This window comes from Nonomuraea sp. NPDC049637 (genome assembly GCF_040675235.1).
Taxonomy (GTDB): domain Bacteria; phylum Actinomycetota; class Actinomycetes; order Streptosporangiales; family Streptosporangiaceae; genus Nonomuraea.
The window spans coordinates 227,390-282,354 of record NZ_JBFAOM010000007.1; the positions used below are offsets into that span (position 1 = coordinate 227,390).

Below are 54,965 nucleotides of genomic sequence, written 5' to 3' on the forward strand. Positions count from 1 at the left end.
ACCACGACGGCGACCCTGCGGCCGTCGAGCAGCCCCTCGCCGGTGATCACCGACTCGTCGTAGCCGGACTTCACGCGGGCCGCGGCCAGCTCCTCGGCATAGGAGGAGCCGGGCTCCGCCGGATCGGCGGGCGGCGCGTCCCACGACTTCCACGACCCCCTGTCGAGGACCGCTTCGATCAGTGTGCGCGCGTCCGGACGGCTCACTATCGCTCCTAACGATCAACCGATGATGCCATGGTGACGCACGAGGGTACATGCCGGAGCCGGGAATTGCCGATCATCCCTCCCGCTCTTCGAGCCAGGCGAGCACGGCCTCGCCGTCCTGGCCGAGTGCGGGGGGCGCGGTGTGCTCGGCCGGGGGCAGGCCGTCGAAGCGCAGCGGCGGCCCGGGAAGCTCGATCGGGCCCAGCACGGGGTGGTCCACCTCGACCAGGAGCCCCTGGCTGCGGGTCTGCTCCCAGGCGTAGACCTCGTCGATCGACCTGATCGCGCCCACGGGCACGCCGGCCTCGCCCAGCCTGGCCAGCCAGTGGGCGCGGTCGTGGTCGGCCAGGGCCTTCTCCATGTCGGCGATCAGCTCGTCCCGGTGTGCGAATCTCTGCCTGTTGGTCGCATATTTCGCCACATCAGGGTCGATGTCGAGTAGCTTGGCGACCTTCTTCCACTGGCCGTCGTTCGCCACGGCGATCTGCAGCATGCCGTCGGCGCAGCGGAAGGCGCCGTAGGGGGCGATGGAGGCGTGGTGGTTGCCGTTGGCGCCGGGGACCTGGCCGCCGACCGTCCAGGCCGTGCCGTGGTAGGAGTGGACGCCGGTGACCGCGGCCAGCAGGGACGTGCGCACCACCCGGCCCCGGCCGGTGCGCTCGCGCTCGTACAGGGCCGCCGCCACGCCGTACGCGCCGTGGATGCCGGCCAGCAGGTCGGCGATCGAGGCGCCCACCCGGTACGGCTCCTCGCGCGAGGGCCCGGTCAGCGACATCAGCCCCGCCTCGCCCTGGGCGATCACGTCGTAGCCCGGCCGGCCGCCCTCGGGCCCGTCGTGGCCGAACCCGGTGATCGACAGGACGACCAGGCGCGGGTTGAGCTCGTGCAGGCGCTCGACGGGGAAGCCGAGCCGGTCGAGCACGCCGGTGCGGAAGTTCTCGATCAGCACGTCGCTCTGCCGGACGAGCCGCTCGACGAGCTGCCTGCCCTCGGCGGACTTGAGGTCGACCGCGATGGACTGCTTGTTGCGGTTGGCCGCCAGGAAGTAGGTCGAGATGTCGTGGTCGGGCCCGACGAAGGGCGGCCCCCATCCGCGCGAGTCGTCACCTCCGTCCGGATGCTCCACCTTGATCACCCGGGCGCCCAGGTCGCCGAGCATCTGCGCGGCGTGCGGCCCCGCCAGGGCCCTGGACAGATCGAGCACGACGACGTCGCCGAGGGGTCCGAGCAAGGTCAACCTCCAGCTTGCGTTGGGCCGGAAGAATATTCTCTCAGGCGGCCGTCCACCATCGCCTACCCTGGTCCGGTGAATTCCCTGGCCCGCCGCATCCAGGCCCTGCCGCCTTCCTGCGGGCCCGTGCGCCTGGTCGCCGTCGACGGCCCGGCCGGCTCGGGCAAGACCACCTTCGCCGGCCGGCTCGGCGCGGCGCTCGGCTGCCAGGTGATCCACAGCGACGACTTCCCCGTCCACTGGGACGACGGCCCCGGCTCCTGGTTCCGCCTGCTGGACGAGCAGGTCCTGCAACCGCTGCGGCACGGCCGCCCGGCCGGTTTCCGCCGCTACGACTGGGTGCGCGAGCGCTACGCCGACCAGGTCGCCGTGCCGGCCGCGCCCGTGCTGGTCGTCGAGGGCGTCGGCACCGCCCGCCGGTCGGCCGCCCGCCTGCTGGCCTTCACCGTCTGGGTGGAGGCCCCCGAGGCCGTGCGGCTGCGGCGCGTCCTCGACCGCGACGGCCCCGAGCTCGAACCCCGGTGGCGGCAGTGGTTCGCCGCCGAACGGGCCTGGTTCGCCGCCGACCGCACCCGCGAGCGCGCCGATCTCGTCGTCGAGACGTGAACCGGGTCGCCCTCCCGCCCGACTGAGCAGGGTGACGGAAGGACGACATGACAGATGAGCTGCTCGTCGTACGCGCCCAGCTGGGCGAGCGCGCGGCGATCGCCGAACTCGTACGCCGCTGGCACACCCCGGTCTGGACCTACGTCCGGCGCATGCTGGACGCCGAGCGGGCCGACGACGTGGCCCAGGAGATCTGGGCGGCCGTCGTGCGCGGCCTGCCCCGGCTGCGCGCGCCCGGACGGTTCACGCCCTGGCTGTTCACCATCGCCCGCCGGGCGGTCACCGACCGCCTGCGCGAGGAGTACGCGAGGACGGAGAGCGCGGCCGAGCCGGAACCGGTGACCGAGGACCCCGCCGAGGCCGTCGTCGACCGCGCCGGCCTGCTCGCCGCCCTGTCCGCCCTGCCCCCTGCCGAGCGGGAGATCCTCGTCCTGCACTACCTGGAGGACCTGCCGGTCGAGGTGTGCGCCCAGATCTGCGGCATCCCCGCCGGAACCGTCAAGTCCAGGCTCAGCCGCGCCCGCCGCCTCCTGCGCGACCACCTGAAGGAGATCGACCATGACCGATGAGCCGCGCCTGACCGCCGACGAGATCATCGAGCGCCTCGAACCGTCGCTGTCGCCGTGGCGGCGCGTGCGCGCGCTGACCGCCCTGCTCGCCGGGGCCGCCGGGACGGTCTTCGTCTGCGCCCTGTGGTGGACCGAGCCCGGCCCGCTGCCCGGCCGCACCCACCTGGCCTTCGCCGCTCTCGCCGTGTTCTGCCTGGCCTGGGCCTGCTACGGCGGCTGGCTGAGCACGCGCAGGACGCCGCTGTTCGCCCGCGACCGGGTGATCGCCGGCTGGATCGCCCTGGCGGCCGCCCTGCTCACCACCGCGCTCGTCGCCGCCGTGGCCGCCGGCGCGCTGGCGCTCGGGCTCGCGTTCGTGGCGGTGAGCGCCGTGCTGACCGGGCAGGCCCACGCGCGGCGGGCGCGGCTGCTGCGGCTCAAGCGGGATCTAGGTGGGTGACGTCGTTGAACGCCACCACCTCGAACCCCGCGCCCGCGGCCCGCCAGACCGACACCGACGCGTTGAGCACCGGCGCGAACCGCAGGACGTCGGCCAGGTCGGCGTCGTCCCGCCCGGCCATGACGTGCCGCAGGCCCAGCACCACCGAGTCGTGGGCGACGATCAGCACCCGCCGCCCGTCCGCCGCCGCGCGCAGCCCGTGCAGGAAGTCCTTCAGCCGGACCACCACGTCGGCCAGCGACTCGCCGCCGGGCGGGCGGTAGGCGTAAGGGCCCTCGGCGCGCATCCGCCGCACCTCGCCGGGGAACCGCTCGCCGATGGCGGCCAGGTTGAACCGGGCGAACTCGCCCGACTCCTGGTCTCTGAGCCGCTCGTCCACGGTCACCGGCAGCGCGCCGGCGCCCCAGGTCTCGTGCGCGGTCCTCCAGGTGTCGAGGGCCCGCAGGTAGGGGGAGCACCACACCTCCTCGGGCGCCTCGCCGGCGGGCAGGGCGGCCAGCATCCGGCCGAGCGCCCGCGCCTGGAGCAGGCCGAGGTCGGTCAGCGTCACCTCGTGGTCGCCCCGCTCGTAGACCAGTGGCCGGTCGCCGGCCTGCGCGTGCGCCAGGTTCGCCTGGCTCTCCCCGTGGCGTACGGCGACGATCCGCGAAGGTCCCATGCCCGCCATCCTCGCATCCGGACGCCGCACCTCGCCGAAGCCGCCGGAGCGGGCCGTCGTAGGGTGATCCTCATGACTGAAGTCGCATTGCTCGGGACCGGGCTCATGGGCGCGCCCATGGCCCGCAACCTGCTCAGGGCCGGCCTGCCGGTCAGGGTGTGGAACCGCACGCGGGACAAGGCCGAGCCGCTGGCGGCCGACGGCGCCGTCGTCGCCGGCTCCCCCGCCGAGGCGGTCGAGGGCGCCGACGTGATCGTCACGATGCTCAGCGACGGCGACGCCGTGCACGACGCGATGACCGCCGCCGCGCCCGGACTGCGTCCCGGCCAGGTGTGGGCGCAGATGAGCACGGTCGGCGTGGCGGCGGTCGACCGCCTGGCCGCCCTGGCCGCCGAGCACGGCCTGACCTTCGCCGACGCGCCCGTCCAGGGCACCAGGCAGCCGGCCGAACAGGGCACGCTGCTCCTCCTGGCGGCCGCCCCCGAGCCGGCCAGGCAGGCGCTCGCCCCGGTGTTCGACGCCGTCGGCTCGCGCACCCTGTGGCTCGGCGAGGACGGCGCCGAGGGCGCCGGCACCAGGCTCAAGATGGCCGCCGTCAGCTACGCCATCTCGATGACCGGCATCGTGGCCGAGGCCCTGGCCCTGGCCAAGGGGCTCGGTCTCGACCCCGGCCTGGTGCGCGAGGTGATCAGCGGCGGCCCGCTGGACAACGTCTACTTCCAGGCCAAGTCCAAGGCCATCCTGGAGGGCGACCTGGAGCCGTCCTTCACCGTGCACAACGCCGAGAAGGACACCCGGCTGATCACCGAGGCGGGCGGGGCGGCCGGGGTGCGGCTGGACATGGTGGCGGCGGCCGGCGAGCGGCTGCGCCGCGCCGAGGCGCAGGGGCACGGCGACCAGGACATGGTGGCCACCTACTTCGCCAGCTTCGACAAGGAGTAGCCCCTGCCGGTTCCCTACAGTTCGTCCACCTCCGCGTACGTCCTGCCGCCGGACAGCCTCGGGTAACCGGGGCCGCGGTCGAAGAAACGGTCCGCGGGCGGGCGGAGGCGGGCGCGGAGCTCGGCGGTGCCGCGTTCGTCGATGCGGTCGCCGTCCAGGACCACGCCGTAGTCGCCCAGGGCGCCGGCGATCGAGACCTTGCCGTCGCGGACGTCGGCCGCCACCGCCCTCGGGTCGCGGTCGTAGGGGGAGCCCCAGCCGCCGCCGCCCGTGGTGCGGATGCGGATCAGGTCGCCGGCCTGGACGGGGTGGTCGTCCACCAGGCCGTCCATCTCCTTGCCGGCGATCTCCACCCGGAACGGGCGCCCGGCCAGGCCGCCGTTGACGCCCCAGCACGACAGGATCGACCGGTCGGCGATCGACATGTACGACGCGTCCCGGAGCATCCTGATGTGCTTGTCGTAGCCCAGGCCGCCGCGGAACATGCCGGGGCCGCCCGAGTCGCAGGCCAGCCCCAGCCGCTCCACCCGGAACGGCCAGCGCGCCTCGGCGAACTCGACCGGGATGTTGCGCGAGTCGGGGACGATGTGGATGGTGTCCTCGCCGTCGGCGTACCAGCGGCCGCCCGAGCCGCCGCCCAGGACCTCGCGCATCAGGTACGGCGTGCCGTCCGCGTCGCTACCGTAGACGCCGGTGTAGCGGATGGTCTCCTGGTCGGCGGGCATGCGTCCGCCGGTGGCCTTGGCCAGCACGCCGGCCAGCACGCCGAGCAGGCGCAGGATGACGAACGTGCGGGCGTTGGTGGGCGCCGGGAAGACCGGGGTGAGCAGCGTGCCCTTCTCCGGGAAGACCATCCTGATCAGCGGCACGACGCCCTCGTTGACGTCGAGCTCGGCCATGCGCTCGGGCGTGTCGGCGAGGTTGCGCAGCACCGGCGCGAGCCACTTCTTCAGGAAGACGCCGTCGGCGTAGTCGCCCGCGTGGTTGATCGGGCCCTTGGCCTGGGGTGAGGTGCCGGTGAAGTCGATGGTGAGCGGCGCGTCGGCGGCGTGGTCGACGGTGAGCGTGATGCGCTGGGCGTGCAGGCGGGGCTCGTCGACGCCGTCGTGCTCGGCGTAGTCCTCCCAGACGTACGTGCCCTCGGGGATCTTGGCGAGCAGTTCCCTGCGGAAGGTCTCGGTGGTCTTGGAGACGATCGCGTCGAAGCACTCCTCGACGGCCTGCCTGCCGTACCGGTCGAACAGCTCGCCGAGGCGGCGGGCGCCCATGAGGCAGGCCGAGCACTCGGCGTCGAGGTCGCCGGCCAGGGAGTCGGGCATGCGGGAGTTGCGGGTCATGATGCGCAGCGCGGTCTCGTTCGGCACGCCCTGGTCCCACAGCTTGATCGGCGGGATCATCAGGCCCTCCTCGTACACCGAGCGGGCGTGCGAGGGCATCGAGCCGGGCACCGCGCCGCCGATGTCGTCGTGGTGGCCGAACGCCTGCACGAACGCCACCACGCCCCCGTCGTGGAAGACCGGCACGGTGACGCACAGGTCGGGCAGGTGGCCGATGCCGCCCTCGGACAGGTAGACGTCGTTGTGGAAGTAGACGTCGCCGGGCTTCATCGTCTCGATCGGGAAGTCGCGCACGATCGGCTGGACGAGCGCGCTGTAGGAGCGGCCGGTGAGCTTGCGCAGCCGGGCGTCGTGGATGCCGGCGCGGAAGTCGTGCGCGTCGCGGATCATCGGGGAGCGGGCCGTGCGGGCGATGGCCGTCTCGACCTCCCGCTCGACGGAGGCCAGCGTGCCCTCGACGATCTCCACCAGGATCGGATCAATCACGTCGGATCTCCACATTTCCGTATTCGTCCACCTTTGCGGTGAAGCCCGGATGCACGGGGATCGTCGACCCGTACTCCTCGATGACCGCCGGGCCCTGGACGGTGGCGCCCGGCCCGAGGGCGGCCCGCTGGTGGATCGGGGTGTCGCGGGTCTCCTCGAAGTGCACAGGACGGACCGACGTGGCCCCCTCCCCCGCCTTGTCGAGCCGCCGGATCGCCGGACGGGTGATCGGACCGATGCCCGAGACGCGCAGGTTGACCCATTCGACGCCGTGGCGGGGGTCGTCGCGGTAGGCGTAGCCGTACAGCTTCTCGTGGGCGTCGTGGAAGGCGTCGATCACCGTGCGCTTCCAGTCGTCGTCGAGCGGGCCCGCCGGGGCGGTGACGCGCACCTCGAACGCCTGCCCGTAGTAGCGCAGGTCGGCGCTGCGGACGTGGACCGGGTCGTCGAAGCCCTCGCGGTCGAGCGCCTCGGCGGCCTGGCCCTCCAGCTCCTGGAAGATCTGCGCGGCGGTCTTCAGCGCGAGGTCGCGGGTGACGTACGTGCGCACGTAGTCGTTCTTGACGTCGACGGTGAGCAGGCCGAACGCCGAGACGTTGCCCGGGTCGCGCGGCACGACGACGGCGGGCAGGCCCAGGATGTCGATCAGGCGGCAGGCCAGCAGCGGCCCCGACCCGCCGAACGTCACCAGCGGGAAGTCCCGTACGTCGAGGCCGCGCTTGACGGTGAGCTGCCGGATCGCGTTGCTCTGGTTGAACGCGCTGATCTCCAGGATGCCGGTCGCGGTGCGCTCGGGGGTGAGCCCGAGCTTGTCGGCCAGCGCCTCGACGCCGTGGCGGGCGGCGTCGGCGTCGAGCGGGATCTCACCGCCCAGCAGGTGGGGCGGGATGCGGCCGAGGAACACGTGCGCGTCGGTGACCGTGACCTCCGAGCCGCCCCTGCCGTAGCACAGGGGCCCCGGATCGGCGCCGGCGGAGCGGGGGCCGACCTTCAGCGTGCCCTCGGGCGAGATCCAGGCCACCGAGCCGCCGCCCGCGCCGACCGTGACGATGTCGATCATCGGGATCTTGCACGGGTACCGGCCGACCGTGCCCTCGGTGGTCAGGGACGGCTCGCCGTCGATCACCACGGCCACGTCGGTCGAGGTGCCGCCGCCGTCGAGGGTGATCACGGACGGGTGCCCCGCGGTGGAGGCGATGAGCGCCGCGCCGAGCGCGCCCGCCGCCGGGCCCGACAGCACGGTGGTGATCGGCTGGTTGACGACCTCGCGCGCCGACAACACGCCGCCGTTGGACTTCATCACCGAGAACGGCATGCCGAGCCGGTTGGACAGGCCGGCGATGTAGCCGCGCATGGCGGGCTTGACCGCGGCGTCCACCAGGGTGGTGATCGAGCGCTCGTACTCGCGGTACTCGCGCAGCACGTCGCTGGAGAGCGAGATCACCGCCTCCGGGTGCTCGCGCCAGAGGATCTCGCGCATGCGGCGCTCGTGCTCGGGGTTGGCGTAGGAGTGCAGGAAGCACACGCCGACCGCGGTGATGCCCTTCGACCTGAACCAGCGCGCCGCCTCGACGGCCTGCTCCTCGGAGAACGGCCGCACCTCGTTGCCGAGGTGGTCGAGCCGGCCGCCGACCGTCCTGACGAGGTGCACGGGGACGATCCGCGGCGGTTTCACCCAGAAGTAGGAGTTGCCGTAGCCGTCCGGCACACTCTGCCTGGCGATCTCCAGGATGAACTCGAAGCCCTCGGTGGTGATGAACCCGAGGTTGCCGATGCGGTCTTCGAGCAGCTGGTTCGTCGCGACGGTGGTGCCGTGGACGATGGAGGCGACGTCGAGCTCGCCCAGCTTCCCGATGCCCGCGACGAACCCGTCGGCCGGGTTCGCGGGCGTCGAGGGGGTCTTGGTGGTGACGATCTCACCGGTCTGCTCGTCCACCGCCACGACGTCGGTGAACGTGCCCCCGGTGTCCACTCCGATTCGGACGCTACGCATGGCTCCTCAGCTTCGGCGACGGCCGAGAACTTCGTCGATGACCCGGGGCGCGTTCTGGGTGCCGACGTAGGCCGCCAGGCGCACCACCAGCTCTTGGGATTTTGCCAGTTCGGCCTCGACTCTGGCCTTCCCCGACTGGCCCGCCTGCACGCCGAAGTAGGCGCCCATGATCGTGCCCACCACCCCGGCCACGCCCGCGAACAGCGCGGCGAACTCCTTGGTGGCGAACACCGCGGCGCCGAAGGCGATCAGGATCGCGACGATGCCCGCCACGACGACCAGGAAGCCGTACCGCCATCGGGTGGCGTCGGCCTGGGCGGCCGTCACGTCGTCCTGTGTCAGCATCGCGTCGAGCGTCGGTGGATTGTCGGTGACCACAGTTCCTCCTGATAGTCCAGGGGAGAAATGTCCCACGAGGTCATGGAACAAGCCAAGCCGCTAAGCTGGCCTCCTGTGACCGAACTGTCTGCCTTGTCAGCCGTGCCATCCGGAGCCCGGGACGCCGTGCTGAAGTTCTACTTCGGCCCCATGGACTGCGGGAAGTCCACTCTGGCGCTCCAGATGAACTACAACCACGGCCGCCAGGGGCGGCGGGGACTCGTCCTGACCAAGCACGACCGCTCCGGCGGCCCGAAGGTCACCAGCCGGATCGGGCTGGGCCTGGAGGCGATCGAGGTGGAGGACTCCCTCGACCTGGTCGGCCTGGTCACCTCGCACGAGCGCATCGACTACCTGATCTGCGACGAGGCCTGCTTCTACACGGTCGAGCAGATCGAGCAGCTCGCCGACCTGGTGGACGAGCACGGCATCGACGTCTACGCCTTCGGGCTGGCCTCCGACTTCAGATCGGTCATGTTCCCCGGCGCGCAGCGGCTGTTCGAGCTGGCCGACGAGGTGTGCCGGCTGCAGGTCGAGGTGTTGTGCTGGTGCGGACGCCCCGGGCAGCTCAACGCGCGCGTGGTGGGCGGGGTGCTGGCGCGGACGGGCGAACAGGTCGTGATCGGCGACACCGACGCCTCGCCGGTGCGCTACCAGGTGCTGTGCCGCCGCCACCACCGCTCCGGCCAGCTCGGCGAGGGCGGCGCCCCGGCCTGACCCGCCTGGCTGCGACCTGAGCCGGGTGGCTCACACCAGCCGGTCGAGGGCGTCGTGGAACAGGCGTCGGTCGTGCTCCGGCAGGGCGGACAGGAAGGCGCGCTCGGCCTCCTCCACGGCCGGCACCGCGAGGCGCACGGTCTCGCGGCCGCGCTCGGTCAGCTCGACCGCGTTCTTGCGGCGGTCGCCCGGATGCGGCCGCCGCGCCACCAGCTGCTTGCCCTCCAGCGCGTCGACCATGGCGACCATCGTCGTGCGGTCGATGCCGAGCCGCTGGGCCGCCTCCTGCTGCGACAGCGGCTCGGGGGCGTCGATCACCGACAGCACCCCGAGCTCCCGCCCGTCGATCCCGTAGGGCGCGAGCGCCGGGCCGGTGAACTCGGCCAGGCGCAGCGCGGCATGCTTGAGCAGGTAACCAAGGCGGCGGCTCGACACCTTCCGATTGTCGCACCGCCGCGGGCGGGACCGTTCAGACCGCGCAGTAGCCGTCGTCGTCGCAACCGTCGGCCGGCGGGGCGAGCTGGGTGATCGGCGTCTGGCCGGTACGCTCGGCGACCTCGTCGATCGCCGCGGCGAAGGCGTCCTCCGGCTGCGCGCCCGACACCGCGAACTTGCCCTCGAACAGGAACAGCGGCACTCCGCTGACGCCCAGCGCGCCGGCCCTGGCGAGCTGCTCGCGCACCTGCTCGGCGCTCTGGCCGGTGTCCTGGACGCCGACCTCGCCGGCCAGGCGGCTCAGCACGCCGGGGTCGCCGACGTTCGCGCCCTCGCCGAAGTACGCGCGGAACAGCCGCTCGGCCATCTCCTCGCCGAGCCCCTGGGCGGTGGCGGCGTCGATGAGCCGGTGGGCCTCGAAAGTGTTGGTGTTGACGGCCCGCTCGTAGTCCATCTCCAGGCCCTCTTCGACGGCGACGGCCCTGACCCGCTCGGTCATCTGCCGCGCGCCCGGCCCGAACTTGCGCTCAAGGGCCGGGATCAGCGGCTCACCCTCGACGGGGGCGTCGGGATTGAGCTGGAACGGGCGCATGGTCACCTCGATCGTGCCGCCCTTGGCACGGAAACGCTCGGCGGCGCGGGCGAACCTGACGTGCCCGATGTAACACCAGGGGCACACGACATCGGAGAAAATCTCGACTTTCACACCGGCGACAACCACGCGGCCCGCACGACGATTCCGCCGGCCGCGGGTCAGCCGGCAGCCAGCTCCTCCAGCCGGTAGGGCAGGTAGGCCGAGTCGTCCACCAGGGCGGACGCGCCGCGCCACCAGCCGAACCACTCGCCGCTGCGCCACATCCAGTCGACCCGCTCGATGGCGGCCACCACGTCGCCGACCGTCCCCCAGCGCTCGCCCAGCTCCTCGCGGGTGACGCCGTGGCGGACGGCCCAGGCCCGCAGCACGCCCGCGGCGGCGGCCGGGATCTCGCGGGCGTACGGGTCGGGCTTCTCACCGGGCAGCCGGTGGGGCCCGAGCCCGGCGGCCACTCCCCAGCTCCACTGGGCCTCGGCGGGCCTGGAGTAACGCAGCGACTGGAAGTCGAGGTTGGACCCCAGCGCGTCGTCGGGACGGCGGGCGACGACCGCGTCGAGCCGGCCGCCCGCGTCGAAGTGCACCACCAGCCGCTGGCCCGGCCCGACCCCCGGCGGCAGCTCGAAGCGGTCCTCGGCCTGCCAGGAGTTGAGGTCGACCTCGGCGACGGGCCGGCCCCAGATCTGGTCGGCGGCGTCGTCGGCGATCCAGGCGGCCAGCATCTCCAGCGCGGTCAGGTCGGTCCACGGCTCGATCGCGAGGGCCGTGCGCAGCACGTCGTCGGGCGGCGGCAGCTTGCCGCCCCTGGGCCGCGTCCACCAGCCGGCGCCCAGCTCGCGGGTGCCGACGAGGAGCGCGGCGATGGCGGCCAGTTCGGCCGATCGGCGGGTGAGCGACGCGCCGAGCGCGAGCCCGAGCACGCGGTCGGTCCGCTGGTCGCCGAACACCGGCCGCACCTCGGCGACCAGGGACTCGGCGGTGGGGCGCTCCTCCCCCAGCAGGTCGCGTACGATGCGCCTGGCTTCGTTCCGTGCGTCTTCAGCGTGTGCCTGCCGCATACCGCCACGCTACGCCTGGAGATCCTTTTCCGCGAGGGTCGTCGTGGCGCGTCCCTCAGCCGCGCCGGCCACTCGTGTCGCGGCCGAGCAGCCGGCCCACGGCGACGCCGGCGAGCGCGGCGGCCGCGCCCATGCCGAAGGCGGCCAGCAGCGCCCACGGGCGGGTCTCGGCGTGCCGCGCGGGCGGCCGTTCGTAGACCGCCGGGGCGGCCTGGGCAGCCTGGGCGGCCTCCGGGGCGGCCGGGGTCGCCGGAGCCGGAGCCGGGGGCGGGGGCGGGGCGCTGAGGTGGCCCTCGACGGCGGAGAAGAACTCGCCCGCCGTGCGTTTGGCGACCGAGCCGAGCATGCGCTGCCCGACGCCGCCGATCATCCCGCCGATCACCGCGTCGGCGTCGTAGTCCACCCGGGTGCCGCCGTCGATCTCGCTCAGCCGTACCAGGACGGTGGCCTCGACCGTGCCCGGCGCGCCCTGGCCGCGCGCCCGCAGCGTGAAGCTCTCGGGCGCGCGCGGCTCGGCCAGCGCGACCTCCCCCTGGTAGACGCCCTTGATGGACGCCACGCCCGCGTTGACCGTCATCCTGTAGGTGTCCGGCCCGGTCTCCTCCAGGCGCTCGCAGCCCGGGATGGTGCGCACGAGCACCGCCGGGTCCTGGAGCGCGGCCCACACTCGATCTCGCTGTACGCCGATCACGGCGCTGCCCGCCACCTTCATGCGGCCACTCTAGGCACCGGCGACCGGCTGGTTAAGGGCAAGACCTGCCAGTCGGGCGACGCGTCGTGCGGATCATCGTGGGGATCAGGGCTGGCAAGATGGTGCTCCATGTGCTGGGGGCGTGGAACGGTCAGGGGCGGGGCCGGGCGTGGCGGGCTGGGGCCGGCCGTGCTCGCCGGGGTTCTGGTGGCGCTGGCCGCCGGGTGTGCCACCGGCGGCACCGATGGCGACACCGGCGGGGTCGTGGCCGGGCCGTCGGCGAAGCCGTCCGCGACCGGAGGGACCACGTCCCGGCCCACGCCGCAGGGCTCGCCGGGGGCGCTGCCGCGGGCCGGCGAGGTGGGTCCGATCAAGGGGGAGAACGGCCTGCCCCCGGTGATCAGCTCGATCCCCACCAGGCGCAAGGTCGTCTTCCTGACCATCGACGACGGCTGGGAGCAGGACCCCGGCTTCGTCAAGCTGGTACGCGACCGGCGCGTGCCCATCACCGCCTTCGCCATGCGCGACGCGGTCGAGGCCAAGGGCAGCCCCGACCCGGCGGGCGGCCCCGGCCGCTACGTGGGCGCCGGCAAGTGGGGCTACTTCCGGCAGCTCCGCGACGTCCACGTGCCCGTCGAGAACCACACCCTGACCCATCCCGACCTGCGCCGCCTGCCCCTCGACGGGCAGCGCCGCGAGATCTGCGGCGCGGCGCAGGTGGTCGGCAAGGAGATCGGGACCCGGCCGGCGTTGTTCCGGCCGCCGTTCGGCAGCTACAACACCGACACGCTGCGGGCCGCCCGGCGGTGCGGGGTGAAGGCCGTGCTGCTGTGGACGGCCACCGTCCAGCCGGGCGGCAAGATCGCCTATCAGGTGCCCGACAAACGCCTGCGTCCGGGCGACATCCTGCTGCTGCACTTCCGGCCCAACCTGGCGGCCGACTTCCGGGTGCTGATCGACAAGATCAAGCGGCGCGGCTTCGAGCTGGGCAATCTGCAGGCCTACCTCGACGCCTCAGGCGAGGTCCGCCGGGCGGGGTAGTGCGCAATCCGCCCGGCGGGTGACGCGCCGGGACGTACCCGTACGGGATCCTCGAAAAGTAGGCAGAACCGGGGGATGTGACCAACGTCGCATCGCGTTGCTCTACGGCCTGTAGTACTACTACAGATAGAAGTACTACAGCTTGTAGAGCTATGAGCGGGTGGGGATTGATGGACGCGCTTGACCTGGCACGGTGGCAGTTCGGGGTCACCACCGTGTGCCACTTCTTGTTCGTGCCCCTGACCATCGGTCTGGGCGTCTTCGTCGCGGGCCTGCAGACGGCCTGGCACCGCACGGGCAAGGAGCACTACCTCAAGCTCACGAAGTTCTTCGGGAAGCTGTTCCTGATCAACTTCGCCATGGGTGTGGTGACCGGCATCGTGCAGGAATTCCAGTTCGGCATGAACTGGAGTGAGTACTCCACGTTCGTCGGTGACGTCTTCGGCGCGCCGCTGGCCATGGAGGCGCTGCTGGCCTTCTTCATGGAGTCCACGTTCCTCGGCCTGTGGATCTTCGGCTGGGACCGGCTGCCCAAGAAGGCACACCTGGCCAGCATCTGGGCCGCCGCCATCGGCTCCAACCTGTCGGCCTACTTCATCCTCGCGGCCAACGCCTGGATGAAGCACCCGGTCGGCTACGAGGTCGTGGACGGCAAGGCCAGGATGACCGACCTGTGGGCCGTGCTGACCAACTCCACGGCGGTCGCGCAGGTGCCGCACGTCATCGGGGCCGCGTTCATCGTGGCGGGCGGGTTCGTGCTGGCGGTGAGCGGCTACGGGCTGCTGCGGACGCGCGCGCCGATGTGGCGCAGCGCCGCCCGTGGCGCGCTGGTCATGACGGCGATCGCGGGGGCGGTCGTCGCGGGCACCGGCGACATGTCGGCCAAGCTCATGTACGAGCAGCAGCCCATGAAGCTGGCCGCGGCCGAGGGCCTGGAACGCGACACCGCGGGCGCGGCCTTCTCCCTGGCGCCCGGCATCGAGATCCCCAAGGTGCTCAGCTTCCTGGCCACCAACGACTTCGGCGCCACCGTCCAGGGCACCGAGGACCTGCAGAAGCGCTTCGAGCAGCAGTTCGGCCCCGGCGACTACCGGCCCGACCCGACGATCGTGTTCTGGTCGTTCCGCGTGATGATCGTGTTCGGCATGGCCACCGCGGGGCTCGCGCTGCTCGGCCTCTGGCTGACCCGGCGCAGGCGCGAGGTGCCGTCCTGGCTGGCGCGGGCGCTGCTGCTCGCGCTGCCGCTGCCGTTCGCGGCGGTGATCGCGGGCTGGCTGCTGAGCGAGATCGGCCGGCAGCCCTGGACGGTCGCCGGCGAGCTGCTGACCGCCTCAAGCGTCTCGCCCGGCGTGACCCTGGCCGAGGTCGCCATCTCGCTGACCGTCTTCACACTCCTGTACGGCGGCCTGGCCGTGGCCGAGGTCGTCCTGCTGGCCAGGCACGTGCGCAAGGGCGTCGAGGAGCGGCAGCCCGCTCCCGAGGCGCAGACGCTCGAACCGTCGCTGATGTACTAGAGGGACCAGACCATGATCAACCTGTGGTTCGTCATCATCGCCTTCCTCTGGACCGGGTACTTCGTCCTGGAAGGCTTCGACTTCGGCGTGGGCCTGCTGGCGCCGCTGCTGAGCAGGAACGCCGCCGAGCAGCGCCAGAGCCTGCAGACCATCGGCCCCGTCTGGGACGGCAACGAGGTGTGGCTGATCACGGCGGTCGGCGCCATGTTCGCCGCCTTCCCCGCCTGGTACTCCGGCCTGTTCAGCGCGTTCTACCTGCCCGTCACGCTCATCCTGGTCGGCCTGATCGTGCGCGGCGTCGGGCTGGAATGGCGCGGCAAGGTCGCCAACCCGATCTGGTGCGACCTCGGCATCCTGGTCGGCAGCGGCCTCCCGGCGTTCCTGTGGGGCGCGATCTTCGCCGACGTGCTGTTCGACAGCGGCCCGGCGGCCCTGCTCGGCGGCGCGTTCACGCTGACGCTCTGCGTGCTGCACGGCGCGGTCTTCCTCGCGCTGCGCACCACCGGCCCGGTGCGCCGCCGGGCCAGGACCGCCGCCATGGCCGCCGCGGCGGTGGCCATCCCGGTGGCCGTGCTGGCCCTGTCCAACCTGGGCTCGCTGCCCGCGCTGGCCGCCATGGCCGCGCTGGCCGCCGCGGCGGCGCTGATCTGGCGGCGCAGGGAGGGCTGGGCGTTCGGCGCGACCGCCGCGGGCATCGTGCTGGCCACGCTGGCGGTCTTCATGGAGCTGCGCCTCGCGCCGCTGCCCGGGCTGACCCTGGCGGCGGCCGCCTCGGGGCCGTACACGCTGACGATGCTGAGCTGGATCGGGCTGATCACGCTGCCGTTCGTGCTGGTCTACCAGGGCTGGACGTACTGGGTGTTCCGCAAGCGGGTCATGCTCGCGGCGGCGTAGGGCGTCTCAGCCGACCGTGCGCATCTGGTTCGTGCGGTGGTCCTTCAGGTGCAGGTCGCCGCCGAGCCGCTCCTTCAGCAGCTCCAGCACCTTGCGGCTGGACAGCACCGTCCACAGGTTGCCGACCAGGTGCGGGTTGTACTCGGGGGCGGCGTCCATCCAGGCGTCCTTGCCGGACTGGCTGGCGAACGTCGTGACGAAGAACTGGCCGTCGGCGGTCCGGCAGTAGCCCGTACGGATCTCGGCGGCGTCGACCTGCATGCGCGGCTTGCAGCCGACCCTGGCGGCGAGCTGCTCGACCGTCTGGGGCGCCGCCGCCCGCGCGGCGTTCTGGCCGGCCGCCGCCGGGCCGCCGGAGCCGCCGCCGGCGGAGCAGGCGGCGACCAGCCCGGCCAGCAGCGCGAGGACGGCCAGACGTGGAAGTGTCGTCATGTGCGGAGATACGCACGGCCGCCCGCGCCGGTTCAGCACCGGTTGAGTGCCGGTTGAGCGCCGGTCGAGTGCCGCTTCAGCGCAGGACGACGCAGCCCCGGGCGCGCAGCAGATCGAGCACCGGCGGGTCGTCGTAGAGCTTGTTCCAGCGCAGGTCGAGCTTGCGCAGGCCGGTCAGCTCGGCGACCGCGGCGGGCAGCTCGCGCAGCCGGTTGTTGCGCAGGTCGAGATGGGTGAGGCCGGACGGCAGCGCGGGCAGCTCGCTCAGATGGTTGTCGCGCAGGTCGAGCACGCGCAGCTCGGTCAGCGCCGCGAGGGCGGCGGGCAGCCGGGTCAGCCGGTTGCCCTGCAGGTGCAGCTCGCGCAGCCGGCCGAGCCCGCCGACGGTCTCGGGCAGCGCCTCCAGCCGGTTGTTGTACAGGCGCAGCTCCACCAGTGACGCCATCGACCCGAGCGCGTCCGGGAGCCCGGTCAGCCGGTTGTCGGTGAGGTTGAGGTAGGCCAGCCGGTCGAGCCGGCCGAGCGCGGCCGGGACGTCGGTGAAGCCGTTGTCGCTCAGGTAGAGGTAGTCGGTGAGCGGCAGGTCGCCGACCTCGGGCGGGATCGAGGCGAGCCGGTTGTGGCCGAGGTCGAGCATGCGCAGCCGGGTCAGGCCGCCGATGTCGGCGGGGATCTCGGTGAGGGCGTTCTCGGCGAGGTTGAGTGATTCCAGCGCGGTCAGCTTCCACAGCCCGGCGGGCACGGACGTCAGCCGGTTGCCGCCGAGCGCGAGCTGGCGCAGGCGCGGTGCGAGGTCGCCGGGCAGGCGCTCGATCCGGTTGCCGTAGAGGAAGAGGGTCTCCAGGCCGGGCGGGCAGTCGGGGACCTCGCTCAGCTCGTTGCCGTCGAGGTGCAGGGCGCGCAGCGCGGTCAGGCCGGACAGGCCGGGCAGCTCGCGCAGCCGGTTGCCGTCGAGCCGCAGCTCCTCCAGCGCGGCCAGCCCGGCCACCTGGGCGGGCACGTGCGTGATCTCGTTCCAGGCCAGGTCGATCGTGCGCACGTCGTCGGGCAGGTCGGGGAAGCGGGTCAGGCCGGCGCCGGGAGCGAGCATGGCGCCGATCATCGCATACGCAGCTCGAACAGGTCCGACGGCGAGATGGGCATGCGGTCGATCTCGATGCCCTCGGCGTCCTCGATCGCCGAGGCGATGACCGCCGACACCGGGATCACGCCGGCCTCGCCCGCGCCCTTGATGCCGAGCGGGTTGAGCGGCGAGGGCGTCTCCAGGTGGGCGGTCTCGATCGGCGGGATCTCGGTGGCGTACGGCATGAGGAAGTCCATGAACGAGGCGTTGACGAGCTGGCCGTGGACGTCGTACTCCATGCGCTCGTACAGGGCGCCGCCGATGCCCTGGGCCACTCCCCCGTGGATCTGGCCCTCCACGATCATCGGGTTGATCAGCCGGCCGCAGTCGTGCACGACGGCGTACCTGACGACCCTGATCTCGGCGGTGTCGGGGTCGGTCTCGACGATCGCCGCGTGCATGCCGGAGGCGAACGTGGACCTGATCGGCGAGTAGAACTCGCGCCCCTCCAGGCCCGGCTCGTCGCCCTCGGCCACCGGCGGGCGGGCCGGGTCGGCCGCGCCGGAGAACTGGGTCGCCCTGGCCGTCTCCTCGTCGAAGGCGTAGCGCAGCGGGTTGGCCAGCACCGCCACCGTCGAGAGCGGGATCGCGGCGGTCGGCGCGCCCACGACGTGCACCATGCCGTCGTCGATCTCCAGGTCGGCCGGGTCGGCCTCCAGGGCGTCGGCCGCGATGCGCAGCGCCTTCTCCTTGACCTTCCGGCAGGCCAGGGCGATGGCGTTGCCGCTGACGACGGCGGCGCGGGAGGCGAAGGTGCCCACCGCGTACCCGAACCTGCGGGTGTCACCGGTGACCACGCTGACGCGGTCGATGGGCACGCCCAGCTCGGCGGCGGCGATCTGGGCGAAGGCGGTCTCGTGACCCTGCCCCTGGGAGGTCAGGCCGGTCGAGACGTGCACCCGGCCGTCGGAGGTGATCTGCACGTGCCCGCCCTCGTACGGGCCGACGCCCGTGCCCTCGACGTAGCAGCCGATGCCGATCCCCCGGCCGGGACGCCGCTCGAAGGAGTCCCAGCCGATCAGCTCCTTGAGCATGCGGAGCATCTCCGGGTAGTTCCCGCTGTCGTAGATGAGCGGGCGGCCGTCCTGGAACGTCATCCCCTGGTCGTAGGGGAACTCCTCGGGCCGGATGAAGTTGGCCGCGCGCACCTGCGTGCGGTCCTTGCCCAGGTAGCGGGCGATCTTGTCCATGGTCCGCTCCATGCAGAACACGCCCTGCGGCCGACCGGCCCCCCGGTACGGCGTGACCTGCACGGTGTTGGTGTAGACCGCGGTGAACTCGACCCGGTAGGCCCCCGGCTTGTACGGCCCCAGCAACTGCGTGGAGGTGACGATGGGCACGATGATCCCGTACGGCGTGTAGGCGCCGTGGTCGTGCAGGATCGTCACGTCCAGGCCCAGGACGCGGCCGTCGTCGTCGAAGCCGACGCGTACGTGGTGGATCTGGGCGCGTTCGTGCGCGGAGGAGATGAAGTGTTCCCTGCGGTCCTCGGTCCACTTGATCTCGCGGCCGAGCGTCATCGCGGCCCACGGCACCAGGATCTCCTCCGGCCACGGGTGCACGATCTTGACGCCGAAGCCGCCGCCGACGTCCGGGGCGATCACCTCGACCTGCGGCAGCGGAAGCCCGAGCGCGGCGGCGACGGCCATGCGCACGCTGGTGGAGGTCTGGGTGCTGGAGTGGACGCGCAGGTCGCGGCCGTCCCAGCGGGCGTGCACGCCGCGTCCCTCCAGCGGCATGCTGGCGCTGCGCTCGATGTCGAGCCGGAAGGCCAGCGTGTGCGGCGCGCCCTCGACGGCCTCGCGCGCGCCCCTGCCGTCGGCCCCCGGCACCTCCTGGACGAGGTGCGCCCCCACGTTCCCCGGCACGTCCTCGTGCACGAGCTGGGCGCCCTGCACCGCCTCGGCCAGGCCGACGACCGGCTTGAGCGGCTCGTAGGCGACCTCGATGAGCGCGCAGGCGTCCTCGGCGGCGTACCGGTCGGCGGCCACGACCATGACCACGGGCTCGCCGACGTGCCGGACGACCTCCCTGGCCAGCGGGTACGCCGTGCGCCCGTGGGTGAGCGCCGGGTGCGGGATCAGCAGCGGCAGCGGCCGGCCCACCCGCTCGGGCAGGTCCTCCCAGGTGTAGATCGCGACCAGGCCGGGCACGTCGAGCGCGGCGGACACGTCGATGTCGCCGACGCGGGCGTGGGCGTGGGGTGACCGGACGAACGCGGCGGCGAGCGCGTCGCGGCCCAGGTCGTCGAGGAAGCGGCCCTGGCCGGTGAGCAGCCGCGGGTCCTCCCGCCGCTGCACCGGCTCGCCGAACATCCTGGTCGTCATGACTCCCCCAGCAAGCTCATGACTCCTCCGCCAGCAGTTCGGCGGCGCGGTGGACGGCCTTGACGATGTTCTGGTAGCCGGTGCACCGGCACAGGTTGCCGGACACGCCTTCGAGCACCTCCTCGTGCGTGGGGGCCGGGTTGTCGGCCAGCAGGGCGGTCACCGTGCACAGGAAGCCCGGGGTGCAGAAGCCGCACTGCAGGCCGTGGCACTCGGCGAAGGCCCGCTGCACCGGGGAGAGCCCGTCCGGGCCGGCCAGGCCCTCGACGGTGGTGATCTCGTGCCCGTCCACGGTGACCGCGAAGGTCAGGCACGACCGGACCGGCTCGCCGTCGAGCAGCACCGTGCAGCAGCCGCAGACGCCGTGCTCGCAGCCGACGTGCGTGCCGGTCAGGCCGAGGTCGTGGCGCAGGCAGTCGGACAGCAGGCGGCGTCCGGGGACGGTGACCCGCCGGGCCGTGCCGTTCACGGTCAGCGTGATCTCATGTTCCACCGGTCGCCGTCCCCTCCCGTGCCGCCTCGCGCAGCGCCCGTTCGGCCAGCACGCCCACCAGGTGCCGGCGGTAGGCGGCGGTGGCGTGGATGTCCCCTTCGGGGTCGGTCCCCTCCCGCACGGCCCGCGCGACGGTGGGCCAGTCGACGCTCGCGGCCGGCCGGTGGCCGCACTCGCCGGTCACGTCCATCAGGACGGGCACCGGGCCCACGCCGACGCAGGCGACCCTGGCCGCGGCGACGCGCAGGTCGTCGTCGAACGTGACCACGGCGCAGACGCCGGCCAGGGCGTAGTCGCCGTGCCGCCGGGACACCTCCTCGAACGCCGTCCCGGCGCGCCCGCCGAGCGCCGGGAAGTAGGCAGACACGGCCAGCTCGTCCGGCCGGACGCCGGACTCCATGGGCCCGACGAAGAACTCGCGCGCCGGCACGTCCCGCTCGGCGACGCCGGCGGCGGTCCAGCGGGCCAGCCGCACCGAGCCGCCCAGGACGGCCAGCACCGCCGGCAGCTCGGCGGCGGGATCGGCGTGCACCAGGCTCCCGACGACCGTGCCCCGGTTGCGGATCACGGGGTGGGCGACCAGCCGCAGCGCCTTCGTCAGCAGCGGGTGCGCGCCGGACCGGGCCACCCGCGAGTGCCGGGCCAGCGCGCCCACCCGTACGCCGTCGCCGCCCGCCTCCACGGTGTCCAGGGCGGTCAGGCGGTTGATGTCGACGATGTGCTCGGGCGCGGCCAGCCGCATGTTCAGCATGGGGATCAGGCTCTGGCCGCCGGCCAGCACCTTGCCGTCCACCTCGGCGAGCGTCCGCAGCGCCGCGCCGAGGTCGCGGGGGGCGTGGTGGGTGAACGGCGGCGGCTTCACCCGGCCTCGCCCCCGGCCGGTTTCGGGGCCGGTCCCGGTGAGCGCCCGGCTATGACGCGCAGCAGGTGGTAGCCGCCCACCACCACGACGGTGCCGAGCGCGATGCCCTCCAGGGAGAAGTCTCCGCCGATCATGTGCGTCACCGGTCCGATCGCCAGGATGATGCCCGCGCCGATCGGGACCATGTTCACCGGGTCGGCGAAATCCACCCGGTTCTCGATCCAGATCTTGGCGCCGAGTAGTCCGATCATGCCGTACAGGATGACGGTGACGCCGCCGAGCACGCCGCCCGGCGTGGCGGCGACCAGCGCCCCGAACTTCGGGCACAGGCCGAACAGGATCGCGATCAGGCCGGCGATGTAGTAGGCGGCCGTGGAGTAGACCTTGGTGGCCGCCATGACGCCGATGTTCTCGGCGTAGGTGGTGGTGGGCGAGCCGCCGACGGCGCTGGTGACGACGGTGGCGGCGCCGTCGGCGATGATCGCCCGGCCGATGTAGGGATCGACGTCGGTGCCGGTCATCTCGCCCACGGCCTTGACGTGGCCGACGTTCTCGGCGATGAGCGCGATCACCGCGGGCAGCACGAGCAGCACGGCGGAGAACCGGAAGTCGGGGGCGTGGAAGTCCGGCAGCCCGAACCAGTCGGCTTTGGCGACGGCGTCGAAGCTGACCCGGTCGTGCGGGAAGGCCGTGGCCACGCAGTACGTGCCCTCGGCCGGACAGGCCGCGCCGGCGGCGTCGCGCAGGTTCTGGCCGGGCAGCACGGAGGTGACCGGCCCGGCCGCCCGGTCCAGCACCCAGGACAGCGCGAACCCCGTGACCAGCCCGATGAGCACCCCGACGCGCCCGGCGAACCCCTTGAACGCCACGATCACCACGAACGTCACCAGCATCGTGACCAGCGCCACCCACTGGTCCTGCCCCCAGTAGACGTCCGCGACCACGTACGCCAGCCCGAACCCGATGAGCATCACCACCGCGCCGGTGACGACGGGCGGGAAGACCCGGTGGATGATCTGCACGCCGAGCACGTGCACGGCCAGCCCCGCCAGCGCCAGCACGAGCCCGGCGACCAGGATCGAGCCGGTCACGACGGCGTCGGCGATGCTCTGGTCGGCGCCGACGGCGGCCCTGATGGCGAGCACGCCGCCGACGAACGAGGCGCTGGTGCCCAGGTAGCTGGGCACCTTGCCCTTCACGATCAGCAGGAACATGATCGTCGCGACGCCGGACATCATCACGGCGACGTTCGGGTCGAGCCCCATCACCAGCGGGAACACGAACGTGGCGCCGAACATCGCGATCACGTGCTGGGCGCCGAAGCCGACCATGCGCGGCCAGCTCAGCCGCTCGTCGGGCCTGACCACCTCGCCGGGCGCCAGATGCCTGCCGTCACCGTGTCTGGTCCATCCGAAAACCATCTGCGCCCTCTCTTCCGGGCCGGCGACCGTGCCTCTGCGGGCACATTAGGACCGCTGGGATGCGGCTACACGGGCATGATCTGCCAAATATCCCGCGGTCACCAGAGCGAACCTCCGTACGGGGAAGTCGCCGGCCGGTCAGAGAGGGGGTTATCGGCCTGTTTCGGGCACCGGTTCGCGGCGCGTGGCGCGCAGCAGGTGGTAGCCGACGAGCAGCACGATCGTGCCGAGCGCGATGCCGCTGAGGGAGAACGTGCTGGTGATCGGGAACGCGACCGGCCCGATGGCGATGATGATGCCGGCGCCCACCGGGACGAGGTTGACCGGGTCGGACAGGTTCACCTTGTTCTCGATCCAGATGCGGGCGCCGAGCAGGCCGATCATGCCGTACAGGATGGTCGTGACGCCGCCGAGCACGCCGTCGGGGGTCGCGGCCACGAGCGCGCCGAACTTGGGGCACAGGCCGAACAGGATCGCGATGACCGCGGCGATGTAGTAGGCGGCCGTGGAGTAGACCTTGGTGGCCGCCATGACGCCGATGTTCTCGGCGTACGTGGTGGTGGCCGGGCCGCCGACCGAGGTGGCGACCACGGTGCCGACGCCGTCGGCCATGATGGCGCGGCCCATGTAGCCGTCGACGTCCGCGCCGGTCATCTCGCCGACGGCCTTGACGTGGCCGACGTTCTCGGCGATGAGCGCGATCACGACCGGCAGCACCAGCACGATCGCCGACACCTCGAACACCGGCCCGTGCAGCGAGGGCAGGCCTATCCAGTCGGCGTCGGCGACGCCCTGGAGGTTGACGCGGAAGTGCTCGGTCACCTTGCCGGTGGCGTCGGGGGCCAGGATCTTGCCGCCCACCACGTCCCAGACCCACGACAGCACGAACCCGAAGACCAGGCCGAGCAGCACGCCGATGCGGCCGAGGAAGCCCTTGAGTACGCCGATGAACACGAACGTGGCCGCCATGGTGAGCAGCGCCACCCACGGGTCCTTGGGCCAGTAGACGTCGGCCGCGACGTAGGCCATGCCGAAGCCGATCAGCATCACCACGCCGCCGGTGACGATCGGCGGGAAGACGCGGTGGATGATCCGCACGCCGAGCAGGTGGATGGCCAGCCCGCAGCCGGCCAGCACGACGCCGACGGCCAGCAGCGCGCCGGTGACGGTCGCGTCGCCGCCCCCGGCCGCCCTGATCGCCACCACGGCTCCCACGAAGGACGCGCTCGACCCGACGTAGCTGGGGATCTTGCCCTTGACGATGAGCAGGAACAGGATCGTCGCGACGCCGGACATCATCACGGCCAGGTTCGCGTCGAGCCCCATGACCAGCGGGAACACGAACGTCGCGCCGAACATGGCGATGACGTGCTGGGCGCCGATGCCGACCATCCGGGGCCAGGAGAGCCGCTCGTCAGGCTTGACGACCTCTCCCGGCGTCAGATGTTTCCCGTCGCCGTGCAGCTTCCACCCGAACACCGCGAACCCACCTCAATCTTCCGCCTGACCAGCGGCGACGTCTTCCGAAGTATGTCGGAGAGCACAATAAGGGGTGTCGCGACCATCCGGATACGGCGGGCCGTTATTGCACGTGGATCGTGAACCCGTCGCCGCTCACCACCTGGCCGGCACGGATCTTCGCCGTCTTCCGCAGCTCGACCTCGCCGTCGACCTGGACCAGGCCCTCGGCGATGAGGTGTTTGGCCATGCCGCCGGTCTCGGTGACCCCGCAGTACTTCAGCAGGTCGCACAGCGGGATGTACTCGGAACGCAGTTCGAAATCCAGATCCACGAGCCCCAAGCCTAGATGCCGCGCATGCGCAGCACGTGCAGGGCCAGGGTGAGGTTGAGCCGCAGGTGGGGGTCGTCGGTGAAGTTGCCGAGCAGGCGTTCCAGCTTCCCGATCCGGTAGCGCAGCGTGTTGTAGTGGAAGTGCAGCCGGCGGGCGGTCTCGGCGACGTTGAGGTTGGTCTCCAGGAGCACCTGCAGCGTGCGCCGCAGGTCGGCGTTCTCGGCGTCCTCGTCCCAGGCCAGCGGGCCCAGCGTCTCACGGACGAACGCGTGCAGCTCGCCGGTGTCGTTCACCAGCGACAGCAGCCGGTAGACGCCGAGCTGGTCGAAGTGCGCGACCGCGCCCGGCCCGTGCAGCTGCCGGCCCACCCGGGCCGCCTTCATCGCCTGCGCGTACGCCTCCGGCAGCGTCCCGGCCCCCGGGCTCGGCCGCGAGGTGCCGGTCGAGAACGTCGCGGGCGGCACGTCGGCGAACGCCGAGGCGGCGTCCTTGGCCACCCTGGCGGCGTCGAGCGAGGCGTCCACGACGGCGACGACCTCGTGCGAGAACCCGGCCACCGCGCCGCGCGGGTCGTGCCGCCGCACGGCCGCCGTCCAGCAGGACACCAGCCGGTCCTGGGCGCTGCGCTCGTCGCCGTCGGGGTCGAGCTCGGCCACCAGCACGATCACCGGCCGGGCCAGGTCCCAGCCGAACGCCCTGGCCCTGGCGTCGACCCGCTCGGGCGTGCCGGCCCGGCCGGTGAGCACGTCGCGCAGGAAGTCGGCCCGGTACTTGCTCTCGACCGCGTTGACCGCCTCCTGCCGGGTCACGACCAGCGCGGCGACGGTGGCGGCGCGTTCGAGGATGCCGATGTCGCTGTCCCTGATCGCGCCGGTGGCGCTGTAGGCGACGATCCGGCCGTGGTGGTGGCCGCCGGCCAGCACGGGGGCCGAGGCGAACGTCCTGCCGCGGCCCGGCGCGTCGGCGGCCCGCGCGGGCGGCGGCCCCTCGCGGGAGATCGACTCGCGCAGGGCGGCGACGTGCTCGGCCGCCCCGGCGGTGGCCAGGACCTGGCCGGAGCCGTCCACGGCGGCCACGGCCACGTCGAGGAGCTGGGCCACCTCGGCGGCGACCTCGTTCAGCCCGCCGCCGGCCAGCACCACGTGGACCAGCGCCCGGTGCGCCTCCTCGGCGCGGGCCAGCACGGCGGCCTGGCGGTTGAGTATGTCGGTGAGCACCTGGTTGAGGATGTCGTCGAAGCCGACGTCGTTGGGCAGCAGGATGAGGGGGAAGCCGAGCCGGTCGGCCTGTTCGGTCATCTCGGCGGGCAGCTCGTCCACGTACCGGCCGAGTTTGATGGCCAGGGCGGCCAGGCCGCGCTCGTCCAGGTCGGCGACCAGGCGGCCGAGCGACTGCGGCGTGTTGCGCAGCGGGTAGCCGGTGGTCAGCAGCAGCTCGTGCGGCTTGACCCAGGCCAGGATGTCGGGCACCTCCATGACGTTGAGCCGCTGCACGATGCGCCCGAGCCCGCTCTCCCCCGCGATCAGCCTGGCCTCGGCCAGGGTCGAGACGCCGAGCACCTCTCCGACCGAGACGCCATGGATGATCGTTCCGGTGCTGGCCAGACGCACAGGGGGCTCCATGTGGTGATTGTGACTCCACAGACGGTCTGTCAGGAAGAGCCAACCTTCCCGCTGACTGTTGGCAAATTTCTCCGTACGGAGGGTTCTCCGGCCGTTCTACGGTCAGGACCAGGGTCCGATGGGAGGTTCGGTGACCGTCAGTACTCATGCACGGCGTGCCCGGGTCCGCGTGACGGGCGCGGCGAGCACCGCCGTGCGTCCCGTGCTGGAGGCGCCGCGCAGCCCGGCCCGGGTGCTCGCGGCGTTCTCCGCGGGGATATACCTGGAGGTCAGGACCGACTGCGAGCCTTCGGTGATCGCCCTGATAACCGGCGAGGCGGCCCGGCTGCCCAACTCGGTGTTGCTGGCCACGCCGCTGCCGAAGGTCACCGTGGGTGACGACGCCTCCGTCGGCGACCGCGGCATCGAGCTGGGCTCGCTGAGCCTCGGCGTGCGCCGCTGGTGGGACCCGGCTCCGGCGCTCGGCCCGGTCGATCCGCTGAGCCTGGCCGACGTCGTCCTGGACGGCCCCGGACGGCCCGGCCTGGCCGGGAACGACGCGGTCGAGCTGCTGGCGCGCAGTTGCGCGCAGGCCCGGCTGCTGGGCGCGGTGACGGCGGCGGAACGGCTCGTGGGCCTCGGTCCCGGGCTCACGCCGAGCGGCGACGACGTGCTGGCCGGGCTGCTGGTGACGCTGAGGCACCTCGGCACGGCGACCGGCACGCGGCGGGCGGTCTGGCTGGCCGACTGGCTGGCGGCGACCGTCACCTACGACGCGCGCACCCGTACGACGCCGATCTCGGCGACGTTGCTGCACTGCGCGGCCAGGGGCGAGGCCAGCCCGGAGGTGACCGGCGTGCTGCGCGGCATCGCGGGCAGGCAGGCGCTGGAACCGGCGCTGCGGCGCCTGCACCGGCTCGGCCACACCTCGGGCGCCGACCTCGCCCAGGGCATCTCGATCGGGCTGGCCTCGGTCCGGGCGTTGAGCGGCCGCCCGTGAGCGACGACCTGATCCAGCTGAGAATAGGGACGTACCACGATTCCGTCACCTTGATGCGAATAAGTCGTGCGCTGACCGAAATGCCGGGTGTGGAGGTGGCGATGGTGGCCATGGCCACCGAGCTCAACCTCGCCATCGTCCGCGACCTCGGCTTCGAGCCCCCGCCCGCGGGCCCCGGCGACCTGCTCATCGCCCTGCGCGGCGCCGACCCCGCGCGGGCCGTCGAGGAGCTGGACGCCCGTCTGACCGCGCGGGCCGCCACCATCGCGACCACGGTGTCCGGGGAGCAGCCGCCGCTCACCACCCGCTCGGCCGCCAGGACGCCGGCCGACCTGGTCCTGGTGTCCGTGCCCGGCGAGCACGCCTTCTGCGAGGCCTTCGACGCCGTCACGGCCGGGCTGCCGGTGATGATCTTCAGCGACGGCGTGCCCCTGGCCCAGGAGCGGTGGCTCAAGGAGCTGGCCGAGGAGCGCGGCGTCCTGGTCATGGGGCCCGACTGCGGCACCGCCTCGATCGCGGGCGTCGGGCTCGGCTTCGCCAACGTGCTGCGGCCCGGGCCGGTCGGCCTGGTCGCCGCCTCCGGCACCGGTGCCCAGCAGGTGTCCTGCCTGCTCGACTGGGCGGAGGCCGGGGTCAGCCACATCCTCGGCGTGGGGGGCAGGGACCTGTCGGCCGAGGTCGGCGGGCTGGCCACGAGGCGCGCCCTGCGGCTGCTCGACGACGATCCGGCCACCGAGCTGATCGTGCTGGTCGGCAAGCCGCCCGGCCCGGGCGTGGCGGAGGCCGTCCGGGAGGTGGCCGCCGGGTTGCGCACGCCGGTGGTGGAGGCGGTGCTGCCGGAGACCGACCTCACCGAGGCGGCCGGGCGGGCGCTGCGGGCGCTGGGCCGCGGCGTGCCCGGGTGGCCGTCGTGGCCGGGCGCGCTGCGCGGGGAGCCGCGGAGCGTCAGGGGCCTGTACGCGGGCGGCACGCTGTGCGCGGAGGCCGCCGTCCTGGCCGGGCCTGGCGAGTTCACCGACTTCGGGGACGACGCCTACACCAGGGGCAGGGCGCATCCGATGATCGATCCGACGCTGCGCCTGGAGGCCCTGTCGCGGGCCGGGGCGGACGAGGTGGTGCTCATGGACGTCGTGCTCGGCCACGCCGCCGACCCCGACCCGGCGGCCTCGCTGGCGCCGGCCGTCGCCCGTACGCCGGCCACCGTCGTGGTGGCGCTGGTCGGCAGCGCGGGCGATCCCCAGGACCTGCACCGGCAGGCCGCCGCGCTGCGCGAGGCCGGGGCGGCCGTGCACGTCTCCAACGCCGAGGCCGCCCGCCACGCCCGGAGCCTCCTGTGACCCCGCCCGCCGTGCCCTCCTTCGCCGTTCGCCGCCTTGCCGGGAGGGTGTCGTGAGCCTGTTGTCGGGGCCGCCGCAGGTGATCACCGTCGGCGCGGGGCTGCTCGACGAGGCGCTGGCGGCCCAGGCCGTGCCGACGACGCCGGTGGCCTGGCGGCCGCCGCTGCCCGGCACCGCCGACGCCCTGGCCAGGGTGCTGGCCGACCCGCGCAGGACGGCCGCCAACGAGCTGGCCGTGCGCAGGCTGACCGGCGCGCGGCCGTACCTGGTGGGCCTGCGGCGGGCCGCCGAGGTGCTGCCCGCGGGGACGTTCCTGCACGCCGGGCCGCCGATCGAGTGGGACCGCGCCTCGGGCCCGATGCGCGGCGCGCTGATCGGCGCGATGTTGCTGGAGGGCCTGGCGGGCGACGAGCGCGAGGCCGCGGCCGGGCTGGCGGCGGGCGCGGTCGCGCTGCGGCCCTGCCACGAGCACGCCATGGTCGGCCCGATGGCGGGCGTGGTGAGCCCGTCCATGTGGCTGCTGGAGGTACGCGACGAGGAGCACGGCGGCACCGCCTACTGCTCGCTCAACGAGGGCCTGGGCAAGGTGCTCAGGTACGGCGCGTACGGTCCGGAGGTGCTCGACCGGCTGCGCTGGATGGACGAGGTGCTCGGCCCGGTCCTCGCCGCGACGCTGGCCCGTACCGGCCCGATCGACCTGCGCTCGCTGATCGCGCAGGCCCTGCAGATGGGCGACGAGCTGCACAACCGCAACCGCGCGGCCACCTCGCTGCTGCTGCGCGAGCTGGCCCCGGCCCTCGTGGAGGCCGCGCCCGCGCAGGCGGCGCAGGTGTTGCGCTTCGTCAACGGCAACGACCACTTCTTCCTCAACGCGGGCATGGCCGCGGGCAAGGTGAGCACGGACGCCGCCCGCGACATCCCCGGCTCCTCGCTGGTCGTGGCCATGGCCAGGAACGGCACCGACTTCGGCGTGCAGGTCTCCGGGCTCGGCGGACGCTGGTTCACCGGCCCGGCCGGGGTGCCGGACGGCCTCTACCTCGGCGCGTACGGCCCCCAGGACGCCAACCCCGACATCGGCGACTCCACGATCACCGAGACCTCCGGGCTGGGCGGCTTCGCGATGGCCGCCGCGCCCGCGATCGTGCGTTTCGTCGGCGGCGAGGTGGCCGACGCGGTGCGGGCGACCCGCTCGATGTACGAGATCACGCTCGCCGAGCATCCCGCGTACCAGATTCCCGGGCTCGGATTCCGCGGCACGCCCGTCGGCATCGACGTGACGCTCGTCGCCAGGACGGGCATTCTGCCGGTCGTCAACACCGGCATCGCGGGGCGCGTGGCGGGCACCGGCCAGGTCGGCGCGGGCCTGGTGGAGCCGCCCGCACAGGCGTTCACCGGCGCCTTGATCGCACTCGCCGCTGAGTAAGTGATCAGTTTGAAAAGCCGTATATCTGCAGGTCAGAGCGGCTGTAAAGGCTCTTCGCCTTCCATTACCGATTTTCCGCCGATATCGTGGCGAACCTCATAATCTGCAAGTAGCGCATGGCGCACGGTGGCGCGTACGGCGATCCACCGCACGAAGTGGTCACGCTCTGATGTGACGGATGAGGCTGAATGGGGGCGGCAAGATGGCAGCCGACCGCTTGCTCGGCGGGCCCGGCCCGGACCAGGGTGCGCCGGGGGGTGACCCGCAGGGCCAGGGGCGTCTGGTCGGCAGGCGTTACCGGTTGATGTCGCCGGTCGGCCGGGGCGGCATGGGCATGGTGTGGCACGCCCACGACGTGCTGCTCGACCGGGACGTCGCGGTCAAGGAGCTGATCCTGCCGTACGGGCTGGATCAGGCGGGCAAGCAGATGGCCCACCGGCGCATGCTGCGCGAGGCCAGGTCGGCGGCCCGGCTGACGCATCCGGGCATCGTCACCGTCCACGACGTCGTCGAGGAGGACGGCCGGCCGTGGATCGTGATGGAGCTGGTGCGCGCCTGGTCGCTGGAGCAGGCCGTGCGGCAGAGCGGCCCGCTGCCGGTGATCCAGGCCGCCGAGATCGGCATCCGCGTGCTCGACGCGCTCCGGCACGCGCACGCGGCCGGCATCCTGCACCGCGACATCAAGCCGGGCAACGTGCTGCTGACCTCCGACCGCGTGGTGCTGACCGACTTCGGCATCGCCGCCATCGAGGGCGACGTGACGATCACGCAGACCGGGCTGCTCATGGGCTCCCCCGCGTACGTGCCGCCGGAGCGGCTGTCCGGGCAGCCGATCGGGCAGCCGGCCGACCTGTGGTCCTTCGGCGCGACCCTGTACGCGGCCGTGGAGGGGCGGCCGCCGTACGAAGGGCCGGACGCGATCGCGGTGCTGGGCGCGGTGCTCACCCAGGAGCCGATCAGGCCGCAGCGGGCCGGCTCGCTGCTGCCGGTGATCGAGGGCCTGCTGCGCAAGAACCCGGCCGAGCGGCTCACCGCCGAGCAGGTCGCCGACCTGCTGGAGGCGGTGCTGCGCGCCCACGGATCGACCCGTCCGCGCCCGCCCGAGACGCTGCCGGCCGAGTCGGGCCAGACCCCGCTCGGGATGTTGCCGCCGCTGGAGCACCCGTCCGGGCCGATGCCCTCGCGCATCGTGGAGACCCCTTCCGGGCCGGTGCGGGTGCCGTACGACCCGCTGGCCGGCCCGGCGGGCGGGTACGCGATGCCGCCCGACGACAGCCTGTCGAGCCCGTCGGGCAGCCATCGCACCGACCGGCTCCCCTCCCCGGCCGGCGGCTTCGACGCCTTCGGCGGCCCGTCCGGCCCGCACCGGATGGAACGGCCCGCCGCGGACCTCGACGACCTCGACGACCTTGGCGCGCCCGTCGCGCCCGCGCCGCAGCCGATCCTGCCGCTGACCACGGACAGCAGGGCGGCCGCCGTCCCGGCGCCGTGGCCGCTGGCCTCGGCCGACGAACTGCGCGAGCACTCGCGCGACCTGTCGCACGACTTCAGCCACAGCCGCCTGGCGACCCTGCCCGGCTCCGGCGCCGGGTCGCGCACCGGCCTGTCGGCCACCGGCTCCACCCGGACCGGCGCGGCGCGCACCGGCTCCACCCGGACCGGCCCCTCGCGCGGCGGTCCTTCGCGGGCGGGCACGAGCCGCCGCAGGGTCCAGGAGGGCGACGGCCCCTGGATGCGCGGCGGGCGGCCCACGCCGTTGCTGATCGCCGGCGCGGTCGCGGGCGTGGCCGTGGTGATCGGCGCGATCGTGGTCATCCTGTCCGGCGGCGCGCCGCAGGTCTCCCCCGGCACGCAGACGGCCGCCGCCACCAGCCAGGCGCCGCGGAAGACCGGGCCGTCGCCGGTGCCCGACGGCTACAAGGAGCACACGGCGCCCGGCTTCGCCGCGGCGGTCCCGGACGGCTGGAAGCCGGCCACCTCGGGGGACGCGGCCACCTTCACCGGCCCCAAGGACTCCGGCTCGCGGATCGTCGTCGAGCAGGCCGCCCCGCAGGCCGACGGGCTCGCCGAGCTGAGCCGGCGCGAGGCCGACGGCGGTGTGGAGGGCTACATCCAGGTGCAGCTCCAGGCCACCGACTACCGTGGCTGGAAGGCCGCCGACTGGGAGTACACCTACACCTCCAAGGACGGCGTCCCGATGCACGCCCTGACCCGGTACGTCACGCTCGACGACAAGACCGCCTTCACGATCTCGTTCGACATGCCCGAGCTGAAGTGGGACGACCAGGCCGAGGTCCGCAAGACGTTCCTGGACACGTTCCGCCAGACCACCTGACCCATATTGCACTGACCATTCCAAAACGTGCTAGCGTGCTTGTCATGGCACGACCACGGACGTTCGAGGAGGACCGCGCCGTCGAGGCCGCCATGCGCGCGTTCTGGGACGCGGGCTACGAAGGCACCTCGACCCAGGACCTGTGCGAGGCCACCGGCCTCGGCCGCAGCAGCATCTACAACACCTTCGCGAACAAGCGCGACCTCTACGAGCGGGCGCTGCGCCGCTACCAGGAGGAGCGCACGTCCGCGCTGATCGAGCTGATGGCCTCCGATCTGCCCGCCGTGGAGAAGATCAGGACCGTGCTCTGGCAGGCGGTCGACCCCGAGGCCGGCGACCCGGCCGGCTGCCTGGTGGTCAACGCCCTGGTGGAGCTGGCTCCGCACGATCCGGAGATCGCCGTCCTGCTGCGCCGCGACGGCCAGCGGCGGGTGGAGGCGCTGCGCGGCGCGATCGAGCGCGGCCAGGCACTCGGCGAGATCGACGCGAGCAAGGACGCCCTGGCGCTCGCGCACTTCGTCGTGGCCACGGTCAGCGGCCTGCGCGTCGCGGCCCGGGGCGGGGCCGGGCGGGCGGTGCTCGAATCCATCGCGACGACGGCGCTGACCACTTTCTGAGCTTTCCTGCGCCTCGGCTTTCTTTCGTGCCCGAATTTTGTACTGACCGTTCTAAAATTGGAGGAGTTCTCATGCCGTTGGCGGTGTTCATCCTGGGGCTGGCGATCTTCGCCCAGGGCACCTCGGAGCTCATGCTGGCCGGACTGCTGCCGGAGATGGCCGCCGACCTCGGCGTGTCCGTCCCCGACGCGGGGCTGCTGATCTCGGCGTTCGCGATCGGGATGCTGGTGGGAGCGCCGGTGCTGGCCGTCGTGACCATGCGCTGGCCGCGCCGGACGGCGCTGCTGACGTTCATGGCGGTCTTCGCGCTGACCCACGTGGCCGGGGCCCTGACCAGCAGCTACGGCCTGCTGTTCGCCACCCGCGTGGCGGGCGCGTTCGTCTACGCCGGCTTCTGGGCGGTCGCGGCGTCCACGGCGGTCGGCCTGGTGCCGCCGAACGCCAGGGGGAAGGCGATGAGCATCGTGGCGGGCGGCCTGACCGTGGCCACCGTCGTCGGGCTGTCCCTGGGCACGGTCATCGGCCAGCACCTCGGCTGGCGCGCCGCGTTCTGGGCCGTGGCCGCGCTGTCGGCGCTGGCGGCCCTGGGCGTGCTGGCCACGATCCCCGGCGGCCGTCCCGAGCGGGAGGCCGCGCCGGGCGTCGCCGCGCAGCTGCGCTCGATGCTGAGCCCGCGGCTGTGGCTCGCCTTCGCCACCACCGCCCTGGCGACCGGCGGGCTGCTGGTCTCCTTCAGCTACCTGAGCGCGATGCTCGTGGACACGACCGGCCTGCGGGCCGCCTGGGTGCCCGCCGTCCTGGCGCTGTACGGCGTCGGCGCGGTGATCGGCATCACGATCGGCGGGCGCACCGCCGACACGCGCCCCTTCCCGACCCTGTACGCGGGCATCGCCGGGCTGGTCGTGACCTCGGTCCTGCTGGCCCTGGCCGCGCCGGTCGCGGTGCTGGCCGTGCCACTGGTCCTGCTGCTCGGCGGGTTCGGCTTCGCCACCAACCCGACGCTCAACACCCGCGTCTTCACCCTGGCCAAGGACGCCCCCACGCTGGCCGCCGCGATGAACGTCTGCGCCTTCAACGTCGGCATCACCGTCGGCCCGTGGCTGGGCGGGCTGGCCATCGGGGCGGGCGCCGGATACCCGTCCGTCGGCTGGATCGGCGCGGTGCTCGGCGCGGCGGCCCTGGGCGTGGTGGCCCTGTCGGCCCGTCCGGGCCGGGAGCCGGTCGCCGCGGCCCACCGGGCCGAAGCCGTCCCGAGGCCGTGAGGTACGGTCCTGGCCATGGAACTGGCGAGCATCCACTTCTATCCCGTCAAGTCCACCGCCGGACACGACGTCCATGAGGCCGAGGTGCAGCCGTGGGGGCTGGCCGGCGACCGGCGTTACCTGGTGACCGACGGCCAGGGCGGCATGCTGACCGCCCGCGAGCACCCCAGGCTGCTGGCCTGCGTGGCGCAGCTCGACGGCGACACCCTCACCCTGACCGGCCCGCACGCGCCCCCGCTGCGGGTCACCCCCACGTCCGCCATGACCACCGTGGACGTCTGGCGCACGCCCGTCGAGCTCACCGACTGCGGCGACGACGCGGCGCGCTGGTTGTCGGAGCTGATCGGCCGCCCGGCGCGGCTGGCCTGGCTCGACGACCCGGCCCGCCGTCCCGTCAACCCCGAGTACGGCCTGCCCGGCGACCGGGTGAGCCTGGCCGACGGCTACCCCCTGCTGCTGACCACGACCGCCTCCCTCGGCCGGCTCAACGACTGGATCGCCGAGACGGCGGCCGAACGCGGCGAGGAGGTCCCCGCCCCGCTGCCCATGCACCGCTTCCGGCCCAGCGTGGTGATCGACGGGGCGGAGCGGCCGTTCGCCGAGGACGAGTGGCGGCGGCTGCGCATCGGCGCGGTCGCCTTCCGGGTGACCAAGGGCTGCGACCGCTGCGTGCTGACCACGATCGACACCGCGACGTACACCAAGGGCAAGGAGCCCATCAGGACGTTGTCCCGCCACCGCAAGTGGGACGGCAAGGTCTGGTTCGGCATCAACCTGATCCCGGACGCCCCCGGCAGGATCACCGTGGGGGATTCCGTCACCATCCTCTGAAAAAGGCACCTTTCCCAAGAGAAATGGATGCCTGTCCTCTTTGGGGGGATGTCGGGGGCTATGCGAGACTTCACAGGTGACCAGCGCCCCCACGAAACCCCCCGTCTCCCGGCCTGACCTCGTCAGGGTCCAGCGTCGAACCTTGGCCGTCCTGTCCGCCGCGCAGATCGTGGGCGGCGTGGGGGTGGCCGTCGGGCTGGCGCTCAGCTCGGTGGTCGTGGACGAGCTGTCCGGCTCGACCGTGATCAGCGGGTTCGCCGGAACCGCGACCGTGCTCGGGGCGGCGCTGCTCGCGCTGCCGACCGCGCGGCTGTCGACCCTGGGGGGCCGCCGGGCCGGCCTGTCCCTGACCTACCTGGCGGCGCTGGCCGGCTGCGCGATCTCGGTGGCCGCGATCAGCCTGGGCAACTGGCCGCTGCTGCTGGCCGGGCTCGTGCTGGTCGGCGGCGGCAGCGCGGGCAGCCTGGCGGCCCGCTACTCGGCCACCGACCTGTCGCCGCAGGGTCACTCGGCCCGGCACCTGTCGCTGGTGGTGTGGGCCTCGACCGTCGGCTCGGTCGCCGGGCCCAACCTGGCCGAGCCCGCCGACCGGATGGGCATCGAGGCGGGGCTGGCGGCCAAGGCGGGGCCGTTCGCGTTCGCGGCGCTGGCGTTCGCCGTGGCGCTGGTGATCATCATCGGCGGCCTGCGTCCGGACCCGCTCAAGCTGGCCCGCGAGCTGGACGGCGCCCCCGAGCCCGCCCCCGGCCGCCACCGCACGATCAGGACGGGCCTGCGCACGCTGCGCGAGACCCCCATGGCCCGCCGCGCGCTCGTCATGATCGCGGTGGCCCACACCGCGATGGTCTCGATCATGTCGATGACCCCCGTCAAGCTCCACCACGACGGCTCGAACCTGAACGTCATCGGCCTGGTGATCAGCCTGCACATCGCCGGCATGTACATGTTCTCGCCGGTCGTGGGATGGCTGGCCGACCGGGCGGGCAAGGTGCCGGTGCTGCTGCTCGGCTCGGCGCTGCTGCTGGCCGCGGCCGTTCTGGCGGGCACGGCGGGGCACCGGGTGTGGCAGGTGACGACGGCCCTGGTCGTGCTCGGGCTCGGCTGGTCGTGCGGACTGGTCGCCGGGTCTGCGCTGGTGACCGAGTCGCTGCCGATCGACCGCAGGCCCGCCGTGCAGGGCCTGTCCGACCTGCTGATGAACGTCTGCGGCGCCACCGGGACGATCATCGCGGGCGCCATCGTGGGCATCCTGTCCTACGGCGTGCTCGGCCTGGTCGTCGGCGTCATGGTCACCGTGGCCGGGCTCTGGCTGGCCGCGGCCCGGTACCGCGACCGCGCCGCGGCGGCCTGAACGGTCACTTGGCGTCGGCGTAGCACCCCACGGCGACCGTCTCCATCGGGAAGCGCACCGGGGTCGAGCCGAACAGCAGCCTGCTGGCCGCCGCCGCCGCCGCCGTCACCGCCGCGGTGACCTCCTCGGCCTGCTCCAGCGGGCAGTGCACCATGACCTCGTCGTGCTGGAAGAACACCAGCCTGGCGGGCTCGGGCAGCAGCCCGCGCAGCACTGCCAGCAACGCCAGGGCCCATTCGGCCGCCGTGCCCTGCACCACGAAGTTCCTGGTGAACCTGCCCCGGTCGCGGGCCGCCCGGCCGCCCTCCGGGCCGGACACCAGCTCCTTCCACCGCCCGGACGGCGGCGGGCTGGTCCGCCCGAGCCACGACCGCACCAGCCGCCCCTCCTCCCCGGCCTTGGCCGCGTCCTCCACGAACTGGTACGCCTTGGGAAAGCGCTGGCGCATGACGGCCAGCAGCTTGGAGGCGTCGCCGCTGGTGCCGCCGTACATGGCGGACAGCATGGCGATCTTGGCGTTCCCGCGCTCGCCGCCGAACGACTGGGCCAGCGCCGAGTACAGGTCGATCTCCCCCGCCGCCCTGGCCAGCCCGCCGTCGCCGGCCATCGCGGCCAGCACCCTCGGCTCCAGCTGGGCCGCGTCGGCGACGACCAGCGTCCATCCCGCGTCGGCCACCACGACCCGGCGCATCACCTTGGGGATCTGCAGCGCGCCGCCGCCGCTGGTCGCCCACCGGCCGGACACCACGCCGCCGACGACGTACTCGGGGCGGAAGCGCCCGCCGCGCACCCACTGGTCGGCCCACGCCCAGCCGTGGAAGCTGTGGAGCCGGGCCAGCTCCTTGTAGGCCAGCAGCGGCGTGACGGCGGGATGGTCGATCTTCTTCAGCTCCCACGACCGGGTCGTCCGCAGCGCCACCCCGGCCCCCTTGAACGCCTTGACCAGCTGCTGCACCGAGTCGGGGTTGACCGGCCGCCCGAAGGCCGCCGCCACCTCGTCGGCCAGCGCCTGCAGCTTGGCCGGGCGCATGCCGTGCACGGGCCGCGGGCCGAGCAGGTCCGTGAGCAGCGCGTCGTGCACGTCCAGGCGCCAGGGCATGCCCTCGTGCGACATCTCGGCCGCGACCAGGGCGCCCGCGGACTCGGCGGCGACCAGCAGCCGGAAGCGGCCGGGCTCGGGCAGTTCCTCGATCCGGCGGAGCTGGTCGGCCAGCACCTCGGCCACCGCCTCGGCGGACAGCGGCTCCGGCGCGAACAGCGTGCCGGGCACGCTCGGCTGGTCGTCGGGCACCGGCAGGCCGTGCAGCCGGGCGTGGGCGGCCCGCGCCGAGCGCGGCTCGCCGTAGCGGCCCTCGTGGGCGAGCAGCAGCCCCTCGGTGAGCGCGAGGTCGTGGCAGCGCGCGACCCGCACGCCGCGTTCCAGCAGCGGCGGGTACGTCTCCCGCGTGTCGGCCCAGACCCACCGCGGCCCGCTCCCGGACTCCAGCTCCCGCACCGCGGACGCCGGGTCGGCCGCGCGCCGGGCCGTTCCTCCGACGGGAAGCACCGTCTCCCCCGCTACCACGACATACACGCACATAAGGGTGCCAAACAGCTACGACAAATCGATGTGCACCTCGTCCTCCAGCGGCGGCCGGAGCTCCTGCTCCAGGCAGCCGGTGGCGGCGAAACAGCGCAGGGTCAGCCGGTCGGGCGTGACCGACACGTGCAGGAACTGCTTGAAGAACGGCGGCTGGTCCCAGTCGGACAGCTCCGACAGGAAGCGGTGGAACACCTTGTCCACCGGCAGCCTGAACGGCCACGGCCAGGCCCCGAGCAGCCGCGCCGCCCAGCGCATCCGCCGGGTGACCGTGACCGGCCCCCCGACCGGCCGGGCCGGGCGGTTGCCGATCTGGCTGGACATGATGCACACGGCCTCGTCGGGGGTGAGGCAGAGCCACTTCATCCGCAGGCGGCGGGCGTAGAGCTGGCTGTAGAAGGACAGCGAGTCGCCGCGCAGCGGGTAGCACTTGAAGTCGTCCTCGGCCACGCCGGCGACGTCCACCCTGCCGATGATGTGGGTGGCGTGCATGAAGGCGCCGCCGCCGCCGGTCACGATGTACTGGATCACCCGGTCGCCCACCTTGACCGGATAGCGCTGGTAGTTGTGCACGTCTCCGCCGATGGCCGCGACGTACCGGTGGGCCGGGTCGCGCACGATGTCATCGATCGTGCCGCCTTCCTCCAGCGGTGACGGCTTGTGCACGTTGCCGGTGTAGATGGGCTTCCCGGTCACCAGGATCTTCGGCCGCGGGTCGAGCGAGACGCGGCGCAACCAGGCCGTCTGGGCCCTGTCGATCACGTTCTTGATGCCGGTGTCCACGCCCACGATCAGCAGGCTGTCGCTCTCGATCGCCCAGTACGGCGCCGGCTGCGCGGCCTGCTGGGCCGGCCGGCCGCGCAGCTTGCGCGCCTCGGCCAGCCTGCCCTCGTCGATCGTCTCCGGCTTGCGCCACAGCAGGCCGCGCAGCCCGCGGTCCGGCGTCGGCTTGAGCGGCGGGGCGTCGCAGAAGACCCGCATGAAGCCGCCGAGCCCGTCGTACCAGTCGTGGTTGCCGGGGATCGCGTAGATCGGTGCGTCGTAGTCCTTGTACGGGCGGAAGAACTTGTCCCCGTACTCGTTGCCCGACCCCGTCGGGTAGATGACGTCGCTGGCGATGACGGCGAACGAGGTGTCCTGCCCGAGCCTGAGCATCCCGGGGACGACGGCGTACTGGGAGGCGTCGCCCTCGCCGGTGTCGCCCAGAATCAGGAAATTGAAATTTCCCCCGACGCCGGGCTTGATACGAAATTCCGGATCTATCCCGCGGGCTTCCTGTGCCGCGATCCACCGTTTCCGCACCTCCCCCGAAGGGTCGCCGAACAAGCTCGCCAGGATCTCGTTCCTGGACAACCAGAGCGTGCGTAAATTCAGCCAGGTGAATCCGCCCTTGTCCGGTCTGAGCTGGGCGAACGTCCCCGGTTCCGCGCAGGACCAGCCGGCCCCGGCCTTCGACACCCGTGACGAATGCTGCTTCCCGCGCTCGGCCGCGACTTCCACCATGACCACATCTTTACCGGCATCCACCATTCGCGCACACTCCACGCTCCGTACTCCCGGGAACACAGATGGTGCGGCATGGTGTAACCTCACGTCCCCAAGCAAGCCCTTGGGACGCGGAGGTGGGCTGCCATGAACCGGAACGGCCCGGACGACGCGACCCGGACGGGCAGCCCCGACGCGGCCTCCGTGCAGGCGTTACTCGCCTACGCGCTCACCCTCCCCCGGCGGGGCGGCCGGGGCGTCGACCGGGCGCTGGAGGCCGTCGCCCAGAGCCGGGCGCTGGCCGCCCGCTCCCCCGCCGAGCACACCGGCCTGCTGGCCCACTGCCTGCGCACCACGGCCCGGCTGCTGCTCGACCGCTCCCGCGCCACCGAGGCGCTGCCCATGGCGCAGGAGGCGGTGGCGCTCAGCCGCGGGCTGGACGGCGGCCACCTCGCGGTCTCCCTCTACCGGCTGGCCGAGGCGTACGAGGCCCTCCACCGCTACAGCGACGCCGCCGAGACGCTGGCCGAGGCCGATCAGATCCCCGGCGGCGACTGAGGGACCAGCACCCCCGGGTTGAGGATCCCGGCCGGGTCCAGCCGCTCCTTGACGGCCTGGAGCACGCCCACGCCCAGCGGGCCCAGCTCCGCGCCGTAGGCGTCCCGGTGGTCGCGGCCCACCCCGTGGTGGTGCGAGATCGTCCCGCCGGCCTCGACGATCGCCGCGTTCACCGCCTCCTTGGCCCGCTGCCACTGCTCGACCGGGTCGTCCTGCTGCGGGGTCACGACGGTGAAGTACAGCGAGGCGCCGGTCTCGTACACGTGCGAGACGTGGCACATGACCAGTGGCGAGCCGAGCGCGCCGAGCAGGGCCAGCCGGACGGCGTCGTACAGGCGCGGCAGGTTCGACCAGAAGCCGGCCGTCTCCAGGGTCTCCACGGTGGCGCCCGCGCCGAGCAGCGAGTCGCGCAGGTACGGCGCGGAGAAGCGGCCGTGCTCCCACGCCTGGCCAGGCTCGGGCCCCAGCGGCTCGCCGCCGTGCCGGGCCAGGACCGCGGCGGCCGCGGCGTGCCGGTGGCCGATCCAGTCGCCCTCGACGCCGAGGATCACCAGGCAGCCGGAGCCGCCGCCGCCGATCGCGTCCGGCCGGGCCAGGCCGATCATGGTCTCGGTCTCGTCGGAGAGCCGCAACACGGTCGGGAGCGGGCCTTCCTGGGCGAGTGCCCGCACGGCGGCCGTCCCCGCTCGGAACGACTCGAACCGCCAGCCCTCGTAGCGGCGCTCGGCCGGCCGCCTGCGCACCCGCAGCCGCAACGACGTGATGACGCCGAACGCCCCCTCCGAGCCCAGGACGAGCTGGCGCAGGTCGGGCCCGGCCGCGGACTTGGGCGCGCGGCCCAGCTCCAGCGTCCCGGACGGCGTCGCCAGAGTGAGGCCGACGACCATGTCGTCGAAGCGCCCGTACCCGGCCGAGGCCTGGCCGCTGGAGCGGGCCGCGGCGAAGCCGCCGAGCGTGGCGTACTCGAAGGACTGGGGGAAGTGCCCCAGCGTGAGGCCGTGCTCGGCGAGCAGCCGCTCGGCCTCGGGGGCGCGCACGCCCGGCTCGAAGTCGGCCACCATCGACTCGGCGTCGACCGAGCGCAGCCGGTCGAGCCTGCCCAGGTCGAGCGCGATCACGCCGATGAAGCCGGCTCGCGCGGCCACGAGCCCGCCGACGACCGAGGTGCCGCCGCCGAACGGCACGACCGCGATCCGCTCGGCCGCGCACAGCCGCAGCAGCTCGGCCACCTCCTCGTGCGAGCCGGGCAGCACGACCGCGTCGGGGGCGTCGGAGCCGTCTCCCGCGCGCATCCGCAGCAGGTCGGGCGTGGACTTGCCGCGCGTGTGCCGCAGCCTGGCCTCGTGGGAGGTCAGCACGTGCGCGGGCCCGGTGACGGCCGCGAGCGCGGCCAGCGCCGGCTCGGGCAGCGCGACCGGCGGCAGCCGGACCTCGTCGATGGCCGCGGCCGGAGTGTCGGGCGCGCGCACGCCGAGCAGGTCGTGCAGCAGCTTGCGGATCTGTTCGGGCAGCTCGCGGGCCTTGGCGGGGTCGCCCCAGCCACACCACGACATGGGTTCACCGGTCACGCATACACTGTGACACATGACGTCGAACCGTCACAATGAGGCTGTGCTGGACGCGGCCCGCGCGTGCGTCCTGGCCTACGGCGTGCGCAGGACCACGCTCACGGACGTGGCCAGGCGGGCGGGCGTGTCGCGCATGACGATCTACCGCCGCTGGCCGGACGTGCGCTCGCTGGTCGCCGACCTGATGACGCGGGAGTGGGTCGCGGTCGTGTCGGGGCTCGACCTGTGCGATCCGGTGCCCGCGATCGTGGCGGGCGTACGGGGGCTGCGCGGGCACCCGCTGTGGCGCAAGATCGTCGAGGCGGACCCGGAGCTGCTGCTGCCGTACCTGCTGGACCGGCGGGGGGCGAGCCACGAAGCGGTGCTGGCCCTGCTGGAGCCGGCCGTCGGCGGGCCGGCCAGGGCGCGGGCCGTGCTGCTGGTGGCCCAGTCGTTCCTGCTGTCGGCCCCCACGATGCTCGACCCCGTGACGCTCGACGACCTGGACGCCGAACTCGCCGCCCTGCTGGAGGCCTACCTTGGATAGCTCGCTGAACGCCCGCAGAAGGTCGTACGAACTGGGCGTGGTCGCCGCGGAGCGGCTGGACGTGCTGGTGGTGGGGCTCGGCGCGACGGGAGCCGGCGCGGCCCTCGACGCCGCCTCCCGCGGGTTGAGCGTAGCGGCGGTCGACGCGCACGACCTGGCCTTCGGCACGTCGAGGTGGAGCTCCAAGATGGTCCACGGCGGGCTGCGCTACCTCGCCAAGGGCCAGGTGGACGTGGCCTACGAGAGCGCGGTCGAGCGCGGCATCCTGCTCAGGACGACGGCTCCGCACCTGGTCAAGGCCCATCCGTACCTGCTGCCGCTGACGCCGGCGGTCTCCCCGCGGCAGGCCGCCCTGGTGATGACCGGATACCGGCTCGGCGACGGGCTGCGGACCGCCGCGCGCACGCCGCGCCGCCTGCTGCCCGGCCCCACGCGGCTCGGCGCGGCGCGCGCCCACACGCTCGCGCCGGTGCTGGCGCGCGACGGCCTGCGCGGCGGCCTGCTGTCGTGGGACGGCCGGCTGCTCGACGACGCCCGCCTGGTCGTGGCGCTGGCCAGGAGCGCCGCCGGGCACGGCGCCCGCGTCCTGACCCGCTGCCGCGCCCTGCGGCTCACGGACGAGGGCGCCGAGATGCGCGACGAGCTGACCGGCGAGCGGTTCACCATCCGGGCCAGAGCCGTGGTCAACGCGACGGGCGTGTGGGCCGGGCAGCTCGACCCGGCGGTGCGGCTGCGGCCGTCCCGGGGCAGCCACCTGGTGCTGGACGCCGGGACGCTGCCGGGGCTGATCGCCGGCATGCACGTGCCCATTCCCGGAGAGAGCAACCGGTTCGCGCTCGTACTCCCCCAGGGCGACGGCCGCGTCTACGTCGGGCTGACCGACGAGCCGGTGGACGGGCCGGTGCCCGACGTCCCCGAGGTGCCCGCGGAGGACGTCACGGCGCTCCTGGAGGTGCTGAACGGCATCCTGGAGACTCCGGTGACCCCTGAGGCGGTCGCGGGCGCGTACGCGGGCCTGAGGCCGCTCCTGGCCGCGGACGGCCGCACGGCGGACCTCTCCCGCCGACACGCGGTCGTGTCGGACGGCGGCGTGGTCACGGTCGTCGGGGGCAAACTCACGACATACCGGCGAATGGCCGAGGACGCCATCGACCGGGCGGTCTCCCTCAAAGACCTCGACGCCGGACCCAGCCGGACGAAGCAGATCCCCCTGGCCGGCGCCGGCCCGCAGCCGGACGGGGTGCCGCCCCGGCTGGCCGAGCGGTACGGCAGCGAGGCTGCGGCGGCGTACGAGCTGGTCAAGGCCCACCCCGAAGAGGTCGGGCTCGGCCTGACCAAGGGCGACCTGCTCTGGTCGGTCCGGCACGAGGGCGCGCTCGACGAGGCCGACCTGCTGGACCGCAGGACCAGGATCGGCCTGGTCGCCGCCGACCGCGACCGGGCGCTGCCCGCGACACGCGACGTGCTCGGGATCGGGTGACCCCGGCCCCAAACCCGCCAGTGCGTTAGGTTATCCTTACCTAATTCGTCGGGAAGGGGGAGGCGTTGGCGAGGGGATGCGAGCATCCGGCGGGCTGCCACACGGGAGCCATGCCCACCCTGGCCAGCGCCACCGTGGGCGCCAGGCTCTGGCTGCTCGTCGAGTACGCCGGCCCGTGGCCGTCCCACCTGGAAAACTTGCAACTTCCTGAAGAAATCTCCGAACTCGTGCGCAGAGCGCTCGAACGCGGTATCAGGCCTCAGCTCATCAGGCGTCCCGGCAAGCGAACCCGCCAGCGGGAGCAGGGCATCCGTGTGCTATTGGCCTACGCCACGGGCGACCACCCCTGGTTGGCCAGTGGCGTCGTCGCAGGTCCGGACGATCTTGACCTGGACGCCTTCATGGCCGGAGTGCTCCCGGAGTCCTGCATACTTGAAGACGAGCCGGTATTTCTGGTCTGCACGCACGCCAAGCGCAATGCGTGCTGCGCCCGCATTGGACTACCCCTCGCTCGGTCCCTGGCCGAATCTTTGCCGGACAGAGTGTGGGAAACGTCACACGTTGGCGGCGATCGCTACGCCGCCAACCTCGTGTGCTTGCCACACGGAATTTTCTACGGCAGCATGTCTCAGGCTGCTGCACTGGCAGCGGCTAACGCGTACCGGTCGGGCGAGGTCATTCTCGACCGTCTCCGGGGGCGCGCAGGCATCCCTGAGCCATTGCAAGCCGTCGAGCATTTTGCCCGAGCCCATACGGGAGAGTGCTCCGTCGGCGCAGTGGCCGTGGAATCCTCCAGGTCGGACGGCGACGTCACCGAAGCAGTCGTGCGCTGCGGAGACGTCCGGTTCCAGGTTGTGGTTGAGCCATCGGCGTTCACAGCGCCGTGTGGTACGGCTTGCGCCGAGACGATCACCACCTACCGGCTGGTTTCGCTGGACAGGCTCACGCCTGTGCGGTACGCCACGCCCGCCCTCGCCTGACTAGGGAACATCACGGCCCGTCCTTGCGTTGGAACAGTGACGCCAAAAGCGTCCAATGCGGCTCAATTACCGAAATACCTCTCACGAAGGTGGTTTTCTCATGTCTCAGGTACGTCGGCAGCTCGCCCGCCCGCGCCCCAGCTGGGGTTGGCAGGATGATGCCGCGTGCCGGGGTGAGGATCTCGTGCTCTTCTTCGGCCCCGACGGGGAGCGGCAGCCCGAGCGTGACGTACGTGAGCGGAAGGCCAAGGCGATCTGCGCCGGGTGCCCTGTCCGCAACGAGTGCCTAGACTACGCGCTGTCCCGGCCGGAGAAGTACGGCACGTGGGGCGGTCTCAACGAGGACGAGCGCGCCAGCGAGCGTCGCCGTCGCATGCGCCGCGCCGCCAGCGCCGGCATCTCCGCCGCCTGACACACCTCGGCAGCATCAACGATCATCGCGTGATCACTCAGTTGTCCCGATGAACCGGAGCCTGGCCTTCCATGCCCAGGCTCTGGCGAACCCGGTCGGGGCAACTGCCTGATCAGGCCCGAGATCGTCATCCCGCACAAAGCATCGCCCGGCCACCCCCGCCCGACCCAGGGCAGGGGTGGCCGTCGCGTTTCCGGCCGTGCGCGCTTTCGTCCGGGGATGTACGCAGGTCACCGGGCTCGGGCGGACTGGCACCGATTCCTCCAGGAACATCGCTGGAGGTCGTCTGGTGTTCGGAATGCCGTCATGTGCCGGCTCTAGCGTGCCCGCCATGAGACGCATCACCACCCTGACGTGCGCGGCGGCCATCGCGCTCGCCCTCGCCGCCCCGGCGACCGCTGCCATGGCCGATCCCGCCCGGCCCGCGGACCGCGCGCCCGCCGCGTTCGGCCGCGCCACGCTGACCGGCTTCGCCGCGCTGCCCGCCCGGACCTACGTGCCCGGCAGCGAGCCGTCGGGCTCCCTCCTCGGCACCGCGCCGGTCAACGGCGTCACCCCGCCCTTCCCCGGCCAGCCCGTGCAGGGCTTCAGCGGCATCGCCCGCCGCCACGACGGCACCTTCGACGTGCTGTCCGACAACGGCTTCGGCAACAAGGCCAACAGCGCCGACTTCCTCCTGCGGGTGCATCGCGTCAAGCCGGACTTCGCCGCCAGGACGGTCGAGGTGCTCGGCGGCTTCAACCTGACCGACCCGCGGGGGCTCGTCCCGTTCGCCCTGACCCGCCAGGACCGTACGCTGACCGGCTCCGACTTCGACGTCGAGTCGATCGTGCGCGCGACGGACGGCACGTACTGGATCGGCGACGAGTTCGGCCCGTTCCTGCTGCACTTCGACCGCAGGGGCCGGCTGCTCGACGCCCCGATCGAGCTGCCCGGCGTCAAGGCCCCCGAGAACCCCTGGCTGAACGGCGCCCAGCCCAATCTGGCCAGCAGCAAGGGCTTCGAGGGCATGGCCAGGTCGGTGGACGGCCGCCGGCTCTACCCGCTGCTCGAAGGCACGGTGAGCGGCGACCCCGCGGGCACTCTGCGGATGAACGAGTTCGACCTGCGCAGTCGCGCGTACACCGGGCACACGTGGACGTACCGGCTGGAGGACCCCGCGCACTCCATCGGCGACGCCGTCGCCGTGGACGCGAACCGCTTCCTGATCATCGAGCGGGACAACCTCCAGGGCGACGCGGCCAAGGTCAAGCGTGTCTACCTGGCCGACACGCGCGACCGCGACCACGACGGCGCGCTGGACAAGACGCAGGTGGCCGACCTGCTCGACCTGGCCGACCCGCGCGGCCTCGGCGGCACGCCCGGCACGTTCCGGTTCCCGTTCCAGACCATCGAGGACGTCGTCGTCCTCGACGACCGCACCCTGGGCCTCCTGGACGACAACAACTTCCCCTTCTCCAGCGGCCGCACGCCCGGACGTCCCGACGACAACGAGTTCATCACCGTCCGGCTCTCGCGTGGCCTCCAGGCCGATCCGCGAATTTTCCGGTAGAAGCATGTTCTCCGGGAGAAGCATGTAGAGAAGCGTGGGACGGCTCCGACCTCCTGCTGACAAGAGCCCGCAGAAGGAGTTCGACATGCAGTCCACGGTTCAGACCGTCACCTCGGCCGACGGCACCCGCATCGCGTTCGAGAGCAGCGGCGAGGGCCACCCGGTGATCCTGGTGGGCGGTGCCTTCAACGACCGCACCACCGTCGCCGCCCTCGCCGCCGCCCTCGCCCCCGGCTTCCGCGCGATCGCCCACGACCGGCGCGGCCGGGGCGGCAGCGGCGACGCGCCCGCCTACGCCGTCGAGCGGGAGATCGAGGACCTCGCCGCGCTGATCGAGCACGCGGGCGGCTCGGCGAGCGTCTTCGGCCACTCCTCCGGCGCCGTCCTCGCGCTGGAGGCCGCCGCGCACGGGCTGCCGATCACCCGTCTGGCCGTCTACGAGCCGCCGTACGTCGTGGACGGCGCGCGCACCGCGCCCGGCGGCGACTTCGCCGAGCGGCTGCGCGGCCTCGTCGAGGGCGATCGCCGCGACGAGGCCGTGGCGCTGTTCCTGACCGAGGGCGCCGACGTGCCCGCCGAGGTGGTGGCGGGCATGCGGTCGGAGCCCGTGTGGGGCTGGTTCACCAGCCTGGCGCACACGCTCGCCTACGACGCCGCCGTGTGCGGCCCGGGGCAGTCGCTGCCGGTCGAGCGGCTGTCCCGCGTCACCGTGCCCACCCTGGCGATCGGCGGCGACCAGTCGCCGAAGTGGATGCTGGACGCCGTGCGGGCCGTCGCCGACGCCGTGGCGGGCGCCCGGCACGTGGTGCTGCCCGGCGAGGACCACGGCGTGCTCGGCCGGCCGGAGGCGCTGCTCTCGACGCTGACGGACTTCCTGTCCTGAGCAGATCCGTCCAGAAAAGAACCGATCCTGAGCGGGCCCGTCCAGAAAGGACCCGGCCTGAGCGGACCCGTCCTGAGCGGGATCATCCGCTTTCGGGGGGTTTGCCGAGGGCGTGCCGCAGCTCCGCCGCCGCCTCCGGGGTCAGCAGGGGGTGGGAGTAGAGGTCGAGCAGCGGCCCGGCCCTCGGCCAGCGCCTGCGCCACGTACAGCCGGTAGGGCGCGAGCGCGTCGAGCGCCGCGGCCACGGGGTTGCGCCCGGCGGGCACGGCGCCGGCGCGGGTCGTGGCCCCTCGAAGCCGTGCTCGCCGAAGCGCAGCAGCGCCGCGTCCCTGATGCGGGGGCGCGCGGTGAGGTCTTCGGGCTCAGTCATGCGGGCTCCCGTACGGACGTGCGGATCGTGACGACCCTACACGCGGGCGCACGAACCGGACGGCGGTAAGGTGCCCCTCATGCCGGATTCAGCGCTCGTGACCGCGGACGACCTCGACCAGGCCGTCGCCCTCGCCGTCGACACGCTGCGGGACGCGCCGCCGCAGGCGTGGGAGGCGAAGGCGGGCTCACTGGAGTGGACCTGCTGGGAGACCGTCGAGCACCTCGCCGACGACCTGTTCGCCTACGCCGCCCAGCTCGGCCTCAACGTGCCGCCGCTGGACACGTACGTGCCCTTCGTGCTGGAGCGGCGCAGGCCCGGCGGCCCGAACAACACCATCCACGCCGACCGCGCGGCCGGGCCCACCGGGCTGCTGCAGGTGCTCCAGGCCTCCGGCGCGCTGCTGTCGGCCATGGTCCGCACCGCGCCGCCGCAGGCGCGCGGTCATCACATCTTCGGCATGGCGGACGCCTCGGCGACCGCCGCGATGGGCCTGGTGGAAACGCTCGTGCATATGCACGACGTGTCCGAGGGGCTCGGCCTGGCCTGGGAGCCGCCCGCGGACCTGTGCTCGCGGGTGCTGGCCCGCCTGTTCCCCGACGTCCCCGTGGACACCGCCCCGTGGGCCACGCTCCTGTGGGCGACCGGCCGCGGTGAGCTGCCCGGACGGCCGCGCCAGACCCGGTGGCGCTGGTACAACGAACCCCGCTGATCGGACGGGGAGTCAGACGATCAGGTCGTCGAATTCGCCGTCCTTGGCCCCCAGGACGAACGCGCTGATCTCGGCCTGCGTGTAGACCAGCGCGGGGCCGTCGGGGAACCGGGAGTTACGCATGGCGATCTCACCCGTGGGCAGGCCCGCGACCTCGACGCAGTTGCCGTTGGGATTGCTTCGCCTGCTCTTGCGCCACACGACGGGGAGGTGACCGGCGGGGGTTCCGTTCCGGAACTCGTGCATGGGGGAAGCTCCTAGCAATCTTACGGATGCACGTGCATCCGCGTTTGCGCCGACCCTACGACAGCACGACAGACTCCATATACCGGATGACCAAAAATCCGACTATGGAGTGGATCACAGGAGTTTCAGCAGCTCATCCGGAAATGAGCTGTTCCAGAAAGCGCCGTGTCTGCTTCGGCTCCAGGGCCTGGATGCTCAGCCGGTCCATGACCTCCATGTAGTGGTCGGAGTCGGCCGGCTTGTCCAGATAGAGGGCGCTGGTGAGCTGCTCCATGTAGACCACGTCGGGCAGGTCGCGCTCGGGGAAGCGCAGGATGCTGAACGAGCCGCCGGCCGCCGCGTGCCCGCCGCTCTCGAACGGCATCACCTGCACGGTGACGTTGCGCTCCTCCGTGGCGTCGAGCAGGTGGCGGATCTGCTCGCGCATGACCTCGGCCCCGCCGAGCCCACGCCGCAGGACGGCCTCGTCGATCACGGCCCACAGCTTGAGCCCGCTCTCCAGCCGTTGCTGTCTGGTGGTGCGCAGGGTGACGCGGCGGTCGAGCTCGGCGTCGAGCGCCTTCTCGTTGCCGAGCCGGATCACGGCCTTGGCGTACGCGGGCGTCTGCAGCAGGCCGGGGACGAACTGGTTCTCGAACGTGCGGATGGCCGAGGCGGCCCCCTCCAGCCCGATGTAGACCTCGAACCAGCCGGGCAGCAGGTCGCCGTACTTGTGCCACCAGCCCGGCGCGTTGGCCTGCCGGGCCAGGGCGAGCAGCGGCTCGCGGTCCTCCGGAGCGGTGACACCGTAGAGGGTGAGCAGGTCGGCGACGTCTCGCTGCTTGAAGCTGACCTGACCGAGCTCAAGTCGGCTGATTTTCGCATGAGAGGCGCGAATCGAGTACCCGGCATCCTCCCGGGAGATACCCTTCTCGGTACGGAGCCTGCGCAGTTGCGTACCCAGCAGGATCCGCAGCACCGTCGGGCTTCCCGGCGTGTAGCTGAGAAGCTTTCCCTCCGCGCTCTGTGCGCTCACTCGACCGCTCCTAGATCATCTGCACGTGCAGATGGTATTCGCATCGGTAAAACACGAAAAGTCTTGCATCACTACCCACACCCCGTAAAGATGGGCACTGGATCACCAGACCGCGCTTCGGGGGCCAGGATGACGACTTTCGACGCTCGGCCGCAAGCCGTCATCGGTTCCCGGCCACCAGGGTGGCTCGCCACCATTCTGGTGGATGGGCGCGCCGGAGAGTGCGACGCGGTGTTCCCCTTCCACGAGCACACCGCGTTCGAGCCGGCCTGCGTCGCGATGGCCCGGCGTTTCGTGGACCAGACGCTCACCTCGTGGGCCGCCGCCGACCTGGCCTACGACGTGCAACTGGTGGTCTCCGAGCTGGTCACGAACGCGATGCGGCACGGCGGCGGAGCCGTGCAGCTCCGGCTGCTCCTCCGCCGGCCCGAGCTGGCCTGCGTGGTGACCGACCACAGCGAGTCCGTCCCGGTGGCGGCGCCGGCCGACGTGTTCGCCGAGTTCGGGCGCGGGCTGCGGCTGGTCGACGCGCTCTGCAGCGCGTGGGGCTGGTTCGCCCCCGGCGGCTCCCGGAAGCTGGTCTGGGCGGTCCTGTCCGCGTAGACAGCGGTACGAGCGGCGCCGTCCGGGTGCAGGTCACCTCTGCTCCAGGAGGTCCAGCACGTCCTCGTCGGTGAGCTGGTCGAAGTGTTCGTACCACTGGCCGACCGCCCTGAAGTCGACCGGCGTCAGCAGCACCACCACCTCGTCGGCCTCCGCGCGCATCCTCTCGACGGTCTCCTCAGCGCCGACCGGCACGGCCAGCGTCACCCTGGCGGGACCGGCCGCGGCCACCGCGCGCAGGGCCGCCCGCGCCGTCCCGCCCGTGGCCAGGCCGTCGTCCACGACGATCACCTCGCGTCCGGCCAGCGGCGACAGCGGCCGGTCACCCCGGTAGACCCGCACCCGCCTGGCCAGCTCGTGCCGCTCCCGCTCGACCACGTCGGCCAGGTCCTCGGGCGTCAGCCCGAGCCGGTCGAGCATCGTCAGGTCGAACACCGGCTCGCCGCCCTCGGCGATCGCCCCCACGCCCAGCTCGGGAGCGGGCGGGTAGCCGATCTTCCGGGTGACGAGCACGTCGAGGTCGCCGCCGAGCCGGCGGACGACCGGCACGGCGACGGCGACCCCGCCACGCGGCAACGCCAGCACGACGGGGTCGCGCACCTCCGGCAGCCGCTCGGCCAGCAACGCCCCGGCCTCGGCCCGATCCGCGAACACCTGCATGACCTGTGCATACCCGCACCACCCGGTCTACTCGCCTCCCTCCCGCACCAGGCAGGAGGAAGGCGAGAAAGCCGGACGGGGACCGTCAGGGACGGTTGCGGCTGGAGCGGCGCATCTCCTTGTGGATGATCTTCCACTTGTTCTGCTGCTCCTTGCGCAGCCGCGCATCCGTGCGGGACGCCATCCAGGCCGCCTCGCGCTGCAGCTTGCGCCAGCTCTGCAGCCGGCGTTCGGGCAGCTCGCCGTTCTCCATGGCGTCCAGGACGGCGCAGCCCGGCTCGCTCACGTGCCCGCAGTCGGCGAAGCGGCACCGCTCGGCCAGCTGCTCGATGTCGGCGAAGACGAGGTCGACGCCCTCACCGATGTCGTAGAGGCCGATCCGGCGGATGCCCGGGGTGTCGATGATCAGGCCGCCGCCGGGCAGCGGGATCAGCTCCCGGTGGACGGTGGTGTGCCGGCCGCGCCCGTCGGCCGCGCGCACCTGCTGGGTGTCCATCACGCCCGCCTCGGCCAGCGCGTTGACCAGGGTGGACTTGCCCGCGCCGGAAGGCCCGAGCACGACCGCCGTACGGGAGCCGTGCAGGTAGCTCGCGGCCAGCGAGACCCCCTCCCCCAGCACCGAGGAGACGGCGTGCACGTCGACGCCCGGCGCGGCGGCCCGCACGTCGGCCATCAGCTCGTCGAGGCCCGACTCGAACAGGTCGGACTTGGTCACCAGCACGACGGGCGTGCCGCCGGACTCCCAGGCCAGCGCCACCAGGCGCTCGATGCGGCCCAGGTCGGCGAAGTCGGTCGAGTGCATGGACGGCTCGGCCACGAAGACGACGTCGACGTTGGCCGCGAGCACCTGGCCCTGGCCGTCGCCGGACAGCCCGCCGGTCGAGTGGCGGCTCACGCCGCCCCGGATGAACGCGGTGGTCCTGGAGAGCACCTGGTCGAGCTCGTACCGGCCTTCGGGCAGCCATCTGAGCGCGACCCAGTCGCCCACGCACGGCAGGGCCACCGGGTCGTCGGCGGAGGAACGGCGCACGCGGGCGCCGTAGCGGACGTGGTGCTGACCGTCGGCGGCGATCACCTCGGCGGCGCCGCGGTCGACGCGGGCCACCCGCGCCGGGACGGTGTCAGCAGGGAGCTCGGCGGCGCGCAGATCGGTCCAGCCGAGCAGGGAAAGGTCGTAAGACAAGACGGTGAAACCTTTGATCGAGAAGGAAACGGGCAGCTCAGACGAGGGCCCGGAGGTAGACGGACGACAGGCGGAACAGAACGACCCGCATAGCCCTCACCTCCTCGATCGGTTACGCATGCGACTCTAACCACCCTTTCCCGGCAGATGCAATCGCATTATGTTTCGGCGATCCGTTGAACCCCGCCAGGGCGGCCGAGCGTACTCCCTCCCGACGGACGCGAGAAAGGGGCCTGATGCGGATCAGCACGTATCCCCCGCCCTCGGCCGAGGGGACGGCCCCGGTGGGCGAGCCGCGCCTGCGCCACCTGATCCGGCGGGTGCGACCGGACGACGAGGTGGTCGTGTCCGCGCTCTACCGGGAGTACCACCGGCCGTTGCTGGCCTTCGTGGTACGGCTGACGGCGGGCGACCGGCAGTGGGCGGAAGACGTGGTGCAGGAGACGATGATCCGGGCCTGGCGCAGCGCGGAGCGGCTGGACCCCGACTCGGTCTCGCTCATGCCCTGGCTCGCCACGGTGGCCAGACGCATCGTGATCGACGACCGGCGGCGCAGGGAGGCGCGCCCGCCGGAATCGGGCGACGGGGCGCTGGACAGCGTGCCGGTGCCGGACGAACTGGAGGGGCTGCTGCGCCAGGTGGTCGTGTCGGAGGCGCTGAAGGCGTTGTCACCGGCGCACCGCGAGATCCTGAACGAGACGATCCTGCGGGACCGGTCGGTCAACGACGCCGCCGCGGCGCTCGGCATCCCGGTGGGCACCGTGAAGTCGCGGGTCTACTACGCGGTCCGCGCGCTGCGGGTCGCGCTGGAGGAGCGGGGGGTGACAGCGTGACCTCGGGAGTCGAGCACACCGACGTGGGCGCCTACGCCCTCGGCCTGCTGGAGGAGGACGACCGGCTGGCCTTCGAGTCCCACCTGCGCGCCTGCCCCTCCTGCCGCTTCGAGTTGTCGGACCTGGCGGGGGTCGCGAGCGTGCTGCACGGCATCGGCCCGCTGGAGGACGCCGGCCCTCCTCCCCGTGAGGGGCAGGCCGGCGTGGTCGACCTGCTCCTCCGCAAGAAGGCGGCCGACCGGCGGGCCCGCCGGGGGACGTTCCTGCTCGGGATGGCGGCGGCGGTCGCCCTGGTGGCCGGCGGTCTTACCGTCGGCACGCAGCTCACCGGCGGCGGCGACCCGCCGCCGGCGATGGCGGGACGCGCCGACCACATGGGCCCGGCCGAGCAGTTCTACGCCGACGGCACGCCGATCGCGGGCAAGGGCGTCGGCGGGGTGTCGGGCGGGCTGGTGGTGGAGTCCAAGGGCTGGGGCACGCACGCGGCGCTCAAGCTGTCGGGGGTGAAGGGGCCGCTGGAGTGCGAGCTGGTGTCGGTGGGCAAGTCGGGCGAGCGGCGGGTGATGACCGGATGGTCGGTGCCGGCGCCGGGTTACGGCGTGCCGGGCTCGCCGGCGCCGCTCTACATGCACGGCGGCAGCGCGACGCCGCTGGCCGAGATCGACCGCTTCGAGGTGGTCACCAGGACGGGCACGACCCTGCTCACCGTCAGGACCTGAGGTCGCGGACCCGCGCGAGGCCCTTCCGCCGCCGGCGGGAGGGCCTCGCCGCGTTCAGGCGGACGCGCGGTCGGCGGTGACGACGGCGTCGAGCAGGCCGGGGAACGCCTGGTCGAACTCGGCCCTGCGCAGGGTGTTCAGGCGGGAGGTGCCGGCGTAGTGCTGCCGGATGAGGCCGGCCTCGCGCAGCACCCGGAAGTGGTGGGTGGCGGTGGACTTGCTCACCGAGATGTCGAACCCGCCGCAGCTGATGTCGCCGGCGGCGGTGGCGAGCTGGGTGACGATGCTGCGCCGGACCGGGTCGACGAGGGCTTCGAGAACCCGTTGCAGGGTGACTTCGCGCAGGTCGGGGTGGTCCGGGGTGCGGTCGGCGTCCATGGAGCCATAGTACGACATCCATCGAAGTTTGACGGTAGTCGTACTTCGGGGGTTGAATGGCGGCCTCTGACGCGGAAGGACGATGTGATGACCAGGACGGTGCTGTTCCACGAGCTCGGCGGCCCCGAGGTGCTGGAGCTGGCGGACGTGGCGGCCGGCGAGCCGGGGCCGGGCGAGGTGCGGATCCGGGTGGACGCGATCGGCCTCAACCGGGCCGAGGCGCTGTTCCGCAGCGGCCACTACATCGAGCCCGTCCGGAGTTTCCCCGCCCGGCTCGGCACCGAGGCCGCCGGGGTGGTCGAGGCGGTGGGCGCGGGCGTCACCGGGTTGCGCACCGGCCAGCCGGTGAGCACGGTGCCGGCGTTCTCGCAGAACGACTACGGCGTGTACGCCGGGCGGGCGGTCGTGCCGGCGGCGGCGGTGCTGCCCCGTCCCGAGGGGGTGGGCCCGGTGGAGGGCGCGGCCGTGTGGATGCCGTACGTGACGGCCTACGGCGCGCTGGTGGAGGTGGGCGGGATGCGTCCCGGGGACACGGTGGTGCTGAACGCCGCCTCCAGCAGCGTGGGCCTGGCCGCCATCCGGGTCGCCGACCGCATGGGCGCCACGCCGATCGCCCTCACCCGCACCGCGGCCAAGAAGGAGGCCCTGCTGAAGGAGGGCGCCGCCGAGGTGATCGTCACCGAGGAGGAGGACGTGGCCGAGCGGGTGCTGGCGGCCACGGGCGGGCGCGGCGCGGAGTTCGTCTTCGATGCCGTGGCCGGGCCGGGCGTGACGGACCTGGCCAGGGTGGTCGCCCCCGAGGGGCTGCTGCTGGTGTACGGCGCGCTGAGCGGCCGGCCGACGCCCTATCCGGGGATCGACCTCGGCATGCCGGCGCTCAACATGCGGACGTACACGATGCACGAGACGACGCGGGTGCCCGAACGGCTGCGGCGGGCGGCGGCGTTCGTGGCGTCGGGGCTGCGCTCGGGCGCGTTCCGGGCGGTGGTGGACCGCACGTTCGACCTGGAGGAGATCGTCGAGGCGCACCGGCACCTGGAGTCGAACGCGCAGTTCGGCAAGATCGTGGTGACGGTCCGGCACTGACCGTCCGGCCGCCCGCCGCGAGGGGCGGGCCGGGCCGGACGGGCGGGCCGCGGGATCAGGACAGGCCGGGGGCGGGGAACTGGGCGGTCAGCTCGCTGACCTCGTGGTGGACGCGGGTGATGACGTCCTCGGCGTCGCCCTTG

The 54,965-nt window shown here is 72.8% G+C and carries 57 protein-coding genes (2 of these 57 running past the window's edge); 28 read left to right on the forward strand and 29 right to left on the reverse strand.

The genetic code is table 11. From position 1 onward, the window contains the following. Window positions 1-206: the 5' portion of a carboxyl transferase domain-containing protein gene (locus AB0J71_RS13040; RefSeq protein ID WP_364414175.1), read on the reverse strand. It extends 1,279 nt beyond the left edge of the window; 206 of the gene's 1,485 nt are visible here — the first part of the coding sequence; it begins with the start codon at window positions 204-206; its stop codon lies off the left edge, out of view. A gap of 73 nt (window positions 207-279) precedes the next feature. After that, a complete protein-coding gene (locus AB0J71_RS13045; protein WP_364414177.1) occupies window positions 280-1,437 on the reverse strand; it encodes a CoA transferase in 1,158 nt (385 codons plus the stop codon). A gap of 75 nt (window positions 1,438-1,512) precedes the next feature. Between AB0J71_RS13045 and AB0J71_RS13050 the strand changes: the two genes are divergently transcribed. Genes AB0J71_RS13050 through AB0J71_RS13060 form a run of 3 tightly spaced genes read left to right on the forward strand, consistent with a single transcriptional unit; the run spans window position 1,513 to window position 3,051 of the window. Continuing rightward, window positions 1,513-2,043 (forward strand): AAA family ATPase, encoded by a 531-nt coding sequence (locus AB0J71_RS13050; protein WP_364414179.1) that lies wholly within the window; start codon window positions 1,513-1,515, stop codon window positions 2,041-2,043. A gap of 47 nt (window positions 2,044-2,090) precedes the next feature. Then, complete coding sequence (locus AB0J71_RS13055) at window positions 2,091-2,612, forward strand: sigma-70 family RNA polymerase sigma factor (protein WP_364414181.1); 522 nt, start codon at window positions 2,091-2,093, stop codon at window positions 2,610-2,612. Continuing rightward, a complete protein-coding gene (locus AB0J71_RS13060; protein ID WP_352322411.1) occupies window positions 2,602-3,051 on the forward strand; it encodes a hypothetical protein in 450 nt (149 codons plus the stop codon). The genes AB0J71_RS13055 and AB0J71_RS13060 overlap by 11 nt, the downstream gene beginning before the upstream one ends. Here AB0J71_RS13060 and AB0J71_RS13065 read toward each other — a convergent pair. Further along, on the reverse strand, window positions 3,029-3,709 hold the full coding sequence (locus AB0J71_RS13065; protein WP_352322409.1) for a histidine phosphatase family protein: 681 nt from the start codon (window positions 3,707-3,709) through the stop codon (window positions 3,029-3,031). The genes AB0J71_RS13060 and AB0J71_RS13065 overlap by 23 nt on opposite strands. Window positions 3,710-3,781: 72 nt before the next feature. Here AB0J71_RS13065 and AB0J71_RS13070 point away from each other — a divergent pair, with 72 nt between their 5' ends. Continuing rightward, window positions 3,782-4,651 (forward strand): NAD(P)-dependent oxidoreductase, encoded by an 870-nt coding sequence (locus AB0J71_RS13070; RefSeq protein WP_364414183.1) that lies wholly within the window; start codon window positions 3,782-3,784, stop codon window positions 4,649-4,651. Window positions 4,652-4,665: 14 nt separating this feature from the next. Here AB0J71_RS13070 and AB0J71_RS13075 read toward each other — a convergent pair whose 3' ends face one another. From AB0J71_RS13075 to AB0J71_RS13085, 3 genes are read right to left on the reverse strand one after another with little or no spacing between them, the layout of a single operon-like run. Beyond that, the gene (locus AB0J71_RS13075) at window positions 4,666-6,474 is read right to left on the reverse strand and encodes a hydantoinase B/oxoprolinase family protein (RefSeq protein ID WP_352322406.1); all 1,809 of its coding nucleotides are present in this window, start codon (window positions 6,472-6,474) and stop codon (window positions 4,666-4,668) included. Further along, a complete protein-coding gene (locus tag AB0J71_RS13080) occupies window positions 6,467-8,467 on the reverse strand; it encodes a hydantoinase/oxoprolinase family protein (protein WP_352322404.1) in 2,001 nt (666 codons plus the stop codon). The genes AB0J71_RS13075 and AB0J71_RS13080 overlap by 8 nt, the downstream gene beginning before the upstream one ends. A gap of 6 nt (window positions 8,468-8,473) precedes the next feature. Further along, entirely contained in the window at window positions 8,474-8,812 is a 339-nt protein-coding gene (locus AB0J71_RS13085) for a hypothetical protein (RefSeq protein WP_352363898.1), read from the reverse strand. A 135-nt stretch (window positions 8,813-8,947) separates the two neighbouring features. Here AB0J71_RS13085 and AB0J71_RS13090 point away from each other — a divergent pair, with 135 nt between their 5' ends. Beyond that, window positions 8,948-9,562, forward strand: coding sequence for a thymidine kinase (locus AB0J71_RS13090; protein WP_352322400.1), 615 nt, complete (start codon window positions 8,948-8,950; stop codon window positions 9,560-9,562). A gap of 30 nt (window positions 9,563-9,592) precedes the next feature. Here AB0J71_RS13090 and AB0J71_RS13095 read toward each other — a convergent pair whose 3' ends face one another. From AB0J71_RS13095 to AB0J71_RS13110, 4 genes are read right to left on the reverse strand one after another with little or no spacing between them, the layout of a single operon-like run. Next, a complete protein-coding gene (locus tag AB0J71_RS13095) occupies window positions 9,593-9,997 on the reverse strand; it encodes a MarR family transcriptional regulator (protein ID WP_352322398.1) in 405 nt (134 codons plus the stop codon). Between the two features lie 34 nt (window positions 9,998-10,031). After that, window positions 10,032-10,703, reverse strand: coding sequence for a DsbA family oxidoreductase (locus tag AB0J71_RS13100; protein ID WP_364414185.1), 672 nt, complete (start codon window positions 10,701-10,703; stop codon window positions 10,032-10,034). Between the two features lie 47 nt (window positions 10,704-10,750). Beyond that, a complete protein-coding gene (locus tag AB0J71_RS13105) occupies window positions 10,751-11,647 on the reverse strand; it encodes a hypothetical protein (RefSeq protein ID WP_352322395.1) in 897 nt (298 codons plus the stop codon). A 55-nt stretch (window positions 11,648-11,702) separates the two neighbouring features. After that, window positions 11,703-12,359: a carbon monoxide dehydrogenase subunit G gene (locus AB0J71_RS13110; protein ID WP_364414187.1), complete on the reverse strand. Its 657-nt coding sequence runs from the start codon at window positions 12,357-12,359 to the stop codon at window positions 11,703-11,705. A 108-nt stretch (window positions 12,360-12,467) separates the two neighbouring features. On the opposite strand from AB0J71_RS13110, the gene AB0J71_RS13115 reads away from it, so the two are divergent. From AB0J71_RS13115 to cydB, 3 genes are all read left to right on the forward strand, one after another. Next, window positions 12,468-13,379 carry a polysaccharide deacetylase family protein gene (locus AB0J71_RS13115; RefSeq protein WP_352322391.1) on the forward strand — a complete coding sequence of 304 codons (912 nt, stop codon included), beginning with the start codon at window positions 12,468-12,470 and terminating at the stop codon, window positions 13,377-13,379. Window positions 13,380-13,549: 170 nt separating this feature from the next. Further along, window positions 13,550-14,893 carry a cytochrome ubiquinol oxidase subunit I gene (locus tag AB0J71_RS13120; protein WP_364414189.1) on the forward strand — a complete coding sequence of 448 codons (1,344 nt, stop codon included), beginning with the start codon at window positions 13,550-13,552 and terminating at the stop codon, window positions 14,891-14,893. A gap of 12 nt (window positions 14,894-14,905) precedes the next feature. Further along, window positions 14,906-15,787, forward strand: a complete 882-nt coding sequence (gene cydB, locus AB0J71_RS13125) for a cytochrome d ubiquinol oxidase subunit II (protein ID WP_352322388.1) — start codon at window positions 14,906-14,908, stop codon at window positions 15,785-15,787. Between the two features lie 6 nt (window positions 15,788-15,793). Here cydB and AB0J71_RS13130 read toward each other — a convergent pair whose 3' ends face one another. The 9 genes from AB0J71_RS13130 to AB0J71_RS13170 all read right to left on the reverse strand — a co-directional run bounded on the left by AB0J71_RS13130 (window position 15,794) and on the right by AB0J71_RS13170 (window position 25,859). Further along, entirely contained in the window at window positions 15,794-16,219 is a 426-nt protein-coding gene (locus AB0J71_RS13130) for a hypothetical protein (protein ID WP_364414191.1), read from the reverse strand. A 76-nt stretch (window positions 16,220-16,295) separates the two neighbouring features. Next, complete coding sequence (locus tag AB0J71_RS13135) at window positions 16,296-17,309, reverse strand: leucine-rich repeat domain-containing protein (protein ID WP_364414193.1); 1,014 nt, start codon at window positions 17,307-17,309, stop codon at window positions 16,296-16,298. A gap of 8 nt (window positions 17,310-17,317) precedes the next feature. Then, the gene (gene cutA, locus AB0J71_RS13140; RefSeq protein WP_364414195.1) at window positions 17,318-19,669 is read right to left on the reverse strand and encodes an aerobic carbon-monoxide dehydrogenase large subunit; all 2,352 of its coding nucleotides are present in this window, start codon (window positions 19,667-19,669) and stop codon (window positions 17,318-17,320) included. Window positions 19,670-19,685: 16 nt separating this feature from the next. Then, the gene (locus tag AB0J71_RS13145; RefSeq protein WP_352322380.1) at window positions 19,686-20,162 is read right to left on the reverse strand and encodes a (2Fe-2S)-binding protein; all 477 of its coding nucleotides are present in this window, start codon (window positions 20,160-20,162) and stop codon (window positions 19,686-19,688) included. Then, window positions 20,152-21,024: an FAD binding domain-containing protein gene (locus AB0J71_RS13150; RefSeq protein ID WP_364414197.1), complete on the reverse strand. Its 873-nt coding sequence runs from the start codon at window positions 21,022-21,024 to the stop codon at window positions 20,152-20,154. Before AB0J71_RS13150 ends, AB0J71_RS13145 begins: the two co-directional genes overlap by 11 nt. Then, the gene (locus AB0J71_RS13155; RefSeq protein ID WP_364414199.1) at window positions 21,021-22,445 is read right to left on the reverse strand and encodes a solute carrier family 23 protein; all 1,425 of its coding nucleotides are present in this window, start codon (window positions 22,443-22,445) and stop codon (window positions 21,021-21,023) included. The genes AB0J71_RS13150 and AB0J71_RS13155 overlap by 4 nt, the downstream gene beginning before the upstream one ends. Window positions 22,446-22,595: 150 nt before the next feature. Continuing rightward, window positions 22,596-23,924, reverse strand: a complete 1,329-nt coding sequence (locus AB0J71_RS13160; RefSeq protein ID WP_364414201.1) for a solute carrier family 23 protein — start codon at window positions 23,922-23,924, stop codon at window positions 22,596-22,598. Between the two features lie 103 nt (window positions 23,925-24,027). Next, window positions 24,028-24,237, reverse strand: coding sequence for an RNA-binding S4 domain-containing protein (locus AB0J71_RS13165; protein ID WP_352322372.1), 210 nt, complete (start codon window positions 24,235-24,237; stop codon window positions 24,028-24,030). A gap of 11 nt (window positions 24,238-24,248) precedes the next feature. After that, the gene (locus AB0J71_RS13170) at window positions 24,249-25,859 is read right to left on the reverse strand and encodes a PucR family transcriptional regulator ligand-binding domain-containing protein (protein ID WP_352322371.1); all 1,611 of its coding nucleotides are present in this window, start codon (window positions 25,857-25,859) and stop codon (window positions 24,249-24,251) included. 130 nt (window positions 25,860-25,989) lie between these two features. Here AB0J71_RS13170 and AB0J71_RS13175 point away from each other — a divergent pair, with 130 nt between their 5' ends. The 8 genes from AB0J71_RS13175 (at window position 25,990) to AB0J71_RS13210 (ending at window position 35,994) form a co-directional block, all read left to right on the forward strand. Beyond that, window positions 25,990-26,838, forward strand: a complete 849-nt coding sequence (locus tag AB0J71_RS13175; RefSeq protein ID WP_352322369.1) for a DUF2877 domain-containing protein — start codon at window positions 25,990-25,992, stop codon at window positions 26,836-26,838. 80 nt (window positions 26,839-26,918) lie between these two features. Continuing rightward, window positions 26,919-28,175, forward strand: coding sequence for an FdrA family protein (locus tag AB0J71_RS13180; RefSeq protein WP_364414203.1), 1,257 nt, complete (start codon window positions 26,919-26,921; stop codon window positions 28,173-28,175). Between the two features lie 52 nt (window positions 28,176-28,227). Further along, complete coding sequence (locus AB0J71_RS13185) at window positions 28,228-29,598, forward strand: DUF1116 domain-containing protein (RefSeq protein WP_364414205.1); 1,371 nt, start codon at window positions 28,228-28,230, stop codon at window positions 29,596-29,598. 202 nt (window positions 29,599-29,800) lie between these two features. Next, on the forward strand, window positions 29,801-31,933 hold the full coding sequence (locus tag AB0J71_RS13190) for a protein kinase (RefSeq protein WP_364414207.1): 2,133 nt from the start codon (window positions 29,801-29,803) through the stop codon (window positions 31,931-31,933). Between the two features lie 44 nt (window positions 31,934-31,977). Continuing rightward, a complete protein-coding gene (locus AB0J71_RS13195) occupies window positions 31,978-32,550 on the forward strand; it encodes a TetR/AcrR family transcriptional regulator (protein WP_364414209.1) in 573 nt (190 codons plus the stop codon). 71 nt (window positions 32,551-32,621) lie between these two features. Further along, window positions 32,622-33,812 (forward strand): Cmx/CmrA family chloramphenicol efflux MFS transporter, encoded by a 1,191-nt coding sequence (locus AB0J71_RS13200; RefSeq protein WP_364414211.1) that lies wholly within the window; start codon window positions 32,622-32,624, stop codon window positions 33,810-33,812. Between the two features lie 15 nt (window positions 33,813-33,827). Then, complete coding sequence (locus tag AB0J71_RS13205; protein WP_352322358.1) at window positions 33,828-34,643, forward strand: MOSC N-terminal beta barrel domain-containing protein; 816 nt, start codon at window positions 33,828-33,830, stop codon at window positions 34,641-34,643. Window positions 34,644-34,785: 142 nt separating this feature from the next. After that, window positions 34,786-35,994, forward strand: a complete 1,209-nt coding sequence (locus tag AB0J71_RS13210; RefSeq protein WP_352322356.1) for an MFS transporter — start codon at window positions 34,786-34,788, stop codon at window positions 35,992-35,994. Between the two features lie 4 nt (window positions 35,995-35,998). Here the strand turns inward: AB0J71_RS13210 and AB0J71_RS13215 are convergent, their stop codons facing one another. Continuing rightward, window positions 35,999-37,558 carry a bifunctional 3'-5' exonuclease/DNA polymerase gene (locus AB0J71_RS13215; protein ID WP_364414228.1) on the reverse strand — a complete coding sequence of 520 codons (1,560 nt, stop codon included), beginning with the start codon at window positions 37,556-37,558 and terminating at the stop codon, window positions 35,999-36,001. 30 nt (window positions 37,559-37,588) lie between these two features. Next, window positions 37,589-39,076, reverse strand: coding sequence for a metallophosphoesterase (locus tag AB0J71_RS13220; RefSeq protein WP_352322352.1), 1,488 nt, complete (start codon window positions 39,074-39,076; stop codon window positions 37,589-37,591). A 129-nt stretch (window positions 39,077-39,205) separates the two neighbouring features. Here AB0J71_RS13220 and AB0J71_RS13225 point away from each other — a divergent pair, with 129 nt between their 5' ends. Then, the gene (locus AB0J71_RS13225; RefSeq protein WP_352322350.1) at window positions 39,206-39,616 is read left to right on the forward strand and encodes a hypothetical protein; all 411 of its coding nucleotides are present in this window, start codon (window positions 39,206-39,208) and stop codon (window positions 39,614-39,616) included. Here AB0J71_RS13225 and AB0J71_RS13230 read toward each other — a convergent pair. Beyond that, window positions 39,595-41,169: an FAD-binding oxidoreductase gene (locus AB0J71_RS13230; RefSeq protein WP_364414230.1), complete on the reverse strand. Its 1,575-nt coding sequence runs from the start codon at window positions 41,167-41,169 to the stop codon at window positions 39,595-39,597. The genes AB0J71_RS13225 and AB0J71_RS13230 overlap by 22 nt on opposite strands. A gap of 31 nt (window positions 41,170-41,200) precedes the next feature. Between AB0J71_RS13230 and AB0J71_RS13235 the strand changes: the two genes are divergently transcribed. From AB0J71_RS13235 to AB0J71_RS13260, 6 genes are all read left to right on the forward strand, one after another. Beyond that, on the forward strand, window positions 41,201-41,710 hold the full coding sequence (locus AB0J71_RS13235) for a helix-turn-helix domain-containing protein (RefSeq protein ID WP_352327179.1): 510 nt from the start codon (window positions 41,201-41,203) through the stop codon (window positions 41,708-41,710). After that, entirely contained in the window at window positions 41,703-43,190 is a 1,488-nt protein-coding gene (locus AB0J71_RS13240; protein ID WP_352327180.1) for a glycerol-3-phosphate dehydrogenase/oxidase, read from the forward strand. Before AB0J71_RS13235 ends, AB0J71_RS13240 begins: the two co-directional genes overlap by 8 nt. A gap of 110 nt (window positions 43,191-43,300) precedes the next feature. Beyond that, entirely contained in the window at window positions 43,301-44,170 is an 870-nt protein-coding gene (locus AB0J71_RS13245; protein WP_352327181.1) for a sucrase ferredoxin, read from the forward strand. A 100-nt stretch (window positions 44,171-44,270) separates the two neighbouring features. Then, on the forward strand, window positions 44,271-44,582 hold the full coding sequence (locus AB0J71_RS13250) for a WhiB family transcriptional regulator (RefSeq protein ID WP_125634885.1): 312 nt from the start codon (window positions 44,271-44,273) through the stop codon (window positions 44,580-44,582). Window positions 44,583-44,913: 331 nt separating this feature from the next. Next, window positions 44,914-46,134 (forward strand): esterase-like activity of phytase family protein, encoded by a 1,221-nt coding sequence (locus AB0J71_RS13255; protein WP_364414213.1) that lies wholly within the window; start codon window positions 44,914-44,916, stop codon window positions 46,132-46,134. 85 nt (window positions 46,135-46,219) lie between these two features. Continuing rightward, complete coding sequence (locus AB0J71_RS13260) at window positions 46,220-47,017, forward strand: alpha/beta hydrolase (RefSeq protein ID WP_364414215.1); 798 nt, start codon at window positions 46,220-46,222, stop codon at window positions 47,015-47,017. An 82-nt stretch (window positions 47,018-47,099) separates the two neighbouring features. Here AB0J71_RS13260 and AB0J71_RS13265 read toward each other — a convergent pair whose 3' ends face one another. After that, a complete protein-coding gene (locus AB0J71_RS13265) occupies window positions 47,100-47,387 on the reverse strand; it encodes a hypothetical protein (protein WP_364414217.1) in 288 nt (95 codons plus the stop codon). Window positions 47,388-47,466: 79 nt separating this feature from the next. Between AB0J71_RS13265 and AB0J71_RS13270 the strand changes: the two genes are divergently transcribed. Beyond that, window positions 47,467-48,099 carry a maleylpyruvate isomerase N-terminal domain-containing protein gene (locus tag AB0J71_RS13270; protein WP_352327184.1) on the forward strand — a complete coding sequence of 211 codons (633 nt, stop codon included), beginning with the start codon at window positions 47,467-47,469 and terminating at the stop codon, window positions 48,097-48,099. Between the two features lie 12 nt (window positions 48,100-48,111). On the opposite strand, the gene AB0J71_RS13275 is transcribed toward AB0J71_RS13270, so the two are convergent. Then, the gene (locus tag AB0J71_RS13275; RefSeq protein WP_352327185.1) at window positions 48,112-48,345 is read right to left on the reverse strand and encodes a DUF397 domain-containing protein; all 234 of its coding nucleotides are present in this window, start codon (window positions 48,343-48,345) and stop codon (window positions 48,112-48,114) included. A 133-nt stretch (window positions 48,346-48,478) separates the two neighbouring features. After that, entirely contained in the window at window positions 48,479-49,360 is an 882-nt protein-coding gene (locus tag AB0J71_RS13280) for a helix-turn-helix transcriptional regulator (RefSeq protein ID WP_352327186.1), read from the reverse strand. Between the two features lie 231 nt (window positions 49,361-49,591). On the opposite strand from AB0J71_RS13280, the gene AB0J71_RS13285 reads away from it, so the two are divergent. Next, window positions 49,592-49,963 carry an ATP-binding protein gene (locus AB0J71_RS13285; protein WP_364414219.1) on the forward strand — a complete coding sequence of 124 codons (372 nt, stop codon included), beginning with the start codon at window positions 49,592-49,594 and terminating at the stop codon, window positions 49,961-49,963. Between the two features lie 33 nt (window positions 49,964-49,996). Here the strand turns inward: AB0J71_RS13285 and AB0J71_RS13290 are convergent, their stop codons facing one another. Both AB0J71_RS13290 and rsgA read right to left on the reverse strand, forming a co-directional pair. Continuing rightward, window positions 49,997-50,623, reverse strand: coding sequence for a phosphoribosyltransferase family protein (locus AB0J71_RS13290; RefSeq protein ID WP_352327188.1), 627 nt, complete (start codon window positions 50,621-50,623; stop codon window positions 49,997-49,999). A gap of 85 nt (window positions 50,624-50,708) precedes the next feature. After that, entirely contained in the window at window positions 50,709-51,806 is a 1,098-nt protein-coding gene (gene rsgA / locus AB0J71_RS13295) for a ribosome small subunit-dependent GTPase A (protein WP_352327189.1), read from the reverse strand. Between the two features lie 344 nt (window positions 51,807-52,150). Here rsgA and AB0J71_RS13300 point away from each other — a divergent pair, with 344 nt between their 5' ends. Both AB0J71_RS13300 and AB0J71_RS13305 read left to right on the forward strand, forming a co-directional pair. Next, window positions 52,151-52,639, forward strand: coding sequence for a sigma-70 family RNA polymerase sigma factor (locus AB0J71_RS13300; protein ID WP_352327191.1), 489 nt, complete (start codon window positions 52,151-52,153; stop codon window positions 52,637-52,639). Beyond that, entirely contained in the window at window positions 52,636-53,358 is a 723-nt protein-coding gene (locus AB0J71_RS13305) for a zf-HC2 domain-containing protein (RefSeq protein WP_364414221.1), read from the forward strand. Before AB0J71_RS13300 ends, AB0J71_RS13305 begins: the two co-directional genes overlap by 4 nt. Window positions 53,359-53,412: 54 nt before the next feature. Here the strand turns inward: AB0J71_RS13305 and AB0J71_RS13310 are convergent, their stop codons facing one another. Further along, a complete protein-coding gene (locus AB0J71_RS13310) occupies window positions 53,413-53,736 on the reverse strand; it encodes a helix-turn-helix domain-containing protein (RefSeq protein ID WP_358284828.1) in 324 nt (107 codons plus the stop codon). An 87-nt stretch (window positions 53,737-53,823) separates the two neighbouring features. Between AB0J71_RS13310 and AB0J71_RS13315 the strand changes: the two genes are divergently transcribed. Further along, window positions 53,824-54,822: a zinc-dependent alcohol dehydrogenase family protein gene (locus tag AB0J71_RS13315; RefSeq protein WP_364414223.1), complete on the forward strand. Its 999-nt coding sequence runs from the start codon at window positions 53,824-53,826 to the stop codon at window positions 54,820-54,822. Between the two features lie 55 nt (window positions 54,823-54,877). Here AB0J71_RS13315 and glyA read toward each other — a convergent pair whose 3' ends face one another. Beyond that, window positions 54,878-54,965, reverse strand: partial view of a serine hydroxymethyltransferase gene (glyA, locus tag AB0J71_RS13320; RefSeq protein ID WP_352328178.1) — the final stretch only. 1,166 nt of this gene lie beyond the right edge of the window; the window shows 88 of its 1,254 coding nt (coding positions 1,167-1,254); its start codon lies off the right edge, out of view — the gene reads right to left on this strand; its stop codon occupies window positions 54,878-54,880.

Excerpts from the sequence above, each read along its gene's own strand:
- AB0J71_RS13055 (WP_364414181.1), top strand. The coding sequence starts at position 2,091 with ATGACAGATGAGCTGCTCGTCGTACGCGCCCAGCTGGGCGAGCGCGCG.
- AB0J71_RS13060 (WP_352322411.1), top strand. The coding sequence starts at position 2,602 with ATGACCGATGAGCCGCGCCTGACCGCCGACGAGATCATCGAGCGCCTC.
- AB0J71_RS13065 (WP_352322409.1), bottom strand. The coding sequence starts at position 3,709 with ATGGGACCTTCGCGGATCGTCGCCGTACGCCACGGGGAGAGCCAGGCG.
- AB0J71_RS13070 (WP_364414183.1), top strand. The coding sequence starts at position 3,782 with ATGACTGAAGTCGCATTGCTCGGGACCGGGCTCATGGGCGCGCCCATG.
- AB0J71_RS13080 (WP_352322404.1), bottom strand. The coding sequence starts at position 8,467 with ATGCGTAGCGTCCGAATCGGAGTGGACACCGGGGGCACGTTCACCGAC.
- AB0J71_RS13085 (WP_352363898.1), bottom strand. The coding sequence starts at position 8,812 with ATGCTGACACAGGACGACGTGACGGCCGCCCAGGCCGACGCCACCCGA.
- AB0J71_RS13105 (WP_352322395.1), bottom strand. The coding sequence starts at position 11,647 with ATGCGGCAGGCACACGCTGAAGACGCACGGAACGAAGCCAGGCGCATC.
- AB0J71_RS13110 (WP_364414187.1), bottom strand. The coding sequence starts at position 12,359 with ATGAAGGTGGCGGGCAGCGCCGTGATCGGCGTACAGCGAGATCGAGTG.
- AB0J71_RS13115 (WP_352322391.1), top strand. The coding sequence starts at position 12,468 with ATGTGCTGGGGGCGTGGAACGGTCAGGGGCGGGGCCGGGCGTGGCGGG.
- AB0J71_RS13120 (WP_364414189.1), top strand. The coding sequence starts at position 13,550 with ATGGACGCGCTTGACCTGGCACGGTGGCAGTTCGGGGTCACCACCGTG.
- cydB (WP_352322388.1), top strand. The coding sequence starts at position 14,906 with ATGATCAACCTGTGGTTCGTCATCATCGCCTTCCTCTGGACCGGGTAC.
- AB0J71_RS13130 (WP_364414191.1), bottom strand. The coding sequence starts at position 16,219 with ATGACGACACTTCCACGTCTGGCCGTCCTCGCGCTGCTGGCCGGGCTG.
- AB0J71_RS13135 (WP_364414193.1), bottom strand. The coding sequence starts at position 17,309 with ATGCTCGCTCCCGGCGCCGGCCTGACCCGCTTCCCCGACCTGCCCGAC.
- cutA (WP_364414195.1), bottom strand. The coding sequence starts at position 19,669 with ATGACGACCAGGATGTTCGGCGAGCCGGTGCAGCGGCGGGAGGACCCG.
- AB0J71_RS13155 (WP_364414199.1), bottom strand. The coding sequence starts at position 22,445 with ATGGTTTTCGGATGGACCAGACACGGTGACGGCAGGCATCTGGCGCCC.
- AB0J71_RS13170 (WP_352322371.1), bottom strand. The coding sequence starts at position 25,859 with ATGGAGCCCCCTGTGCGTCTGGCCAGCACCGGAACGATCATCCATGGC.
- AB0J71_RS13180 (WP_364414203.1), top strand. The coding sequence starts at position 26,919 with ATGCCGGGTGTGGAGGTGGCGATGGTGGCCATGGCCACCGAGCTCAAC.
- AB0J71_RS13190 (WP_364414207.1), top strand. The coding sequence starts at position 29,801 with ATGGCAGCCGACCGCTTGCTCGGCGGGCCCGGCCCGGACCAGGGTGCG.
- AB0J71_RS13195 (WP_364414209.1), top strand. The coding sequence starts at position 31,978 with ATGGCACGACCACGGACGTTCGAGGAGGACCGCGCCGTCGAGGCCGCC.
- AB0J71_RS13200 (WP_364414211.1), top strand. The coding sequence starts at position 32,622 with ATGCCGTTGGCGGTGTTCATCCTGGGGCTGGCGATCTTCGCCCAGGGC.
- AB0J71_RS13205 (WP_352322358.1), top strand. The coding sequence starts at position 33,828 with ATGGAACTGGCGAGCATCCACTTCTATCCCGTCAAGTCCACCGCCGGA.
- AB0J71_RS13220 (WP_352322352.1), bottom strand. The coding sequence starts at position 39,076 with ATGGTGGAAGTCGCGGCCGAGCGCGGGAAGCAGCATTCGTCACGGGTG.
- AB0J71_RS13225 (WP_352322350.1), top strand. The coding sequence starts at position 39,206 with ATGAACCGGAACGGCCCGGACGACGCGACCCGGACGGGCAGCCCCGAC.
- AB0J71_RS13230 (WP_364414230.1), bottom strand. The coding sequence starts at position 41,169 with ATGTCGTGGTGTGGCTGGGGCGACCCCGCCAAGGCCCGCGAGCTGCCC.
- AB0J71_RS13235 (WP_352327179.1), top strand. The coding sequence starts at position 41,201 with ATGACGTCGAACCGTCACAATGAGGCTGTGCTGGACGCGGCCCGCGCG.
- AB0J71_RS13245 (WP_352327181.1), top strand. The coding sequence starts at position 43,301 with ATGCCCACCCTGGCCAGCGCCACCGTGGGCGCCAGGCTCTGGCTGCTC.
- AB0J71_RS13250 (WP_125634885.1), top strand. The coding sequence starts at position 44,271 with ATGTCTCAGGTACGTCGGCAGCTCGCCCGCCCGCGCCCCAGCTGGGGT.
- AB0J71_RS13255 (WP_364414213.1), top strand. The coding sequence starts at position 44,914 with ATGAGACGCATCACCACCCTGACGTGCGCGGCGGCCATCGCGCTCGCC.
- AB0J71_RS13260 (WP_364414215.1), top strand. The coding sequence starts at position 46,220 with ATGCAGTCCACGGTTCAGACCGTCACCTCGGCCGACGGCACCCGCATC.
- AB0J71_RS13265 (WP_364414217.1), bottom strand. The coding sequence starts at position 47,387 with ATGACTGAGCCCGAAGACCTCACCGCGCGCCCCCGCATCAGGGACGCG.
- AB0J71_RS13270 (WP_352327184.1), top strand. The coding sequence starts at position 47,467 with ATGCCGGATTCAGCGCTCGTGACCGCGGACGACCTCGACCAGGCCGTC.
- AB0J71_RS13275 (WP_352327185.1), bottom strand. The coding sequence starts at position 48,345 with ATGCACGAGTTCCGGAACGGAACCCCCGCCGGTCACCTCCCCGTCGTG.
- AB0J71_RS13290 (WP_352327188.1), bottom strand. The coding sequence starts at position 50,623 with ATGCAGGTGTTCGCGGATCGGGCCGAGGCCGGGGCGTTGCTGGCCGAG.
- AB0J71_RS13310 (WP_358284828.1), bottom strand. The coding sequence starts at position 53,736 with ATGGACGCCGACCGCACCCCGGACCACCCCGACCTGCGCGAAGTCACC.
- AB0J71_RS13315 (WP_364414223.1), top strand. The coding sequence starts at position 53,824 with ATGACCAGGACGGTGCTGTTCCACGAGCTCGGCGGCCCCGAGGTGCTG.